The sequence below is a fragment of the Klebsiella sp. K5-45 genome, from assembly GCF_030128605.1.
Lineage (GTDB): Bacteria > Pseudomonadota > Gammaproteobacteria > Enterobacterales > Enterobacteriaceae > Klebsiella > Klebsiella quasipneumoniae.
The window spans coordinates 57,672-114,773 of the sequence record NZ_JAKUZW010000009.1 but is presented as its reverse complement, the minus strand read 5'-3'; the positions used below and the strand labels follow the sequence as shown (position 1 = coordinate 114,773).

The following is a 57,102-nucleotide window of genomic DNA, read 5'->3' as shown; positions in this document are numbered from 1 at the left end:
CGAAGGAATAAGGCCGATACAGAAAGTACTTATCGACATGATCACGATAGTTATCGCGAGAATTTTCTGCCGACCATATTTATCGCCCAGCATCCCGAAGAACAGGCCGCCTAACGGACGAATTAAAAATGGAACGGAAAAGGTGCCGAGTGCGGCAATCATCTGCACGCTTGGGTTGGCATCGGGGAAGAAGACTTTACCTAAGGCGTAGGCCACAAAGCCGTAGACGCCGAAATCGAACCACTCCATCGCGTTGCCCAGGGAGGCCGCGGTGATCGCCTTTTTCAGTTTACCATCGTCGATGATGGTCACATCCTTAAGGGTGATGGGCTTTATTTTTTTCCTTTTAAGCATATTTTTCCTCTGCTACTCCGCCTTGAGTGCACGCCTCTTCGCCGAATGGCAAAGCCATTCGCATCGTGCGTCAGGAGCGGTGAATTGCTGTGCTCCTCATTTCAAGCGTAGCAGGTTTGCCTGCACTGTCTGCTGACAGAATGTACAACCGAACCTGTTGACGCCTGCTCTGGCTACTGGTGAATAAATAGAGCGGCTCATCGTGATAATTGATGAAATTGACCTGCTCCCCTTTTTTACCCTAACAGTGTTTATATCTGCGATCAACTTCACATAAATTTACCGCCTAATTACAGAGTGTCGAAAAATAAATAAGTTCATTTCCTGCCGATCGCCCGGAAATTATTTCGTCGATTTTGCTCCACCTCGGGCGGTTAATTTCAGCGTTTATTCGCTTCTTCCCGGAATAACACCACGGCTATTTTTTATCAAAAAAACACCCGACAAAAGTGGGTGATTGCGCTATAATCACACCCACTTTCGGCTCTCAGCCGCTGTTTAAAGGACCAACGTCCTGTTTTTCGACGACATCACGAGGAACGTCATGCAACTGCCACACTGCCCAAAATGCGATTCGACTTACACTTATGAAGACAACGGCATGTACATCTGCCCGGAATGCGCCCATGAGTGGAACCCTGCCGAAGCCACGGAAGAAACCGACGTTCTGATCGTTAAAGATGCCAACGGCAATTTACTGGCCGATGGCGACAGCGTCACGGTAGTGAAGGATCTGAAGGTTAAAGGCAGCTCTTCGATGCTGAAAATCGGCACCAAAGTGAAGAATATCCGCCTGGTCGAAGGCGATCACAATATTGACTGCAAAATTGACGGTTTTGGCCCGATGAAGCTGAAATCTGAATTCGTCAAAAAGAACTGATTTATTTCCGGGCAGGCGACGCGATTATTTTCCCCTATCGCCGTCGCCGCTCCCGATATCCTGACGGTCCCTCGCCTCCCTGCGTATCCGGTTATTTATCCGGCCAGCCGCCGCTATTTATGCAGCCCCCTGCAGCGGTATTCCCACCCCATTTTCGCGCTGCCGTCTGGCTCAATCCCGCTGCGGGCGACTACGCTTTACGGGTTACGGTCACTGAGGTATTCACCATGTCCTTAAGTCCCTACCTTGCCTTTGCGGGCAACTGCGCCGAGGCGATCGCTTTCTATCAGCAGACGCTGGGCGCGGAGCTGATGTTTAAAATGACCTTTGGCGAAATGCCGCCTTCGGCGCAGGAAGCCTCTGACGGCTGCCCGTCTGGCCAGAAGATGGCGAATGACGCCATCGCCCACGCCAGCCTGCGCATCGGCAACGGCGAGCTGATGCTAAGCGACAGCGCCTTCGGGCCCGATGTACACTACGCCGGCTTCACCCTCGTCCTCGATCCCAGGGATGTCGCTGAAGGTCAGCGCTGGTTCGAAGCGCTGGCGGTCGGCGGACGCATTGAGATGGCCTGGCAGGAAACCTTCTGGGCCCACGGCTTCGGCAAAGTCGTGGATCGCTTTGGCGTTCCCTGGATGATCAACGTGGTCAAACAAGGCTGACCCCGCCAGGGCGGCCTGGCCGCCCTGTCATCCGTCTGGCATTAACTCTTCATCCTTTAGTCATCATCACTTAACCGAACTGCAACATAAACCGGTCAGGATCGGCTCACAACGCGAGGAAGCTCCTCGCCTATGCTGTGTGAGGCTTGATGACCATGCACCTGTCCAGACATCCGACCAGTTATCCCACGCGCTATCAGGAAATCGCCGCCCGGCTTGAGCAGGAGTTGCGCCACCACTATCGCTGCGGTGACTATCTGCCCGCCGAGCAGCAGCTGGCGACGCGCTTCGACGTTAACCGCCACACCCTGCGCCGGGCGATCGACCAGCTGGTTGAGCGCGGCTGGGTACAACGCCGTCAGGGCGTGGGCGTGCTGGTGCTGATGCGGCCGATCGATTACCCGCTCAACGCCCAGGCGCGTTTCAGCCAAAACCTGCTGGAACAAGGCAGCGATCCCACCAGCGAAAAACTGCTGTCGGTACTGCGCCCCGCCAGCGCGCACGTTGCCGAAGCCTTTGGTATTAGCGAGGGCGAGAACGTCATTCATCTGCGCACCCTGCGCCGGGTCAATGGCGTCGCCCTGTGCCTGATTGACCACTACTTCGCCGACCTGCGCTTCTGGCCGGTTTTACAGACCTTCAGCCACGGCTCGCTGCACGACCTGCTGCGCGATCGGCTTGACGTCGAACTGACCCGGGTGCGCACCAAAATCAGCGCCCGTCGCGCACAGGCGAAAGAGAGCAAACTGCTGGAGATCCCCAATATGGCGCCGCTGCTCTGCGTCCGCACCCTCAACAGCCGCCAGGGCGAGCAGGCCGCCACCGAATACTCCGTCAGCCTCACCCGCGCCGACATGATTGAATTCACCATGGAGCACTGAATGCACTTCGATACCGCCACCCGCCAGCGCTGGATGTCCGTGCTGGCCCACAGTGAACCGCAAGATCTTCTGGCGCGCATGCACTCCCTGCAGCTGGCGCCGGAGTATGAACTGATCCGCACTCCCGAGACTGGCCTGGTGCAGCTTCAGGCCCGGATGGGCGGTATCGGCGACCGTTTCTTCGCCGGCGACGCCACGCTCACCCGCGCCGCGGTACGTCTGGCCGACGGAACGCTCGGCTACAGCTGGATCTTAGGCCGCGACCGCCCGCACGCCGAACGCTGCGCGGCCATCGACGCCCTGCTGCAGTCACCCCGCCATTTTCACAATTTAATGGAAACCCTGATAACCCCGCTGGAAGCGCTACGCAGCGCGCGCATTGAAGCCCGACGCGCCGAAGTCAACGCCAGCCGGGTCGACTTCTTTACCCTGGTTCGCGGAGATAACGCATGACCTTACAACCCGCTTTTTCCCTGGCTGTGCAGGATGCCCAACACAGTTTTCGTCGCCTGCTGAAAGCGATGAGCGAGCCGGGGGTGATTGTCTCCCTGCAGCAGTTACAGCACGGCTGGCAGCCGCTGAACGTCGCTTCCACCAGCCTGCTATTGACCCTTGCCGATCACGAAACGCCGGTCTGGCTCGCCAGCGCTCTGCATAACGATCTGGTGGGACAGAATCTGCGCTTTCATACCGGCGCGCCGCTGGTGGACCAGCCGCAGCAGGCGGTCTTTGCCGTCGCCAATGACGGCATCAGCGCCGAGCAGCTCAACGTCCTCTCCGCTGGCACCGTCACCGCCCCGGAGACCGGCGTCACGCTGATCGTTCAGCTCGCCAGCCTTAGCGGCGGACGCATGCTGCGCCTGACCGGGGCGGGCATTGCCGAAGAGCGAATGATCGCCCCTCAGCTGCCGGACTGCATCATTGACGAACTGACGGAGCGCCCACACCCGTTCCCGCTGGGCATTGATCTGATCCTCACCTGCGGCGAGCGCCTGCTGGCGATCCCGCGCACCACTCACGTGGAGGTTTGCTAAATGTACGTTGCCGTCAAGGGCGGCGAGAAGGCGATCCGCGCCGCTCACGCCTTACAGGAACAGAAACGACGGGGCGATGGACGGCTTCCCGAACTGAGCGTTGACCAGATAGGCGAACAGCTCAATCTGGCGGTGGACCGGGTGATGACCGAGGGCGGCATCGCCGACCGCGAACTGGCGGCGCTGGCGCTCAAACAGGCCAGCGGCGATAACGTCGAAGCGATCTTCCTGCTGCGCGCCTACCGCACCACCCTGCCGCGGCTGGCGGTTAGCGAACCGATCGACACCGCCAAAATGCGTCTCGAACGCCGCATCTCGGCAGTGTACAAAGATATCCCCGGCGGCCAGCTGCTGGGCCCCACTTACGACTACACCCACCGCCTGCTGGATTTTACCCTGCTGGCAAACGGCGAAGCGCCTTCTGTGCAGCAAGCCGAGTGCGACACGCAGCCGACGCCGCACGTCTTTAGCCTGCTCACGCAGCAGGGTCTGGCGAAGGCCGAGGAAGATCGCGGCACACCGCCCGACGATTTCACCCGCACCCCGCCGGTCTACCCCTGCTCACGTTCTTCGCGCCTGCAGCAGCTAATGCGCGGCGATGAAGGCTACCTGCTGGCGCTGGCCTATTCGACTCAGCGCGGCTATGGCCGCAACCATCCGTTTGCCGGCGAGATCCGCAGCGGCTACGTGCAGGTGGAGATTGTCCCGGAAGAGCTGGGCTTTAGCGTCAATATTGGCGAGCTGCTGCTCACCGAATGCGAAATGGTCAACGGCTTCGTCGCCCCGCAGGATGAGCCGCCGCACTTCACCCGCGGCTACGGTCTGACCTTCGGCATGAGCGAGCGCAAAGCGATGGCCATGGCCCTCGTCGACCGCGCCCTGCAGGCGGCGGACTATGACGAAGAGATTGCCGGTCCCGCCCAGGATGAAGAGTTTGTGCTGGCCCACGCCGATAACGTTGAAGCCGCCGGCTTCGTCTCGCATCTGAAGCTGCCGCACTATGTCGATTTCCAGGCCGAACTGGCGCTGCTGAAACGCCTGCAACGGGAGAACGAACGTGGCTAACCCACTGACTGGCTATAACTTTGCTTATCTCGACGAGCAAACCAAGCGCATGATCCGCCGGGCTATTCTCAAAGCGGTAGCCATTCCCGGCTACCAGGTGCCGTTCGGCGGTCGCGAAATGCCGATGCCCTACGGCTGGGGCACTGGCGGCATCCAGTTGACCGCCAGCGTCATCGGCGAGAACGACGTGCTGAAGGTGATTGACCAGGGCGCCGATGACACCACCAACGCGGTGTCGATTCGTCAGTTCTTTAAGCGTGTTACCGGCGTCGCCACCACCGAGCGTACCGAAGACGCCACCCTGATCCAGACCCGCCATCGCATCCCGGAGACGCCGCTGGTGGAGGATCAGATCCTGATCTACCAGGTGCCGATCCCGGAGCCGCTGCGCTTTATCGAGCCGCGTGAAACCGAAACCCGCACCATGCACGCCCTGGAAGAGTACGGCGTGATGCAGGTGAAACTGTATGAAGATATCGCCCGCTTCGGCCATATCGCCACCACCTACGCCTACCCGGTGAAGGTCAATGGCCGCTACGTGATGGATCCCTCGCCGATCCCGAAATTCGATAACCCGAAAATGCATATGATGCCGGCGCTGCAGCTGTTCGGCGCCGGGCGCGAAAAGCGGATCTACGCCGTGCCGCCCTATACCCCGGTGGAGAGTCTCGATTTCGACGACCACCCATTTACCGTCCAGGAGTGGGATGAACCCTGCGCCATCTGCGGCTCGCGCCACAGCTACCTCGACGAAGTGGTGCTGGATGACAGCGGCCAGCGGATGTTTGTCTGCTCCGATACCGACTATTGCCGCCAGCAGAGCGAGGGGCAGAAAAAATGAACCAGCCATTACTTGCTGTGAATAACCTGACCCATCTCTACGCCCCGGATAAAGGTTTTCGCGATGTCTCCTTCGAGCTGTGGCCGGGAGAAGTGCTCGGCATCGTCGGCGAGTCCGGCTCCGGTAAAACCACCCTGCTGAAGGCAATCTCCGCCCGCCTGACGCCGCAGCGGGGCGAGGTGCTGTACCAGCAGCGCTCGCTGTACGCCATGAGCGAAGCCGAACGCCGCCGCCTGCTGAGCACCGAATGGGGGGTGGTGCATCAGCACCCAATGGACGGTCTGCGTCGCCAGGTCTCCGCCGGGGGCAACATCGGCGAACGGCTGATGGCCACCGGCGCCCGCCACTACGGCAACATTCGCGCCACCGCTGAAAAGTGGCTGCAGGAGGTGGAGATCCCGCCCTCGCGCATCGACGACCTGCCCACCACCTTCTCCGGCGGCATGCAGCAGCGTCTGCAGATTGCCCGCAATCTGGTCACCCAGCCGAAGCTGGTGTTTATGGATGAACCCACCGGCGGGCTGGATGTGTCCGTGCAGGCGCGGCTGCTTGATCTGCTGCGTGGCCTGGCGGTGGAGCTGAATCTGGCGGTAGTGATTGTTACCCACGATCTCGGCGTCGCCCGCCTGCTGGCGAACCGACTGCTGGTAATGAAGCAGGGCCAGGTGGTGGAAAGTGGCTTAACCGACCGGGTGCTCGACGATCCGCACCATCCTTATACCCAGCTGCTGGTGTCGTCGGTGTTGCAGAATTAATGCTGTTTTGCCGGGTGGCGGCTGCGCCTTACCCGGCCCACAGGTGCGTTATTCGTAGGCCGGGTAAGCGAAGCGCCACCCGGCAACCCAACCTCGTGAGAGCTAACATGATCCGCGTTGAAAACGTCCATAAAACCTTTGTTCTGCACCAGCAGCACGGCGTGCGTCTGCCGGTGCTGGCCGACGCCTCGCTGACCGTTAACGCCGGGGAGTGCGTGGTGCTCCACGGTCACTCCGGCAGCGGCAAATCGACCCTGCTGCGTTCGCTGTACGCCAACTATCTGCCGGACAGCGGCCATATTCATATCCGCCACGGCGACGAATGGGTGGACCTGGTCACCGCCACGCCGCGCAAGGTGCTGGAAGTGCGCAAAACCACCATCGGCTGGGTCAGCCAGTTTCTACGGGTGATCCCGCGTATTTCGGCGCTGGAGGTGGTGATGCAGCCGCTGCTCGATCTCGGGACGCCGCGTGAATCGAGCGCCGCCAAAGCCGCCCAGCTGCTGACCCGCCTCAACGTTCCGCAACGTCTGTGGCACCTTGCGCCGTCGACCTTTTCCGGCGGCGAACAGCAACGGGTCAATATCGCCCGCGGTTTTGCGGTCGACTATCCGATCCTGCTCCTCGATGAACCCACCGCCTCACTGGATGGCAAAAACAGTGCTGCCGTGGTCGACCTGATCCACGATGCCAAAGCGCGCGGCGCGGCCATCGTCGGGATTTTCCATGACGAAGGGGTACGCCGTCAGGTCGCCGACCGGCTGCACCCCATGGGAATAACAGCATGATTATCAATAACGTAAAACTGGTTCTCGACGATGACGTGGTCCACGGTTCGCTGGAAGTCCAGGACGGTCGCATTCTCGCCTTCGCTGAAAGCCAGAGCCGGCTGCCGCAGGCGCTGGATGGGGAAGGCGGCTGGCTGCTGCCGGGCCTTATCGAGCTGCATACCGATAACCTCGACAAGTTCTTTACCCCGCGGCCGAAGGTAGACTGGCCGGCCCACTCGGCGATGAGCAGCCACGACGCAATGATGGTCGCCAGCGGCATCACCACCGTGCTGGACGCCGTGGCGATTGGCGACGTGCGCGATGGCGGCGATCGTCTTGAGAATCTGGAGAAGATGGTCAATGCGGTGGAAGAGACGCAAAAGCGCGGTCTTAACCGCGCAGAGCACCGTCTGCACCTGCGCTGCGAGCTGCCGCATCACACCACGCTGCCGCTGTTTGAAAAGCTGATCGACCGCGAGTCGGTGAGCATGGTCTCTCTGATGGACCACTCGCCCGGCCAGCGTCAGTACGCCGATCGCAGCAAGTACCGCGATTACTATCAGGGAAAATATCATCTGACGCATGACGAAATGGACCGTTTTGAAGCCGAGCAGATGGCTCTGGCCGCCACCTGGTCGCAGCCCAATCGCCAGACCATCGCCGCCATGTGCCGCGCCCGCCGTATCGCCCTCGCCAGCCACGACGACGCCACCGAGGCGCATGTGGCTGAATCCCACCAGCTGGGTAGCGTCATCGCCGAGTTTCCCACCACCCTGGCCGCGGCGCAGGCTTCACGTCAGCACGGGATGCACGTCCTGATGGGGGCGCCGAATATCGTGCGCGGCGGTTCCCACTCCGGCAACGTCGCCGCCCACCTGCTGGCGAACCACGGTTTGCTCGACATTCTCTCTTCCGACTACTATCCCGCCAGCCTGCTGGATGCCGCATTCCGCATCGCCGACGCCGAGGATAACGCCTTCACCCTGGCGCAGGCGATCCGTCTGGTCAGCAAACATCCGGCGCAGGCGCTGGGCCTTGACGATCGCGGCGTCATCGCCGAGGGGAAACGCGCCGACCTGGTGCTGGCGCACCGTCGCGGCGAGCATGTCCACATCGACCATGTCTGGCGCCAGGGAAGGAGGGTCTTTTAATGCCGGGAAAACTGATCTGGCTGGTGGGCCCCTCCGGCTCCGGGAAAGACAGCCTGCTGGCGGCGCTGCGCCAGCGCGAGCACCCGCAGCTGCTGGTGGCGCATCGTTACATTACCCGGCCCTTTAACGCCGGTAACGAAAACCATATCGCCCTCAGCGAACATGAATTTTTTACCCGCGCCGAGCAGCATCTCTTTGCCCTCAGCTGGCACGCCAACCATACTTACTATGGCATTGGCGTGGAGATCGACCTGTGGCTGCACGCCGGCTTCGACGTGGTGGCCAATGGCTCCCGCGCCCATCTGGCGCTGGCGCGGGAACGCTACGGCGAGGTGCTGGTGCCGATCTGTCTCGCCGTCTCGCCGCCGGTGCTGCGCCAGCGGCTGGAGCAGCGCGGCCGGGAAAATGCGGTGGATATCGCCCAGCGTCTGGACCGCGCCGCGCGCTATAAGCCGGACGATTGCCTGACGCTGAATAACGACGGCAGTCTCCGACAATCGGTCGATGAATTTTTCCGCCTGCTGCGCAGCCACGCGGTGCGCGAAGCGGATCCGCTGGTATAAACCAAAGGTGACACGATGAGCCTGACCCTCCGCTTAACCGGCACCGGCGGCGCTCAGCTGGTGCCGGCCTTTGGCTGCGATTGCGCGGCCTGCCGCCGCGCCCGCCGCGAGGAAAGCCATCGCCGACGCCCCTGTAGCGGGGTGGTGACGTTCAACAGCGCAGTGACGCTGCTGGACGCCGGCAGACCGGATCTGATGGAACATCATCCCGCCGGCAGCTTTCAGCAGGTGCTGCTAACCCACTATCACCTGGATCATGTGCAGGGGCTGTTTCCGCTGCGCTGGGGCGTGGGCGCGCCGATCCCGGTCTACGGCCCGCCGGACGACGCCGGCTGCGACGATCTGCTCAAGCACCCCGGCCTGCTCGACTTCAGCCATACCGTCACGCCGTTTGTGGTGTTTGAGCTGCAGGGCCTGCGGGTAACGCCCCTGCCGCTCAACCATTCGAAGCTCACCTTCGGTTATCTGCTGGAGTCGGCCCACAGTCGGGTAGCCTGGCTCTCGGATACCGCCGGGCTGCCGGACAAGACGCTGAAGTTTTTACTCAGCAACCGCCCGCAGGCGATGATCATCGACTGCAGCCATGAGCCGCGGGCGCAGACCCCGCGTAACCATAACGATTTCAATACCGTTCGCGCCCTTAACCAGGCGATAGGCTGTCCGCGGGTGATCCTCACCCATATCAGCCATCAGTTTGACGTCTGGATGATGGATAACCCGCTACCGGAAGGTTTCGAAGCGGGTTATGACGGGATGGAAATCGTGCTGGATTAGGCGTCGGTCTGCTGCGGGGCGATCAATAGTCATCGTCCAGACGACGCTGATCGCTTTCTAACTGGCGGCGATCGCGATCGAGCTGGCGCTGGCGTTCATCCAGCTGACGGCGGCGATCGTCCAGCTGGCGTTGCCGATCGTCATGCTGACGCTGGCTGTCACGGCTCTGCTGGCGACTTCCCTGATAGCGCCCGTCATCATACCGGCCATCGTCATCGTATCTGTCGTCGTCATCAGAGCGACTGCTACCCGGGTTATAGGCGTCGTTAATGGCTTGCTGAATATTGCCGATCGCGTCATCGATAATATCGGCGCGGGCGGCCAGGCTGGTCAGCGACAGAGTGCAAAAGAGCAGTGCGATTGCGTAACGTTTCATCGGGGCCAATCTCATCAGAGTCCTGCCGCTACCTTAATCATCGGCATGCCGCCCGGGTAGCGGAGGAATCTCAAATCCTCGCGTACGCTGCACTCAGCGCCTGCGCCAGTTGAGCGCGGGTAAAGGGCTTACGCAGCCACTCCACCTCCGGCAGGGCCGGGTTCTGCGCCGGGCGCAAATCCTGACCGCTGATCAGCAGCACCGGCAGCGCCGGAAAGCGGCGGCGCGCGGTATGGATCACATCGGCGCCGCTCAGCCCGCCGGGCAGCATCAGATCGCTAATCAACAGGGCAATATCCGGCGAGGCCTCCAGCAGCTGCAGCGCCTCTTCCCCGCTGGCGGTTTCCAGCGTCAGCCAGCCCAGCTGATGCAGCTGTTCGCACAGCGTCTGGCGAACATCCTCTTCATCTTCCAGCACCAGCGCCAGCCGTTCTCCCGCCGGGATTGGTTCGTCTTCCACCGGCACCGCCGCCTTCTCTACCTCGGTCATCGCCCGCGGCAGCTGCAGCCGCACCGTCGTCCCCTGCCCCGGCGCGCTCTCCAGCGCCACCCGGCCGCCCGACTGGCGCACAAAGCCATACACCATCGACAGCCCCAGGCCGCTGCCGCTGCCGGTGGCTTTAGTGGTAAAGAAGGGTTCAAACACCCGGGCTTTCACCGCCTGCGACATGCCGCAGCCGTGATCGATCACCTCCAGAGCCACCATATCCTGCCGCTGGCCGCTGCTGCGGGTGACCCGCTGATTCCAGGTACGAATTTTAATGACGCCCGCGCGCCCGGCCATGGCGTCGCGGGCGTTCATCACCAGGTTAATCAGGGCGTTTTCCAGCTGGCCGACGTCTATCCATGCCGGCCACGCCGGCGACTGCGCCTCAATCTCCAGGCTCAAGGTCGCCGGCAGGGAGTGACGCATTAGCTCGCTGAGGTTCTCCAGCAACGGCGCCATCGCCACCGCCTGGGGATACAGCGCCTGCTTACGCGAAAAGGCCAGCAGCCGCTGGGTCAGAAGCGCCCCGCGTTCCGCCGCCTTCAGCGCCCTGGTGAGGCGTGGCGCATCCTGCGCATTCGGCTCCACCAGCTCAAGGCTGCCGATGATCACCGCGAGCAGGTTGTTAAAATCATGCGCCAGGCCTCCGGTCAGTTGGCCGACGGCCTTCATCTTCTGGCTGTGCAACAGCGCCTCCTCCAGCTCCTGACGCTTAATCCTATCGATCTCCATCTGGGTGGTCTTCTCTTTCAGCAGCCGGGTGGTGTGCTCCAGCGACGCCGTATTGCGCGCGAAAACGTTAAAGGCGCGCGCCAGTTCGCCCAGCTCGTCGCGCCGCTGCAGGGCCGGCACCGAGACGTTCGGCTCTCCCTGAGCCAGCCGCGACATCGCCCGCGAGATAGCGGTCAGGTTAGAGCCCAGGTTACGGTAGATGTACCACCCGGCGCAGCCGGTGATCGCCAGCGCCAGCAGCGCGGAAAGCAGAATAAACATGCTGATGGAGCGCAGCTCCCGATGGCTCTGCGCCGCCCGCTGTTCGGAGGCTTCCGCCACCCGGGTCACGTACTGATTGATGTCGTCGTTAAGCAGCGCGACCAGCGCTTTGATGTGGTACATGTACCAGCTGATCGTCAGGTCGCTCTCCTCCAGCTGGGCCGACAGCGGGGCCAGCTTCGCCAGCTCCCGGGTGACGTCGGGGAGAACAAACGCCAGCGCGGGATCGGCGCTTTGAGCCGGCAGGTCGCCGCGCAGCTGGTCGAGCTGCAGAACGATCGACCGCGGCGTGACGGTATGGATCGCGGCGGCGATCAGCCGGTCCATCTCGGCTAGCCGACGAGGATCGATCGCCCGGTCCCCGCCGCGATCGTTAAGATCGGCGAGATGGCGCAGGTTGCTCTGATTCTGGTAAAGCGAACTCAGCAGCGCATTGCGCTGCAGATGACGACGCTGGCCGCGCTCCAGCATCTCCGCCACGCTCCGCTGCAGCGCGTTGCTGCGGCGAATAATACTGGCCACCAGCGCCTCCTCCTGCTGCGCCAGCGGAGCCGCTGCCAGCTGAGCCAGCGAGTGCTTCAGCGCCTGCTGCGTCGCCAGCAGCCGTTCCGCTTCGCTTTTGTACTCCAGCGCGCCCACCACCTGCGACAGGCGCACCGCGGCCGTGGCGACATTCGCCGTGTCCCGCGCCAGATCCATACTGCCGCGCATATCGTTGAGGGTCTGGCGCTGCACCTGCTCCTGCAGCTGGCTGGCGTGGTGAAAGCCGAACACCGCCACGCCGCTCACCAGCAGGGTGACGACCACCATCAGCAGATTAAAGGAGAGCAGGCGGCCACGGGCGCTGGTGAAAAACGGGTGTCGGCGAGCGGTCATAGCAACTCCGGTGAAGGAACGGTCGGCATATAGGCGTGACGGTGCAGAAAATGACGCCGCGTAACTGTGATCGCGGTTAACTATTTATCACTATGACAAATATGAATGGATTCTGACATCCTGCATTTATTTTCCGGTGGTGGACTGCTGCTATTGTTCTCGCAGACAGGAGCGCCGTGATGACCGCCACCCCGGTACTGGAAATGCGCCATATCGCCAAAGCTTTTGGCAAATTCTACGCGCTAAAGGGCGTCGACCTGACGGTCTGGCCCGGCGAGATCCACGCCCTGATGGGGGAGAACGGCGCCGGAAAAAGCACGCTGATGAAGATCCTCGCCGGCGCCTATACCGCCACCAGCGGCGAGATCCTGATCGACGGAAAACCGCAAACGATCCGCGGCCCCAAGGACGCGCTGGCCGCCGGGATCACGTTGATCTACCAGGAGATGCAGCTGGCGCCGAACCTGACCGTCGCGGAAAACATTTTCCTCGGCAGCGAGCTGGCACGTGGTGGCCTGGTGCAGCGCAAAGCCATGCTCAGCCAGGCACAGGCGGTGATCGACCGTCTCGGCGCCCAGTTCAGGGCCAGCGACCGGGTGATGACCCTGACCATCGCCGAGCAGCAGCAAGTGGAGATCGCCCGCGCCCTGCACCGTCAAAGCCGCATTCTGGTGATGGATGAACCCACCGCCGCCCTCTCCTCGCGGGAAACCCAGCGCCTGTTCGACCTCATCCTGCGCCTGCGCGATGAGGGGATGGCGATTATCTATATCAGCCACCGCATGGCGGAAGTGTATGAGCTCTCCGACAGGGTCAGCGTCCTGCGCGACGGGCAGTATGTCGGCAGCCTGGTGCGCGACAAGCTCAACGCACCGGAGCTGGTGCGCATGATGGTCGGCCGTCCGCTCAGCGATCTGTTCAATAAAGAGCGCGATATTCCCCGCGGCCAGCCGCGCCTGCGGGTCGAGGATCTGACCGATGGCGGTAAGGTTAAGCCCAGCAGCCTGGTGGTGCATGCCGGCGAAATCGTCGGCCTCGCCGGGCTGGTCGGCGCCGGACGCTCCGAACTGGCGCAGCTGATCTTTGGCGTGCGCAAAGCCACCGGCGGGGTGATCGAGATCGACGGCGAGCCGGTGGTGATCCACTCGCCGCGCGAAGCCATCGACCATGGCATCGGCTTTCTGACCGAAAACCGCAAAGAGCAGGGCCTGTTTCTCGAACTGGCGGCCCAGGAAAACATCACCATGGCGACGCTGGAGCGCGACGCGACCTGGGGAATGCTCAACCGCCGGAAGGCGCAAACCATCTCCGATGATGCCATCCAGCTGCTGAACATCCGCGTACCGCACGCCCAGGTGCGCGCCGGCGGGCTGTCCGGCGGCAACCAGCAGAAATTATTGATTTCACGCTGGGTGGCGATTGGCCCGCGCATTCTGATCCTTGATGAACCCACCCGCGGCGTCGACGTCGGCGCGAAAAGCGAGATTTACCGCATCATGAACGACATGGCGCGCCAGGGCGTCGCCATTCTGATGATCTCCAGCGAACTGCCCGAAGTGGTGGGCATGAGCGACCGGGTCTATGTGATGCGCGAAGGGACTATCGCCGGCGAGCTGCAGTCCGGCGATATCAGCCAGGAACAGATCATGACGCTGGCCACCGGCGTGAACGATTCTCACCTTAAGGCAGGGCAACTATGAGCATACCGAAAGAGACCTCCGCGCCGGTCGCGAAATCCGCTTCGGCGAAAAAAATGCTGATGGGCGACCTGATGCAGACCGTCGGCATTCTGCCGATCCTCATCCTGATCGTCGCCGTCTTCGGCTTTATCGCCCCCAACTTCTTCACGGAAAGCAATCTGCTGAATATCACCCGCCAGGCCTCGATCAACATTGTGCTGGCGGCGGGAATGACCTTCATCATCCTCACCGGCGGCATTGACCTTTCCGTCGGCTCCATTCTCGGCACCACCGCGGTGGCGGCAATGGTGGTCTCGCTGATCCCGGAGCTGGCGTTGCTGTCGATTCCGGCGGCGCTGATGCTCGGCCTGCTGCTCGGCCTGCTCAACGGCGCGCTGGTGGCCTTCGCCGGGCTACCGCCGTTTATTGTCACTCTCGGCACCTATACGGCGCTGCGCGGCGCCGCCTATCTGCTGGCCGACGGCACCACGGTGATCAACTCCGATATCAGCTTCGAGTGGATCGGCAATGACTACCTCGGCCCGGTGCCGTGGCTGGTGGTCATCGCCCTGGCGGTTATCGCGGTGTGCTGGTTTATCCTGCGCCGAACCACCCTTGGGGTGCATATCTACGCGGTGGGCGGCAACATGCAGGCGGCGCGGCTGACCGGCATTAAAGTCTGGCTGGTGCTGTTGTTTGTCTATGGCATGAGCGGCCTGCTCTCCGGCCTTGGCGGAGTGATGAGCGCCTCCCGGCTGTACAGCGCCAACGGTAACCTCGGGGTCGGCTACGAGCTGGACGCCATCGCCGCGGTCATTCTTGGCGGCACCAGCTTCGTCGGCGGGATCGGCACCATCACCGGTACGCTGGTGGGGGCGCTGATTATCGCCACCCTCAATAACGGTATGACCCTGATGGGGGTCTCCTACTTCTGGCAACTGGTGATCAAAGGGGCGGTGATCATCATTGCGGTGCTGATCGACAAATACCGTACCCGACATCATCAAAGTGCATAACAACACCATCTTACCTGCGAGGAAAAGCGAATGCGTTTAAAACCGATAGTCACCGCGCTGTGTGCTGGCGCGCTGCTGGCCGCCTCCCCTTTTGCGTCGGCCAAAGAGCTGAAAGCGATTGGCGTGACGGTGGGCGACCTTGCCAACCCGTTCTTTGTGCAGATCACCAAGGGCGCGGAGCTGGAAGCCCGCAAGCTGGCGGGGGATAACGTCAAAGTGACGCTGGTCTCCAGCGGCTACGATCTGGGCCAGCAGGTGGCGCAGATCGATAACTTTATCGCCGCCAAAGTCGATATGATTATCCTCAACGCCGCCGATTCGAAAGGCATTGGCCCGGCGGTGAAACGGGCCAAAGAGGCCGGGATCGTGGTGGTGGCGGTTGACGTTGCCGCCGAAGGGGCCGACGCCACCATCACCTCCGATAACACCCAGGCGGGCGAGCTGGCCTGTAAATACATTAGCGATCGTCTGAACAACAAAGGCAACGTGGTGATCATCAACGGGCCGCCGGTCTCCGCCGTACAAAACCGCGTCGAAGGCTGCGAAACGGAGTTCAAAAAACACCCGGATATAAAAATTCTGTCCTCCAACCAGAACGCCAAAGGCAGCCGGGAAGGCGGACTGGAGGTGATGACCTCCCTGCTGGCGGCCAATCCGAAGATTGACGGCGTGTTCGCGATCAACGATCCGACAGCGATTGGCGCCGATCTGGCAGCGAAACAGGCGCAGCGCAGCGAGTTCTTCATCGTCGGCGTCGACGGCAGCCCGGACGGCGAAGAGGCACTGAAGCGTAAGAACTCCTTGTTTGTCGCAACGCCGGCGCAGGATCCCCAGGTGATGGCGGCGAAGGCGGTGGAAATTGGCTACAACATCCTGCAGGGCAAACCGGCCCCAACCGCGCCGGTGCTGATCCCGGTGACCATGATCGACAAAAACAACGTCAGCTCTTACAAAGGCTGGACCGTGAAATAAGCGCAACCGGGCGCACGATCGTTCCGCCGATTGTGCGCTACGCTTAACAAGTATGACGGCGCGGAGTAGCGATCATGGAACGTAAAGGCATTATTGCCGCAGGCAACATGCTGGTCGATCATGTCCACCAGATCAGACAGTGGCCGGAGCGCGGCTGGCTGGTGGAGATTATGCATAGCGAACGCGCCACAGGCGGCGCGCCGCTGAACGTCCTGCTGACCCTGGCCAAAATGCACGCCGGCCTGCCGCTGCAGGCGGTCGGCCTGATTGGCGAGGATAACGATGGCGACTACATTACCGCCATGCTCGATCAGTACCATATCAATCGCCAGCTCGTGCAGCGCACCAGCTCTGCCCCCACCTCGATGACTCAGGTGATGACCGACGCTGACGGTCAGCGTACCTTTTTTCACTCCCCCGGCGCCAACCGCCTGCTTGACCTTCCGGCCTTTGAACCGCTGGATGCGCCGCTGAAAATTTTCCATCTCGGCTATCTGCTGCTGCTTGAGAGTCTCGATCGCCCCGACGAAGTGTACGGCACCCGCAGCGCGCGACTGCTGGCGCAGATGCGCGAGCGAGGCTATGAGGTTTCCCTCGATCTGGTGTCGCGCAAGGGCGACCCGCGCTACCGCCCGCTGGTCCTGCCGGCGCTGGCGCATCTTGACTACCTGACCATCAATGAACTGGAAGCCAGCGAGTTTAGCGGGCTGGAGATTCGGCTACCCAACGGCGAGCCGCACGTCGCCAATATCGCCAGCGCCGCCAGCGCATTGCTTGACGCCGGCGTGCGCCAACGGGTGGTGATCCACTGCCCGGAGGGGGCATGGGGCGTCTCACGTACCGAAGCCGGGCGCTGGGTGCCGTCATGGCGGCTGCCGCCGGAGGAGATTGTCGGCAGCGTCGGCGCCGGGGATGCCTTCTGCGCCGGCCTGCTGTACGGCAGCCACGAACGCTGGCCGTTAACCGACAGTCTGCAGCTGGCCCACGCCTGCGCCCGCGCCAGCCTGCAGGCTGCCAATGCGATCGACGGCGCCAAAACGCTCACTGAGCTACAGACGTTTATTCAGTTGCAAAATAATTAGAAGGGTTGACTCCCCCAGCAATGGCCAGGCCGGTTAGACAGCTTCCCGCCCTATGCCGCCTTCTCGCTGTGGGTCACGTCGGCGGAAAAGACATAGCCCAGGCCGCGCAGCGTTTTAATCAGCGTCGGCTGATGCGGGTTCAGCTCGATTTTGCGCCGCAGGCGCATGATCAGCACATCGATGGTGCGGTCGAACACCTCGGTGCTTTCGGTATGGGTCAGCGCCAGCAACTGTTCGCGGTTCAGTACCCGGCGGGCGTTCTGCGCCAGCGCCAGCAGCAAACCGTATTCTCCCTGGGTCAGCGGGATCGCCTGCTGCTGCGGGTTATACAGCTCACAGCGGGTGGTATCCAGCCGCCAGCCGTTGAACGTCAGGCCGGCGGCGACGCCCGGCGCCTCGCTGGCCAGCGCCCCGCTGCGCCGCAGCACCGCCTTCACCCGGGCGACCACCACCCGCGAACTGAACGGTTTGGCGATGTAATCATCGGCGCCCATCTCCAGGCCCACCACCACATCGGACTCACTGCCCAGGCCGGAGAGCATCACCACCGGCAGCTCCGGCCGGGTGCGCTGCAGCTGCTGAAGCACCTGCAGGCCATTGGTATCCGGCAGGATCATATCCAGCAAAACCAGCGCGATGTCCGCCCGCTGCGCCACCGTCGCCAGCGCGTCGCCGCCGGTCTGGCAGACCAGCACCTCAAACGCGTGCGCGCCGAGCACATCTCTGAGCAGCTCGCCCATCGCTATGTCGTCATCGACCACTAAAATGACCGGTTTCATCTTTGCCTCTGCCCGCGGGGAGTTAGTGTCAGTCTGATCGATTCTGCAAGGCTGCGCCGACAAATTCCTCTCCCGGTGACATTTTTTCAAGCGCCGTCACATCTCCAGTGTATCGACACGTCAAATCTGTCGACAGGCTGTTTTTCGTCAGCATTTCGCCCAAAAAAGCCGCGTATCATCAAGGAATACCCACAATGAAAATATGGCATAGAAGATGCATAGTGACGGCGCGATAGCGCAAACGCGCCCATTGAATAACTGGAGCAAGACCGATGAAAAAAGTCGTCACGGTTTGCCCGTATTGCGCATCAGGTTGCAAAATCAATCTGGTGGTCGATAACGGCAAAATCGTTCGGGCTGAAGCGGCGCAGGGGAAAACCAACCAGGGAACCCTGTGCCTGAAAGGCTATTATGGCTGGGACTTTATTAACGATACCCAGATCCTGACGCCGCGCCTGAAAACCCCCATGATCCGTCGTCAACGCGGCGGCAAGCTGGAAGCTGTCTCCTGGGATGAGGCGCTGGATTACGTCGCCACTCGCCTCAGCGCCATTAAAGCCAAATATGGCCCGGATGCGATCCAAACCACCGGCTCCTCCCGCGGCACCGGTAATGAAACCAACTATGTGATGCAAAAATTCGCGCGCGCCGTTATTGGTACCAATAACGTCGACTGCTGCGCTCGCGTCTGACACGGCCCTTCGGTTGCAGGTCTGCACCAGTCGGTCGGTAACGGCGCCATGAGTAATGCCATCACAGAGATTGATAACACCGATCTGGTGTTTATCTTCGGCTACAACCCGGCGGATTCCCACCCTATCGTGGCGAATCACGTCATTAACGCTAAACGCAACGGGGCGAAAATTATCGTCTGCGACCCGCGCAAAATTGAAACCGCGCGCATCGCCGATATGCACATTGCGCTGAAGAACGGCTCGAACATCGCGCTGCTCAACGCCATTGGCCACGTGATTATTGAAGAGGATCTGTACGATAAATCCTTCGTCGCCAGCCGTTCCGAAGGCTTCGAGGAGTATCGCAAAATCGTTGAAGGCTACACGGCGGAGTCGGTGGAGGAGATCACCGGGGTCAGCGCCCAGGAGATCCGCGCCTGCGCCCGGATGTACGCCAGCGCCAAATCCGCCGCCATTCTGTGGGGCATGGGCGTTACCCAGTTCTACCAGGGCGTGGAGACCGTGCGTTCCCTGACCAGCCTGGCGATCCTCACCGGCAACCTCGGCAAACCGAGCGTCGGCGTCAACCCGGTGCGTGGCCAGAACAACGTCCAGGGCGCCTGCGATATGGGTGCGCTGCCGGATACCTATCCAGGCTACCAGTACGTTAAGTTCCCGGAAAACCGCGAGAAGTTCGCCAAAGCCTGGGGCGTCGACAGCCTGCCGGCGCATACCGGCTATCGCATCAGCGAGCTGCCGCACCGCGCGGCGCACGGTGAAGTGCGGGCGGCGTACATTATGGGTGAAGATCCGCTGCAGACCGATGCTGAACTGTCAGCGGTGCGCAAAGCGTTCGACGATCTGGAACTGGTGATCGTCCAGGACATTTTCATGACCAAAACCGCCTCCGCGGCCGACGTCATCCTGCCGTCCACGTCGTGGGGCGAGCACGAAGGCGTGTACACCGCAGCGGACCGCGGCTTCCAGCGCTTCTTTAAAGCCGTGGAGCCGAAGTGGGATCTGAAAACCGACTGGCAGATCATCAGCGAAATCGCTACCCGGATGGGTTATCCGATGCACTACAACAACACCCAGGAGATCTGGGACGAGTTGCGGCATTTGTGCCCGGACTTCTACGGCGCCACCTACGAGAAAATGGGTGAGCTCGGCTATGTGATGTGGCCGTGCCGCGATGAGTCCGACGCCGATCAGGGGACGTCGTATCTGTTTAAAGAGAAGTTCGATACCCCGAACGGGCTGGCGCAGTTCTTCACCTGCGACTGGGTCGCGCCGATCGATAAGCTCACCGACGAGTACCCGATGGTGCTTTCGACGGTGCGCGAAGTCGGCCACTACTCGTGCCGTTCAATGACCGGTAACTGCGCGGCGCTGGCGGCGCTGGCGGATGAGCCTGGCTATGCGCAAATCAACACCGCCGACGCCGAACGGTTAGGCATTGAGGATGAAGCGCTGGTGTGGGTGAATTCGCGCAAGGGTCGGATCATCACCCGCGCGCAGGTCAGCGACCGGCCGAATAAAGGCGCGGTGTATATGACCTACCAGTGGTGGATTGGCGCCTGTAACGAGCTGGTGTCGGAGAACCTGAGCCCAATAACCAAAACGCCGGAGTACAAGTACTGCGCGGTCAACGTTGAGCGGATTGCCGATCAGCGCGCGGCGGAACAGTACGTGATCGACGAGTACAACAAGCTGAAATCCCGCCTGCGCGAAAGCGCGATGGGTTAAGGTTCGACGGCCATACCCGATATCCGGGAACCCTCCCCGGTGGCGCTTACGCTTACCGGGGCTACCAACCGAATACCGAACCGTAGCCCGGATAAGGCGCTACGCGCCGCTATCCGGGTATTCACCCCGCTAATTCCCGCCATTTTCTTCTTTTTCGCCTGCCTTTATACTGCGCGCTATGTTCCTTGCTGATAATAAATACAAATGAAATACCTCTTTTTATTTTTACTGGTTTTCACCAGCGGCGCAGCGGTGGCCACCGAACCCGGCAGTCAGTATCAACAGCAGGCGGAAGCCGGCGATCGTCGCGCGCAATATTACCTTGCGGATACCTGGGTCAGCTCCGGCGATTATCAGAAAGCCGAATTCTGGGCCCAGAAAGCAGCGGCGCAAGGCGATGGTGACGCGCTGGCCCTGCTGGCGCAGCTCAAAATTCGCAATCCGCAGCAGGCGGACTATCCGCAGGCCCGCCAGCTGGCGGAAAAAGCCGTTAAGGCCGGCAGTAAATCCGGGGAAATCGTCCTCGCGCGGGTGCTGGTGAACCGTCAGGCCGGTCCCACCGACGTGGCGCACGCCATCACGCTCCTGCAGGATGCCGCCCAGGACAGCGAAAGCGATGCGGCGGTAGACGCCCAGATGCTGCTCGGGCTGATCTACGCCAGCGGTGTGCACGGCCCGGAAGATGATGTGAAAGCGAGCGAATACTTCAAAGGCAGCTCAGCGCTCTCGCGGACCGGCTATGCCGAATACTGGGCCGGGATGATGTTCCAGCAGGGGGAGAAAGGCTTTATCGAACCGAATAAGCAGAAGGCGCTGCACTGGCTGAACGTTAGCTGTCTTGAGGGATTTGATACCGGCTGCGAAGAGTTTGACAGGATCAGTAAAGGATAAGAAAAAGCCCGGCACTCGCGCCGGGCTTTGTGTTTTATTGGGCGGTTTTATCAAACTTGCCCAGCACTTCGCGTTCATACGCCAGCGCTTTTTTACGGTCGAACTTATGCTCCCACTTGGCGATAACCAGCACCGCCAGCGCATTGCCCACCACGTTCAGCGCGGTACGCGCCATGTCGAGGATACGGTCAACGCCGGCGATAAAGGCGAGACCTTCCAGCGGGATCCCGACGCTGCCCAGGGTGGCCAGCAGCACGACAAAGGAGACGCCCGGCACGCCAGCGATCCCCTTCGAGGTCACCATCAGGGTCAGCACCAGGGTGATCTCCTGCCAGATGGAGAGGTCGATGCCGTAGAGCTGGGCGATAAAGATCGCCGCAATGCTCTGATACAGCGTTGAGCCATCGAGGTTAAAGGAGTAGCCGGTCGGCACCACGAAGCTGGTGATCGACGCCGGCGCGCCATAGGCTTCCATTTTCTCGATAATTCGCGGCAGCACACTCTCGGAGCTGGCGGTGGAGTAAGCCAGAATCAGCTCATCTTTTAGGATGCGGATCAGGATCCAGATGCTCAGGCCGCACAGGCGGGCGACAATCCCCAGCACCACCAGCGCGAAAAACAGGATCGCGAAGTAAACCAGCAGCACCAGCTTGGCCAACGGCCACAGCGAGGCGAACCCGAAGGTGGCGACGGTCACTGAAATCAGGGCGAACACCCCGATCGGCGCATAGCGCATCACCATATGGGTGACTTTGAACATGGTTTCGGAGATGGAGCGGAAGACCGTCACCAGCGGTTCACGGTGCGTCGCCGGCAGCGAGGAGAGCCCCAGACCAAACAGCACCGAGAAGAAAATAATCGGCAGCATATCGCCTTTCGCCATCGACGCCACGATGTTGGTTGGCACCAGCGACAGGATGGTGCCCATCAGGCCATGCGCATGGCTCTGCACCTCAGCGGTGGTATTCTGGTATTTCGAAATATCAACCGCCGCCAGCTGCGACATATCAATGCCCGTTCCCGGCTGAAAGACGTTGGCCAGGGTGATACCCAGCACGATCGCCACCGTGGTGATCACTTCGAAATAGATAATCGTTTTGGCGCCGATCCGGCCTAACTGTTTGGCATCGCCCACGCCGGCAATCCCGACCACCAGGGTCGAAATAACAATCGGGACCACGATCATTTTAATCAGATGGATAAAGATATCGCCCGCCGGTGTCAGCAAATTGCTAATCAACCAATCGCGACTTTCGGCGTGGTAATGCAGATAACTGCCCAGAAGGATACCCAGCACCAGGGCTAGCAAAATTTGCCAGGCCAGACTGACTTTTTTTGTTTTCTTCACTACTGACTTCCTCAATGAAAGGCACCATTCCTTTTCGTCATGGTACCCACTGCAGGGGGTATGAATTGTGTTGCGTTGCTTTGTGGGGTTATTTAACGCGCAATATCAGTATCATTTGCACGGCATGCTGCGCAAGCCTTTAAGAACAGGGCTTTCCTCTGCTTTTCTGCATAAAGCAGCAAATTTCCCCCAGTTACCTTGCATAAGTATTTGTAATAAAAAATATTTCACATCATCCATTTCTATAAATTCATTTGCGTAATTATTTCACTTCAAAGTTTCATTTGACGAAATTTCACTCAGTTGAATCATTGCGTGATCTGCCCCCCAATTAACAAACAAAGCTGTCAAAACCCCTACTCTTAACGTTTGTTTGACATATATTTAACAAGTTCAAAGGAGAAAAAAAGCCATGAGCCAAATACACAAACACCCTATTCCCGCTAACATTGCGGAACGTTGCCTGATTAACCCGGATCAGTACAAGGCGCAGTATCAACAATCCATAACCGACCCTGATACATTCTGGGGCGAGCAGGGGAAAATCCTTGACTGGATGCGCCCCTACACCCGCGTGAAGAATACCTCCTTCGCGCCAGGTAACATTTCCATCAAATGGTATGAAGACGGCACCCTGAACCTCGCCGCCAACTGCCTCGACCGCCACCTCGCCGAGCGCGGCGATCAAACCGCCATCATCTGGGAAGGCGACGACGCCAGCCAGAGCAAGCACATCACCTACCGTGAACTGCATGCGGACGTGTGCCGCTTCGCCAATGTGCTGCTCGGCCTCGGGATTAAAAAAGGCGACGTGGTCGCCATCTATATGCCGATGGTGCCGGAAGCCGCGGTGGCGATGCTGGCCTGCGCCCGCATCGGCGCCATCCACTCGGTGATTTTCGGTGGCTTCTCGCCGGAGGCAGTGGCCGGACGCATTATCGACTCCAGCTCGCGCCTGGTGATCACCGCGGATGAAGGGCTGCGCGCCGGTCGCGCCATCCCGCTGAAGAAAAACGTCGATGACGCGCTGAAAAACCCGAACGTAAACAGCATTGAACACGTCGTGGTCCTGAAACGTACCGGCGGTAAAATCGACTGGCAGGAAGGCCGCGATCTGTGGTGGAGCGATCTGATGGCGAACGCCAGCGCCGAACACCGCCCCGTCGAGATGAACGCCGAAGATCCGCTGTTCATCCTCTATACCTCTGGCTCCACCGGTAAACCGAAAGGGGTGTTGCACACCACCGGCGGCTATCTGGTCTACGCGGCCACCACCTTTAAATACGTTTTCGATTACCACCCGGGCGATATTTACTGGTGCACCGCCGATGTCGGCTGGGTCACCGGCCACAGCTATCTGCTGTACGGCCCGCTGGCCTGCGGCGCCACCACTCTGATGTTCGAAGGGGTGCCGAACTGGCCAACCCCGGCGCGTATGTGCCAGGTCGTCGATAAGCATAAGGTCAGCATTCTGTATACCGCTCCGACGGCGATCCGTGCCCTGATGGCGGAAGGCGACAAGGCTATCGAAGGCACAGACCGCTCCTCGCTGCGCATTCTCGGCTCGGTCGGCGAACCCATTAACCCGGAAGCCTGGGAGTGGTACTGGAAGAAGATCGGTAACGAGAAGTGCCCGGTGATGGACACCTGGTGGCAGACCGAAACCGGCGGCTTTATGATCACCCCGCTGCCGGGGGCGATTGAGCTGAAGGCTGGCTCCGCTACCCGCCCGTTCTTCGGCGTTCAGCCGGTGCTGGTGGATAACGAAGGGCTGCCGCTGGATGGCGCCACCGAGGGCAATCTTGCCATCGCCGACTCCTGGCCCGGCCAGGCGCGTACCCTGTTCGGGGATCATGAGCGCTTTGAGCAAACCTACTTCTCCACCTTCAAAAATATGTACTTTAGCGGCGACGGCGCGCGCCGAGATGAAGATGGCTATTACTGGATCACCGGCCGCGTGGATGACGTACTGAACGTCTCCGGCCACCGTCTGGGTACTGCCGAGATCGAATCGGCGCTGGTGTCGCACCCGAAAATCGCCGAAGCGGCAGTGGTCGGTATTCCGCACAACATCAAGGGCCAGGCTATCTACGCCTACGTGACGCTCAATCACGGTGAAGAACCGACGCCGGAGCTGTATGCGGAAGTACGTAACTGGGTGCGTAAAGAGATTGGCCCGCTGGCGACGCCGGATGTTCTGCACTGGACCGATTCGTTGCCAAAAACCCGCTCGGGCAAAATCATGCGCCGCATTCTGCGCAAGATCGCCGCGGGCGACACCAGCAACCTCGGCGATACCTCGACTCTCGCCGATCCTGGCGTAGTGGAAAAACTGCTCGAAGAGAAGCAGGCCATTACCATGCCTTCTTAAGTAAGGACCGATTCCCTACACCCTCTCCCCCACCGGGGAGAGGATAAAAATAAGTCCCTCCCCCAGGATTTCACTCGCAGGAACGCCGTCAGCGAACCGTATCCCGGCCTTTAACGCCGGAGGGGTTGCTGTCGCCAGCGTCCGCTGCGTGGATGACGAAAGGGAGACCTCTGGAGACGCTAAGATGAATGAACAACTTTGTCAGCGGATAGAAAATAGTGCGCATTTCAGGGAGCTGGTAGCATCACGGCAACGGTTTGCCGCCATTCTGTCAGTGATTATGTTAGTGATCTATGTGGGCTTTATTCTGCTTATCGCCTTCGCGCCAGGCTGGCTCGGCACGCCGCTGCACGCCGGGACCAGCGTCACCCGCGGGATCCCGCTGGGCATCGGGGTGATCGTCATTTCGTTTGTTCTCACCGGTATTTATGTCTGGCGGGCCAACGGTGAATTTGACCGTTTGACTAAGAGCGTTCTCAACGAGGTAAAAGCATGATCAAGAGAGTCCTGACGGCGCTCGCCGCTACGCTGCTGCCCCTCGGCGTTCAGGCCGCAGACGCCATTACCGGCGCGGTACAGCGCCAGCCGACCAACTGGCAGGCGATTGTCATGTTCCTGATTTTCGTCGCCCTGACCCTGTACATCACTTACTGGGCGTCAAAACGGGTGCGTTCGCGCAGCGATTACTACACCGCCGGCGGCAATATCACCGGTTTCCAGAACGGGCTGGCGATTGCCGGCGACTTTATGTCGGCAGCGTCGTTCCTTGGTATCTCCGCGCTGGTGTATACCTCCGGTTACGACGGTCTGATCTACTCGCTGGGCTTCCTTGTCGGCTGGCCGATTATCCTGTTTCTGATTGCCGAACGTCTGCGCAACCTTGGCCGCTACACCTTTGCCGACGTGGCGTCCTATCGTCTCAAACAGGGACCGATCCGCACCCTCTCCGCCTGCGGCTCGCTGGTGGTGGTGGCCCTCTATCTGATCGCCCAAATGGTTGGCGCCGGCAAGCTGATCCAGCTGCTGTTCGGCCTTAACTATCACGTTGCGGTGGTGCTGGTGGGCGTCCTGATGGTGCTCTATGTCCTGTTCGGCGGCATGCTGGCGACCACCTGGGTGCAGATTATCAAAGCGGTTCTGCTGCTGTTCGGCGCCAGCTTTATGGCCTTTATGGTGATGAAGCACGTCGGCTTCAGCTTCAATAATCTGTTTACCGAAGCGATGGCCGTCCACCCGAAAGGCGCGGCGATTATGAGCCCAGGCGGGCTGGTGAAAGATCCGATATCCGCGCTCTCCCTTGGCCTCGGTCTGATGTTTGGTACCGCCGGCCTGCCGCATATCCTGATGCGTTTCTTTACCGTGAGCGACGCCAAAGAAGCGCGTAAAAGCGTGTTCTACGCCACCGGTTTTATGGGCTACTTCTATATTCTGACCTTTATCATCGGCTTCGGCGCCATCATGCTGGTCGGCGCGAACCCAGTGTTCAAAGACGCGGCCGGGCAGCTTATCGGCGGCAATAATATGGCGGCGGTGCATCTGGCGGATGCGGTGGGCGGCAACCTGTTCCTCGGCTTTATCTCCGCGGTCGCCTTCGCCACTATTCTGGCGGTGGTCGCTGGCTTGACGCTGGCGGGTGCCTCGGCGGTGTCGCACGACCTGTACGCCAACGTCTTCCGTAAAGGGGCGACCGAGCGTCAGGAGCTGAAGGTCTCCAAAATTACGGTGCTGATCCTCGGCGTGGTGGCCATTCTGCTGGGCATCCTGTTCGAAAATCAGAATATCGCTTTCATGGTCGGCCTGGCGTTCTCTATTGCCGCCAGCTGTAACTTCCCGATTATCCTGCTGTCGATGTACTGGTCGAAGCTGACCACCCGCGGGGCGATGATCGGCGGCTGGCTGGGTCTGCTGACGGCGGTGATTCTGATGATCCTCGGCCCGACCATTTGGGTGCAGATCCTCGGTCATGAGAAAGCGCTGTTCCCGTATGAATACCCAGCGCTGTTCTCCATCGCGATCGCCTTTATCGGCATCTGGCTCTTCTCCGCGACCGATAACTCACCGGAAGGGATGCGCGAGCGCGAGCAGTTCCGCGCCCAGTTTATCCGTTCGCAGACAGGGATTGGCATCGAGAAAGGTCAGGCGCATTAATTGTCCTCTCCCTTCCCCGGCATCGTTCGGGGAAGGGATTCTCCCCCTCAGTTATAAGTAAAGGTGATCACCCCGGTGGCGTTGGCTGTCCCCGCGGTCACCGCGCTCCCCGTCCTGTAATAGTTAGTGGATAAGGCGAGCGTCTGCATGGCCGCTGCGCCTCCGGGGCTGTCGGGGTTGGTGAAATAGCTGTAGCTGGCATCCGCGCCGCTGTTGGTCACCGTCGCGCGGCTCGAAGTATAGAGGCTGATATCGGTATTTAACGGCAGTGCTTTGCCATTCAAATTTAACTGCACTCCCACGCCAGTGGCGGCATTCTGTTCCGCCGTGAGGGCCATCACCGTATTGTCAGGGTTATCCCCGCTTGCAGAAGCAGCCGCCACACGCATCGAAACGTTAGTTCCCGGCTCGCAGGAGAGGCTCAGAGACTGCCGCGCGCTACCCACCTTCGTCGCGGTATTAAACTCACTGGCATTGATGCTGCCCATGGAAAAACTGAGATTATTGCTACCGACAATACACCCCATCGGGATTAGCTGGATGCTGGTGGTGCCGCTGATGTGCAGTTGTGAAATAGCGATGGTCCCCTTTTTATCCTTGGCCGATACCGTGGCCACCGGGTCGCTGAACGATAATTGACTCTTGCTGGCGATGGCGCCGCCGGTGGCCACCAGCTGCAGCTGATACGCTGGGGTATAATGAGTCGACGCGAAAGAGTCGAAAAGACCTGTCGGCTTTCCGAGGTAATAATTCACATCACCAATATAATGCACCTGCGAGTCGGGGCTGAAATCATCGGTGTCATCGCCATATTCACCGCTGATATTGAGCCACACCTTGACGCGGATACCGATCCCCTGCACCGAGGTGGCATAGATATTATCCCCTATCAGTGCCCCGGCATTGTTCGAGGACCAGGCAAAAACCGCGTAGGTGCTCCCCTCACAGTTAAGCAATTCCGTTTGCGAGCGCGTAATCTTCCCCGAGTCATACAGTACCGTCCCTGCGGTATAGCTCCCGGCATTGACCAGGATCTTTTCCGGCAGGTTGGTCATCGAGACATCGCCATAGTTGGTTCCCGTGCAGGCCGCCCAGCTATAGACGGGACACAGTGCCAATATGAGCAATAAGATCAGTTTTTTCATACCCATCCCTGTCGAAACGTTATTTGTAGGCCACATCGAACGTGGCGGTAAACCCGACCATCCCGGACCTTACCTGGCCATAAGGCGAAAACATACGTGCCACCATATTAAAGGTATGGATATCCGCATCGTCCCCAAAGGTATAGAGATACTGGTCGCCGGGGCCAAGGGGCTGCTGGTCGGCCATGCTCTGCAGCTGCAAACCGACGCCGCTGGCACCGTTGCTGCCAGTCTGGAAGTTTTTATAGATTGAAGCGTGGGTGCTATCGAAGCTGGTGCCGCTAAACGCGATGGTCACCGCCGACGCATCGGCGGAACAGCTGGAAAAGACCAGCTTAACCGGCACGCTGGCGCCGCTCGCCCCGGCATGTCCGGAGAACGTCTGCGAGGAGACGGTGCCTAAATCGATACTGTTCGACGGCTCCACGGCCACCTCACAGGAAGGCGCTTCGATGGTGCCCGTGACGTTAAAATTGACCGTGCTGCTGCCCTCATAAGCCAGCGCCGGAAGGGAGAGCAGCAAAATGGCCACCAGGAGGCCCCTTGTGCTGCCGTCTCGCATATTCATATCAGCCCCTCTTCCATGTTGAAAACCTGCATCCATTACCGACATTCGGCCTGATAGAACAGAATATCGTCGCCAAGGGCCATGCCGGAGAAGTCATAATGAACGGTGCACTGCTCACTGCTTTTCTCCCCCCAGCGCGCTAACAGCTGGCCTTTTTTCTGCAGCCCCGTTAGATACACCTGCCCCTCATCGCCAACGATATTGCTGCGCGACGCGCTACCGTGATCATTATCGAGGGTCACCAGCGCGCCGAAAGGCACCACGCCATTGCGGGTACGCAGGGTGAGCATCGCCTTATAGCCAATTCGCGTGTCGTACTTCACTTTGACGATCGCATTGCGCGTCGGAACCACCGTTCTGGCGACGTTATCCACTTCAGCGCCAGGTATTTCCTGTTCATCCAGCGCCAGGCTGTTACGATGGTACGGACGGACGTAAGGCACCACCGCATATCCGGCGGCATCCGTCGTCACGTTTGTCTGACCGCGCACTGTCACATCGCTGACGCCAGGCGTTTCGACCAGCGCAGAACTCTCGCCCAGAAAGCGTGATAGCGTGAGTCCGCCCGCATGGGCGACCATGCCCCCGCGCAGCGAATAGTTGTAGTGATTGCTGTAGCGGTCGTAGCCATAGCCGCCAGCTACATCCCCTTTCGAGCCCTGGTAGTTGACGCTGAGGTTGCCGGAGGTGCTTTTATCCTGCGTGTTGTACCCTTCCAGTACGCTCCAGTTCAGGGAACGATCCTCAAACGCCGAGCCGTTGAGCCCCACGCTGTGCGTGGTATCGTTATGTCGACCATGGTTCATGGTGTAATTTGCCGAGAGCGTCTCGCCAAGCGGAATACTTAACGTCAGGGAGATGACGGTATCGCTGGCCGGCCGGTTATTGTCGCTGTCATCGATGCTTTGCACATTGCGGTTATAGGAATAGTTAATAAAGTAGGAGGCCTTGCCAATCGACCCGCTATAGCCCACGCCCACCGATTCCATACGCGAACTGTCCCAGTAGGTCTCATTGACCAACGAAAGCGAGAGCGAACCATAGCCAAACAGCGTCTGCGACAACGATGCGTCAAACCGGCCTTTCGTTCTGCCGCTCTGCGTACAGCAGTCGCGCTGTGTGGAAGAGTTATCGACAAAGTCCTGAAACGAATAATATCCCGAGGTGGAGTAGCGATAACCGGCCACGGAAAAGCTGGTGCCCGTCTGCAGAAAGCTTTTACTGAAGCGGACGCGATACGATTGCCCTTGCTCTTTACTGGTTGACGAGGCCGTATCGCTGGTTTTCACGTCGGCCCACGACTGAGAGCCATCAAACGACAGCGCACCGATAGTACCGAGGTTAAAGCCAGCGCCTAACAACAGGTTGGTGTATTTATCTTCCGCCTGCTGGAAACCAGTATAAAAAGTGATGTTGCTGGTGGCGCCATAGGCCAGGGAAGACTGAATAAAGTTATATTCTTTATCGTCGGAGCTACCCGATCGCGTCCTGCCGCTGCTCAGCGCATAGTCCAGCTGGCCCTCACGTTGCAGGATCGCCAGCGACGCGAAAGGCACCACAAAGTTTTGCTCGCTGCCGTCAGACTCTTTAATGTTGACGTACAGGTCGCCGGCGCTGCCGGTGGCGTACAGATCGTTAATTTCAAAGGCGCCGGGAGCGACGGTGGTTTTATAAATGCTGTAACCATTCTGATAAACCGAGACCTCCGCGGTGGTGCGCGCGATCCCTCGAATCGTCGGCGCAAAGCCATGCAGGCTATCCGGCAGCATCTCTTTGTCCGAACTGAGTTGCAGACCGGTAAAACTCAAACTGTCGAAAATGCCGGAAGAGGTATACGTATTACCGACCACCAGCTGGCTGCGTAGGATGTGAATATCGCGGGCAAGATAGGAGTAAACCGACTCCCAGCGGCTGTTGTTATCGCTGTGGCTATAGGTGCTGTAGTTGCGCAGGCGCCATGGTCCCAGATTCAGCCCTGGCTGCAGGCTGACGAACTGACTGTCGATAGTGGCGCCGTTATGCCGCGGCGCATTACGCTGCCCGGTGACGCTATAGTTGAGAAGACCGGCATTGATCCCCTGTTGCCACTGGCTCTCGGGAATATAGTCTCTGGGGCGATTCAGCATGGCGGCCTGCGGCACGGTAAAATCAATCCGCTGCTGGGCAAGAGATACCGAGAACGTCATCCCGGGGATCGCCGACAGCCGGGCGCAGGTTTCCCCTGCCTCGAACAACTGCGGATAGGCGGTGGTATTAATCAACCATGAATTCAGATACTCCGCGGACAGGCAGGGAGAAGCAGTCGCGCCTGCGTCATGGCTAATTTCCTGAAAAGTCAGCGAGTCTGAACTGACGTACTTATCGTTGATGTAAACATCCAGGTGATAGGTGCCCGGCGGTATGCCATCTTGCGAAAAATAGGATAGATCAACCGAAGCCGCAGGACTCTCGGCGACTTCGAGTAAATTTGGGTTGAAATATTCGCCGGCCTCCGCGCGAGAGGGCAGAGTACTTAGGCACAGAATAATAGCGACGCAGATACTTTTAGTTGAAAATAGCAGCTCAACGCTACTGAATGATAGCGGTATATTTCTTCCCTGACATACCATAATCATTAATCACGCTCCATGTGATCTCTTTTTTTCCTGTCGCCGACAGGCTACTCTTCACGGGTATTTTTAAAGTGGAAAACGGGGCAGCAAACCATGCGCCAGAAATATTTTTACCGTTAAGGCTAACCTGTGAGAAATTCATATACAGCGGTGAGTTATTTTTTACCGTCACCGACGTCCCCTCTTTCCCCCACTGTAATTTTTCAGCGTACGCTTCCGGTGTATTACCTTTTAACGCAGCGGGTCGATAAATCAATTTTATTTTCGAATTAATCGCAAACTGTACGACATTCTTATCAGGTACATACTCTGTTGCCGGGATCCCTTTAATATTGAACCAAAACATCGACTCGCGATCGTCGGGTAATTTCTTTCCTGATCGAACTACGCGGACAAATCCTTTCTCCCCGGCTTTGAGACGAAACAGCGGCGGCGTAATAATAAATGCGTCTTTGGCGGGTGAGGCTGCATCAACCACCGAGAGCCAGGACTGAACGATATTGCTGTTCTGATCTTTATTTTCAACCGTTATTACAGCGTTATTTTTCGTACCATCAAAAACCAGACGCGTACCGCCAACGACCACGCTGGCCTGCGCGAAGGAAGAAGACAGCAATAAACCGATCGCAAAAAAAGGATATCTCATATGTTTAATTTAAGGGGAATAGCAGGCGATTCCCCTTTCTCCATTCAACAAGAAGCCGAATTAATGATAGGTCACGTTATAAGTCACGGTTGTCTGAACGGTACCTTTCGTCGGATCGGCATCACCCGATTTCACCATTTTAACGGTGAACGGAATGGTTGCTGCACCCGAAGAGATATCAACATCAGAACCCTCTTCGTTATTCTTCATCACATTGCCCGCTTCGTCGAAAAGGGCCACAGCGACGCCGGTTGCCGGCTCATCAGTTGCCTGGTTTTTAAAATAATCGCTGTTCGCGGTATCGGAAACACCGCCAAAAGTGACGCGGGCGATACTGTTGCCACCTTCTTCCGCGGTCGGGCAATCAGCTAAGCTAAAGGAGAAGTTCTTGGCAGCGCCGAAGGTATACGCTTTCAGATCCGCCACTGAGGTGGTGCCCATATCAATAGCCGTTACACCGCCATCAATGGTCGCCGTACAGGTGGTATCGGAAACAATACCATTAAAGGTAATGGTGTTATCAGCCTGCGCAACGGTAGACAGCGCGCTGCAGGCAGAGAAAATCAGGGCACCCGCCAGAAATTTTTTACTCATCTTCATATTTATTCCCATATCCATTATAAACGACAATCAGTCCGTCAATTGCTTTATGCAGCGATATTAGAGAATGAAATTCAAGCAGCGCGGCGTCATGCATGTATTTACATGACATATGGTTTATGACAATTAATATTATTCATAAATAAACGACCAGCATTTGAATCCATTCAATAATACAAGCTCGCGTAAAAATAATAACTAGCATGAGGTAAGAACTCAATTATTAATGTAAAAATTGATTTTTTGCGACATAACATCGCAACGCATGAGTGGCCATACTCAAAACCATAAAAATCAAATAGTTATAAAGTTATAAAATTCGCAAAGATAATTGGATATTTATATAATATTTACCCCATAATTAAATACGGGCATGCAGAGAAACATTTAGTTACAAAGTCAGTGCTGATATAAGAATTGGCTTAATCTTTTATGATGAACCGTTAAATACATCAATAACAAAAACAGGGAATAGCCGATAGCTATTCCTCTCCTCAATATTTATTAACATTCACTCTGGCGATAATGTTAAAACAGCAGCCAGCGGACGACCGGCGCAGCCAGCACCACCACTACGCCTGACAGCATCATCACCAGGCTGGCCACCACGCCCTCCTGCTGGCCCAGCTCATACGAGCGCGCCGTTCCCGCACCATGGGAAGCCGCGCCGAACCCGGCTCCTTTCGCCATCCCCTCCCGGATAGCAAGACGTAAGAACAGCATATCTCCCACCGCCATGCCAAACACGCCGGTGATCACCACAAACAGCGCCACCAGATCGGGTTGACCGCCGAGCGGTTTCGCCGCCGCCAGCGCAAAGGGCGTGGTCACCGAGCGCACCGCCAGGCTACGCTGAATTTCATCAGACAACATAAACCCGCGCGCCAGCCATACGGAACTGGTGACAGCCACCACTACCGCCGTCACCACCCCGGCGCTGAGCGACATCCAGTGGCGTTTAATCACCGCGACATTTTCATACACCGGAACGGCAAAGGCGATGGTCGCCGGGCCCAGCAGCCACAGCAGCCAGTGGGTCTCTCCCATATAGCTCTGATAAGAGATATGGCCTACCACCAGAATCAGCACCAGCAGGATCGGCGTGAACACCAGCGGCATCAGAGGGAGTTTATGAAAACGTCGATACAGTTTTTTGTTGGCGTAATAGAGGACCAGCGTCGCCACCAGGCACAGGATACTCAGCACGGCATCGCTCATTTTTTTAACCTGCCCACTTCGTAACGATAGACCTTGTCAACGACCCAGGCGGTGGCGCCGAGCACCATCAGCGTGCTTAAGGCAATCACCAGAAATATCCGCCAACCATCGACCATCAACAGCTGGGCGTAGTTCACCACCGCGACCACCGCCGGGACGAAAAACAGCAGCATCTCCGCCAGCAGCCAGCGGGCGCCGGCGCGCACCCAGCTTACCGGTATCACCCGGCAGACGATCAGCAGCAGGAGCATCACCATGCCGACCAGGTTAGCCGGCAGCGGTACCTGCCACCTGTTCACCAGATATTGTGCGAAGATGAATAACCCGACGTAGAGAAGTACCTGTACCGGGATCTGAAGTCGTTGCGCCACGGCGGGGGCAACGCGAGCTGGCGCGAAGGCCATGTGCGATAGTCCTGAAAAAAAGAAGTCAGGCGAGCAGTATAGAGAGCCGCCGAAGCGGACAGAAATGAATTAAAATCATCGCAGGTATAGTCTCAGGGAATAATTATGGATATCCGAACGCTGCGCTATTTTGTTGAAGTGGTTCGTCAGCAGAGTTTTACTCGCGCGGCGGAAAAGCTGTTCGTCACGCAGCCCACCATCAGCAAGATGCTCAAAAATCTCGAAGATGAACTGAACTGCACGCTGTTGATCCGCGATGGCCGCAAACTGCTGCTCACCGATACCGGACGCGTGGTTTTTGAACGCGGCCAGGCGATCCTCGGCGAGTTCAGCCAGCTGGAGTCAGAGCTGAGCGATATCAATCACCTGCATAAGGGGGTGCTGCGTCTTGGCATTCCGCCGATGGTCGGGATGCTGATGGCGGAGCCGATCAGCCGTTTCCGCCAGCGCTATCCGGGCGTCGAGCTGAAAATCGCCGAGTTTGGCGGCCTGACGGTTCAGCAGGCGGTCAGCAATGGCGAACTTGATATGGCGATGACCGCCCTGCCGATCGAAGAAGGAAGCAGCCTCACCACCTTACCGTTGTTCAACCACCCGCTGTGCGTCCTGGCGCCCAGGACCGCGACGTGGGAAGGCAAGACCTCGCTCTCGCCGGCGGAGCTGGCGGCGCATCCGCTGGTTATTTACAACGAAGATTTCGCCCTCAGCCAGCAGCTGATGCGCCTCTTTGCCGAGCATGATGTGAAGCCGCGGATCGCCGTGCGCAGCGGTCAGTGGGATTTTCTCGCCGCCATGGTGCAGGCCGGCATTGGCGTGGCGATCCTGCCGGAGCCGATTTGCCAGCGTCTCGACCCGCAGAATTTTTGCTGGATCCCATTGCAAAGCGAGCTGCGCTGGGAGCTGGGGATGATTTGGCGGGAAGGGGTGTATATGTCGCGCAGCGCTGAGGCCTGGCTGGCGTGCAGTAAAGCGTTCTGGCTGGAATAAATCCCTGGTGACAACGCGTTTCGGAGAGGAATGGGTAGCCCGGGTCAGACGCTTGCGCCGCTGCCCGGGTTTCCCCGGTCGCGCTAACGCTTACCGGGGCTACACATTTACTGCGGTCTCGCCGGTAGCCCGAATGAATGTCGCGCTATCCGGATGACAGGTTATTGATCTTCGATTAACAGTGCTTCCAGCAGGTCGAGGTCGTGTAGCAGCTTCTGCAGCGTCTCGTTGCTGATCTGCCGGGTGGCGCGCAGATGGTACAGCTCGCCACGTTCAGAGCGCAGCGCCGCCAGGCGGAAGCGGCGTTCCAGACTCTCTTCGAGCATGGAGGTCTCCACGTCGTTACGCCCATCGGCGCGGCGGCGCAGGTTACCGATCACCCGCGAACTGACTTCGGTCAGCAGCTGGTTATCGATATTCTCTTTGGTATCCGCCGCCAGCCGTTCTTCCATCTTCTGGATAGCCACAATCGCCACGTCCGCCGTCGCCGCGCGCGCCAGACGCTCCTCTTTCCGCTGCTGCACATTATCGCTCGATTCAATGTGACGCAGCAGGATCGGCAGCGCAATCACCCCAACGAACAACGAGAACAGGATCACCCCGGCGGCGAGGAAAATCAGCTCATAGCGCGCCGGAAAGACATTCCCGTCCGGCAGCAACAGCGGAATAGAGAGCACACCGGCGAGGGTAATCGCCCCGCGCACCCCGGCAACGGAGGAGATCAGCAGCTCGCGAGTAGTCCAGGAGCCAAACTCCATCGGTTTCTTCTTCAGGAAGCGCTGGCTAAGCTTACGCATCGACCACAGCCAGCCAAAACGCACCAGCATCAGCGCGGCATAGATCAGGATGATGTCGGTAAACAGCATCCAGGTCTCGACATTGGGGTCGGCTTCCGCCGCCACCAGCGAGCTGGAGAGGATATCCGGCAGCTGCAGGCCCAACAGCAGAAACACCATGCCGTTAAAGACAAACTCCAGCATCGCCCAGGTGCTGTTGGCGCGCAGGCGCATCGCCAGCGGCGCGGTACGCATCACGCCGGAACGGGTGATGGTCATCCCTGCCGCCACCGCCGCCAGAATGCCGGAGACGCCGATATGTTCGGCAATCAGATAGGAGGCAAACGGCAGCAGGAACAGCAGGACGATCTGCGTGGCGGGCTCGTCACCGCCCCAGCGGCTGAGGAAGCGCATCGAGCGGCCATACGACCAGCTCACCACAAACCCGGCCAGCACGCCGCCAATCGCCACTTTCAGAAACTCGACGGTGGCGCCGCCGACGGTAAAGACCATGGTGCCCATCGCCACCGCGACGGCAAACTTGAGCGAGACCAGGCCGGAGGCGTCGTTCATCAGCGCCTCACCCTGCAAAATGCCCATGATTTTTTTCGGTATCCGCCCTTCCCCGACGATACCCGAAAGCGCCACGGCATCGGTCGGCGACAGCACGGCCGCCAGCGCGAACGCCGGGATAAGCGGAATGCCCGGCACAATCCAGTAGATCAGAAAGCCGATGCCGACCACCGTCACGACCACCAGCGCCAGCGCCAGGCCAAGGATCTCGCGCCCGTGCTCAATGAATTCGCGGGTCGGCGTTTTCCAGCCGTCGGCGAACAGCAGCGGCGGGATAAACAGGACCAGAAACAGCTCTGGATCAAATTCAACGTGCAAACCAAAGGTCGGCCACGCCAGAAGCGCGCCAATGGCGATTTGCATCAGTGGGAGTGGAACCTGAAAGGGCAGTACGCGCGTCACTACCCCGGAGAGTGAGACCACAAGAGTCATGATGAGGATGGTAAAGAATATTTCCATGTGTTCCCTGTTTGCTGCGTTTTCTTTTATACCTGTGAGGCGTCTTGCCTGTGAATCATACGCTACCCAGATTAACGCAAATGGAAACAGGATGTGGCTTAAAAATAAAACGGGCGGCCTGAGCCGCCCGAGAGGAGCACAAAGGGTTTAAATCGCCCACCCGCCGGCGTAGAAGACCACCAGCGCCACCGCGATAATCACCGTGCCGAGGTTCAGCTTACGCCACTCGCCGGAGACCAGGCGGCCGATCACCAGGGTCGCGAAACCGATCATAATGCCGGTCACGATGTTACAGGTCAGCACGATAAACACCGCGGTGATCAGGCCGGCCATCGCGTCGACGAAGTCGTTGAAATCGATTTTCGCCACGTTGCTCAGCATCAGCAGGCCGACGTACATCAGCGCCGGCGCGGTCGCGTAGGCCGGCACCAGATAAGAGAGCGGAGAGAGGAACAGGATCAGCAGGAACAGGACCCCTACCGTCACCGCGGTCAGGCCGGTTTTACCGCCGGCTGCCGTACCCGCCGCCGATTCGATATACACCGCCGCCGGCGCCGCCCCGACTAAGCCAGAGAAGACGCTGCTCAGGGAGTCGGTGGTCAGCGCTTTACCGCCGTTGATGATCTGTCCGTCTTTGTCCAGCAGGTTCGCCTGACCGGCCACCGCGCGGATGGTGCCGGTGGCGTCAAAAACCGCCGTCATCACCAGGGCCAGCACGCTGGGCAGCACAACCGGATTCAGCGCGCCGACGATATCCAGACTGCCAATCAGCGAGTTGCCCTGGTCATCGCTCAGGGATGGCATGGCGAAAATCCCGGAGAAATGGACGTTCGGATCGAAAATCAGGCCGACAATCGACACGCCGATAATGGTCAGCAGAATACCGCCCGGTACCTTCATTTTTTCCAGACCGATGATCACCGCGAGGCCAATCAGCGACATCACCACCGGGAAGCTGTCAAAGTTCCCCAACGCCACCGGCAGACCGTCCAGCGGGTTTTTGATCACCAGGCCAACGCCATTGGCGGCAATCAGCAGCAGGAACAGACCGATCCCGATCCCGGTACCGTGGGCCACGCCCTGCGGCAGGTTGCGCAAGATCCAGCTGCGGATGCCGGTTGCCGAGATCACCGTAAACAGGACGCCCATCAGGAATACCGCGCCGAGCGCCACCGGAATACTGATGTGCTGCCCCAGCACCAGGCTGAAGGCGGTGAAGGCGGTCAACGAGATAGCGCAGCCGATGGCCATCGGCAGGTTTGCCCATAATCCCATCGCCAGCGAGCCAACGCCCGCCACCAGACAGGTAGAAACAAACACCGCGGCCGGCGGGAAGCCCGCTTTTCCGAGCATGCCCGGCACCACGATGACGGAGTACACCATTGCCAGAAAGGTAGTAAGACCTGCAACAATCTCCTGACGCACGGTGCTACCGCGCGCCGAAATTTTAAACCAGGCGTCTAATGAACCGCCGGTACGCGCTGAAGGCGTAGACATAGAAAACTTCCCCTGAAAATTTTTATTGTTCGTTGATATGCGTGGTGGACCTTCCACTGCCAGTTAAACGCGATCTCCTTGTACCGAATCGCAGCGCCAGGGGGGCTGCAAAAAAGCAAACGTTTAACTCCACGCATACACTACGGTGTGTCAACCTTGTCTCCTCCCCCTGGATAGCAGATAAAAGAGGGAGCAAAACAGAAAGGCAAACGATTATCCGGCCTTTAGATAACCCTTTTCAACCGATGTTTATCGTATTTCGCTAAATTTCGCTTATGACGAACAGAAAATAACCAGCTGATGCGCAAACGTTATCGTCCATGCGCAATCCGCTAACAATTTTTTAGTCAGTTGCTTTCATTTAGCCGCGTCATCGGATCCGCTGATACCTCAGGCGCCGGGTAAGGTGAAGGGGCCGCCGCGCTCGATGGCCCGCTGCCAGGCCGGGCGCTGTTCCACCCGCTGTCGCCAGGCCTCGATATGGCGAAGATCATGCATGCCGCCGCGGGCCAGCAGCGCCATCACCGGGAAGCTCATCTGGATATCGGCCATGCTCAGCTGCTCGCCGGCAAACCATGGCCGCGTGGCCAGATGGTCGTCAATGAACCGCGCATGGGTGGCCAGTTGGGGATCGAGCCACGCTTTCTGGATACCTTTGCCCAGCAGCGAGCCCAGCGAGCGGACGCCAAAGGGCACCGGAGGTCTGCCGAGGCTGGCGAACACCAGCTTCATTAACAGCAGCGGCATCAGCGAACCTTCGGCATAGTGCAGCCAGAAGCGGTACTGCAGTTTGTCATCTGTGCCCTGCGGCTTCAGCAGCCCATCGCTGTCCCAACTCTCCTGCAAATACTCAAGGATCGCGCCGGACTCCGCCAGCACATAGCCGTTGTCTTCCAGCACGGGCGATTTACCCAGCGGGTGGATTTTCTTCAATGCCGCTGGCGCCAGCATCGACTTTTCCCGCTGATAGCGGACTATCTGATAAGGCAGCTGTAGCTCCTCCAGCGCCCACAGTACGCGTTGCGATCGTGACTGATTAAGATGGTGTACCGTCAGCATGGGCCTCTCCCGTCGTTTGTTCAAATTAACTATAGGAACAGGCGCTGATTGCCGGGAAAATTTCGGCAAAATAGTGAGGAAAAAACGGCGGCAGATGCCATAGTTAAAGTGTCGACGCAAACCGGAACCTCCATCAACAGATTGCGCAATACTGAGGGACGTCGACGTCGGGGGAAACCCTCTCGTGAACCAACGAGATAATGCGAAAGACCAAGACCGGAAAACAACTAAAGCGCCCAGTTGTGGCGCTTTAGTTTTATCACTCCTCTTCCAGCAGCCGAGCGCCGGTCCCCTCTTCCCCCAGCTTATCGCCCGGGTTGCGTAGCGGGCAATCGCGCCGCGATAAACAGCCGCAGCCGATGCAGCCGTCGAGCTGGTCGCGCAGCGCCGTCAGGGTGTGGATACGCCGGTCAAGCTCCTCGCGCCACTGTGATGACAGCATTTTCCACTCTTTTGCGCTGAGATTGTGCCCTTCCGGCAGCACGCCAAACGCGTCGCCGATGGTGGCCAGCGGGATGCCGATACGTTGCGCAATTTTGATAATCGCCACCGCGCGCAGGACATCGCGCCGGTAGCGCCGCTGATTGCCGGCATTCCGCTGGCTATGGATCAGCCCTTTACTCTCATAAAAATGGAGGGCCGAGACCGCCACGCCGGTTCGTTTTGCCACTTCCCCGGGCGTCAGCAGCATTTTGATGCGGGGTGATTTCTTTTCCATAAAGCGCTTTACCTCAAGTTAACTTGAGGAATTATACTCGCCCGCAGACAAAACGACGAATCGAGAATTGAGAGAGGCCGCTTTATGTCCCATCAGGATATTATTCAAACACTGATTGAATGGATTGATGAACATATCGATCAACCACTTAACATTGATGTAGTCGCCAAAAAGTCAGGATACTCGAAGTGGTACCTGCAGCGGATGTTCCGCACCGTGATGCATCAGACGCTGGGGGATTATATTCGTCAGCGCCGTCTGCTGCTGGCGGCGGAGGCGTTGCGAACCACCCAGCGGCCGATCTTTGATATCGCCATGGATCTGGGCTACGTCTCGCAGCAAACCTTCTCGCGGGTCTTCCGCCGGGAGTTCGACCGCACCCCCAGCGACTACCGCCATCAGATCTCCGCGTGACGCGACGGCTGAGGCACGTTCACGGGCGCGGGCGCATTGGCTAACCACTGCATAAACTCCCGCGCCGGCATCGCTTTCGCAAACAGCCAGCCCTGGCAATACTGCACGCCGCGCTTGTAGAGCCAGCTTACCTGCTCCGGCGTCTCCACGCCTTCCGCGATAGTCTTTAGACGTAACCCGCGCGCCATCTCGATGATGTGTTCGGCAATCAGGTGGCTGGTGTTGTTGGTGGTCAGCGTATCAACGAAGGTTTTATCGATTTTAAGGATATCGACGTTCAGGGCGTGCAGATTATGCAGATTCGAATAGCCGGTACCGAAATCATCGATGGCAATTTCATAGCCCGCTTCGCGGAACGCCTGAATCACCGGCGTGGTCTTCGGTACGTCGATAAACCCCCGCTCGGTTACTTCGATTTTGATCTGCCCGATACAGACCGCATAGCTGCGCGCTTTCTCACTGATCTGTGAAATCAGCCGCGCCGAGTGGAAGTCCGACGCAGAGAGATTGATCGCCACGTACAGCTGCGGATGGCTGGCAAGAAACTCTCCCATTTCGTAAAACAGCTCATCCACCACGTAGTCCGTCACCTGGGCAATCATGCCTTCATTTTCCGCCAGCGGTATAAACTCCGCCGGGTTCATCACCGGACCGTCAAACCCTGGCCAGCGCAGCAGCGCTTCCGCCCCGACGCAGCGGTTATTTTTAATATCGATAATCGGCTGGTAGTGCAGGCGCAGCTGGCGGCAGCTCAGAGCCCGCTGCAGCATATTGCGCGGCGAGTGATACTGACGGCGGGTGCGCGACCACACCAGCACCAGTAAAATACTGCAGATGATCCCCAGCGGCAGCGTCAGGCTGGCCTGGTCACAAAAGTTGTGATAATAGCTGGCCCGCGAGGTGGACATAATGACGGCGATCGGCCGGATAGCGGAGCGGGCTATCGTATACACCCGGCCATTCTGATTAAAAAAGGTATCGCCTTCGCGAATTAACGCATGGAGCTCCGCGGGCTCGACATTGTTACTCACCGAGAAAAAGAGGTTGGTTTTGGTATCGAACACGCCATAGGCTAAATCGCGATCGCTGGCGATTACCGAGCTGTACGAGAAGGGATTGACCACCACCACATAGGGCCCCTTCTGCATATAATTCATGGCAAAGCCCGGATAAAACGGCGTGTCCCGGTAATAGTAAATCGCGACATCCGGCTTTTTGGTGTAATTGGCCGCCGGCATCCGCCAGCCGGTTTGCTGATGAACGGACGTTGAACAGATAAAGCGCTGGCCGTTAGCGTAGATCAGATCTTCCACATACAGCAGGCCACGAACGATATGCAATAAATAACGCTGATGGTCCGCTGAGCATAGCTCCCCGCGATACTGGCTGGCTTTCGCCCGGGCCTGATCCGCTTCGCGGATGACCATTTCCGTTTTTTGCAGCGCCAACTGCGAAAATGAGTGTAATTGATCAATGGTTTCGGCTTTCGCCCGCAGCTGGGCAAACCACAATGCCAGTACCACTGGCAATAAAATAACCAAACCCGTTCCGATGAGCCTTAGCGCCTTATGCGGCGCACTGTCACCCATTTACGCTTACATCCATGCGATATGCCTTAATTAAGGTAGACCAAACACGTTAGCAATCGCGACTGCGATAGACATCAGCAGATTTTCTGCCAGCCCTCACGGGCGTCAGCTTTACCCCTGATGGTGAAGAATAATACTTATTTATCAGGTATTCGGAAGATATTCCGCCAAGATTAAGAATAGACGCGTATCTGACTCGGTTTCTCCGTGTAATAAACAAGAACAGGTAATAAAACCCGCAGAATAATAATCATTAGCAAGGCAATGAAAATAAGATCAGCGGGGGTTGCTCACTAATATCCACACAAATAACATTGCTATTAAACGCAGCGAAAGCTCATTTTTTGACTGGTGAAGAAAGCGCCAAGTGTGATATAGTTCACACAAGTTGATGAAACAGAAATGGCGTTTCATCACTCTCTAGTACGCCAGTTGAGACCAGAGCGCTATGCCATCGTCAGTCGCGCCAGGTCGTCCATGGCTCCCCGACTTTCTTTGAGGATAGGTTAATGGCTTCCATTACTACCAGTGTCGTGTTGTTGCGCTGGCCCCTGGTGAGCGCAGTACTCATGTTTCTCGCCAGCTCACTGAATATTCAGCTTCGCAAAAGCGATTACGCCGGTCTGGCGGTGATCTGCAGCTGCCTCGGCCTTGCCGCCGCCTGCTGGTTCGCCACCGGTTTGCTCGGCATCACCCTGCTCGATATTGCCAAAATCTGGGGCAATATCAAAGATGTGATGATTGAAGTCATGAGTCAGACGCCGCCAGAATGGCCAATGATGATGACCTGAGGTTAAAAAGCTTCCCGACGGGAAGCTTTTTCGTTTTCTGCAGCTCTTATTTCCCCAATTTCGCCATCATCTCCGGACGCATAAATTTATGGATCACCACCATAAAGAGCAGCGATGGCACCAGCAAAATCAGCGCGGTAATCGACGAGACCTGATAGTTACCCGACATGCTGGCGTTATAGAGCAGCAGCGGCAGCGTAGTGATATCCGGCGCCCCGACGAAGAAGGTGCCGGTAAACTCATCCAACGACTCCAGAAAAACAAAGATGCAGGCGGCAACGATCCCTGGCGCCGCCTGCGGCAGCACGATGTGCCAGAAGGTATACACCGGTCCGGCGCCCAGGTTACGCGATGCCCGCGCCAGCAGCGGGTCGATGGCTGAAAACGCGGCCACACAGATCCACACCGAGTACATCAGACCATGGACGCTATGCACCAGCACCACCCCCGCGATAGTTCCGTTCAAGCCCCACTGGTAAAACAGACGAGCAATATTCATGTATACCGTCAGGTTGGGAAAGGCCTGCGGGAGGAGAAACAGCAGCATAAACAGCACCCGCAGCGGCATTTTCCGCCGGGAAAGCGCATAGCCGGCGGGAACGGAAATCAGCAAACAGACCCCCACCGACAGCAGGGCGATCAGTATGCTGGTTAACAGCGAGCTGGAGACATCGCTGTACGGATTGAAAACCTGATACCAGTACTTCAGGCCCCACTGGCTGGGCAGCGAATGGGGAAAATACCAGCTTTCCGCTACGGTCCAGATCAACAGGTTCAGAAGCGGGCCAAACATCGCCAGCAGCATAAACAGCAGCAGCAGGGTCTGCAGCACCGGGCTGGCGTTCACTTTACGGCGTCCTCTTACCCACCATGACGGAGAGGAAGCAAGGTTCAGCGCTTTCATCATTCACCGCCTTTTTGCTGCAGGCTATGGCGCAGGTAAAACCACGACAGCGCGCCGCAGATCGCCAGCGACACCACGCCAAGCGCATTCGCCACCGCGTAATCACCATAGGAATTGACGCGAAACGCCATATCCACGGTCAGCATCGTCGGCGTCCCCACGCCGATCATCAGCGGTACCGACAGCACCGACATCATGGTTACCGTCGACAGCACCAGCGCCACGCCGATGGTCGGCAGGACCTGCGGCAGCATAATATCGAACAGCAACCGCGGCCGGGAGGCGCCAAGGTTACGTGCAGCGAGGATCTGCGACGGCTCCAGCGCCGCCATCGCTCCGCAGATCAACAGCGTAGCAAAGGCCAGCTGCTTCCAGACAAAGGTAATGACAATTCCCTTCCATCCCAACCAGGAGAGGGTCTCCAGCGGCCTGACCAGATCGGCCGCCACCAGCGCATTGTTCATCAGGCCATTTTTGGCGAGAAAAGTGCGCATCATCTGAGCGACTACGATAAAAGGAATAAATAGCGGCAGGCGATACAAAAAACCCAGCAGGCGAACAACGGGCCGGCAAGGCGACAGCGCAATCACTGCCGACAGGGTAATGGCGATCAGCGCTAACAACGCCACCGAGATCAGCACGATAAGCAGCGAAAAGAGCACATCGTTGGCGTAAAGCGCGTAGACCTTGCGAAAATGATCGAGGGTGAACGGCTGTCCCGGCGCGGTAAACGCCGAGACCAGCGAAAACCCCAGCGGATACAAAAACAGGATCGCGACCATCAGCGCGGCCGGGGCAACCAGCAGCAAATATTTTAATGAACTGGACATAAAGAACCTGGCGTTGGCACAAGCAAGCGCCCGGGTCGGCGACCCGGGCTGGAAAAAGGGTTAATTGGCCACCTGGCTTTCGTAACCCTCTTTGATATCGTCAAAGTAGGGGGCGATCGGGAAGCTTTTGCCATACTTCGCCAACGCTTCTGGCGAGATTTCGGCAAACAGCTTTTGCCAGGTCGCTGCATCCAGCTTCGGCTTCACCTGCCCGGCGTCGATGCCCGGATACCAGTTGAACTGCTTAACGATCCCCTGCGCCTGCACTTCCGGGCTGGTGGCCAGCGCGATAAAGTCGCGCGCCAGCTGCGGATTCGCCGCTTTCGCCGGAATGACGTAATACATCGGCTGACCCGGCATGCCCGGGGCCAGTAAAGCGAGCTTAATCGATGGCGGCAGCTTGCCCTGATCTTTCCAGCTATAGAACATGTCGACCCATACCGGGCCCATGGCAATCTCTCCCCGACTTAGCATGTCGAGCGTTCCAGCGTTGCCCGGAGTGAAAGTGACATTTTTATTGAACGCCTTCAGTTTCTCATAGGCTTGCTGCCAGCCCTTTTCAACGCTTTTATCATAAGGCGCGGAGGAGAGGCGCTCGGCGTCGGTCCCGTAGGCGTAGATCCAGCCCACCACAAAGCTAACGCCGGACATGCCGTTCTTGATGCCGTTATAGCCAAAAGCCTGAGGATGTTTCTGCGTCCAGGCCACCAGCTCGTCATACGACGCCGGTGGCGTATTGACGAGATCGCTGTTCCACGCGATAGCGGTCTGGCTTAAGAACATCGGCATGACGTATCCGTCGACGTTAACGCCCAGCGCCTGGGTGACGCTCGGCGAGCTCACCATGCCGCCGGTCTGAATATCCTGACGATATTTTTGCAGCAATCCCTTTTCCACCTGCTCCCCGCCCGCCTTCTGATGCACCACGGCGACGTCGATATCCCATTGCTGCGCGCCGCTCTCCTGCTGGGCGCTCAGCTTCTCGCTAATTTTATTCGACCCGGCGTCGCCTGGGCCGGTACCGATCACCCGCACCTTGACGCCGGGATGAGCGGCTTCAAATTTTGGCCCCAGCCAGGTTTTCACGTAATCCACCATATTCTGATCGCCCGCGGTGGCGACGTTAAGAAAGGTGTCGGCCTGGGCGCTAACGCTCAGGCAGAGGGTCGTTAAGATCGCTGCTTTCGTCTTAGTAAACATGGATTGTCCCCAGAATGAACACGCTGATATCACTGTGATAGTGGTAAAGGAAAAATATGGAGGGCCGGCATGGGCACATGGAGCCTGACGCGGCTTTTCGTCGGCCAGCACTGAGCGGAGTCGGCCTGCAGCAGGCGGTCATGGCAGCGCACGCTGTGGCGATACAGATTGCCCAGAAACGCGCTCTGCTCCACCATCCCCTCCAGGGCGAGCCCCTCCTGCGGCGCGGGCTGCGTTAATTCAGCGAGCGTGGCATCGGCGCTGCGAAAATAAATGACTTTTTCACCCTGCTGAGCAGCCGATAAACCGGATATTGCGGCAGCGGATATTTCATCAGAGGTTATTTTATTATCGGCGCCCATAAAATCAGCGACGAAGGGTGTCGCGGGTCGCTGATATATTTGTTCCGGCGTGCCGGTTTGCTCAATTCGCCCCTGGTTTAATACCGCAATTCGGTCCGCCATCACTAATGCCTCCTGCTGATCGTGGGTGACAATTAATGACGTAAAGCCGAGTTTCTTTTGCAGAGATTTAATTTCATGGCGCACATTGAGCCGCACTTTGGCATCCAGATTAGATAACGGCTCATCCAGCACCAGCACCTGAGGCTCTATCGCCAGCGCCCTCGCCAGTGCCACCCGCTGCCGCTGGCCGCCCGAGAGTTCGGTCACCTTCACGTCAGCCAGCCCGTCGAGATTGACGATCCGTAGCAGCTCCGCCACTCGCCGTGTGATATCCGCCCCGCGCCATTTGCGCAGCTTCAGGCCATAGCCAATATTGCGCGCCACCGTCAGGTGCGGCCACAGGGCGTAGCTTTGAAACACCATGGTGATATTGCGCTGCTCCGGCGCCTGATGGGTGATCGATCGGCTGGCGATGGCGATCTCCCCGCTTTCCACCGGAATAAAACCGCAGAGGGCATTCAGCAGGGTGGTTTTTCCACATCCCGAAGGGCCGAGCAGGGCGATCATCTCCCCCTGCTCGACCGCCAGATCGATATTATGTAAAACCACTTTATCGCCATAACTAATTTTAAGGCCAGAGATCTTTAAATAACTCATATTCGCTACCTGAAAGCGCTGTTGCGGGCATTTTTTATTGGTATGAACACGTGTTCATTTAGCTGTAAAAAAAATGCAACGTTGACTCGACATGATGTGAGCCTACTTTGTCGGGTATTTATGACAATTTAATTAAGCGGCAAAAATTTTTGGCGAGGGTAAATGAAAATAGATGTGCTTGGCTGCGGGAGCGCCTTTTCCTGCACGCAAAATACTTCCGCGTTGCGGGTAATCGACGCGGACAACAAACAGTGGTTAATCGACTGCGGCCCCACCGTTCCCCGCGCGCTCTGGCAGCGCGGCGGCGGGGTCAACGATATCGACGCGATCTACTTCACCCACGTTCATCCGGACCACTGCACCGGTCTGACGGCGCTGCTGAATTACTGGAAAAGCGGCTCCCGCCAGAAGCCGTTGATTATCTACTGCCAGCCGGCGCAGCAGCCGGTGCTCAAGCAGCTGGCCGCGCTGGCGAACTGGCCGCAGGCGGAGCTTGGCTTCACCCTCGACTGGCAAGCGTGTCGCGACGCCTGGACGTGGCAGGACTGGCAGATCCGTACTGCCCCCACCCAGCATGAGCTGAGTAATCGCGCCATCCGTATCACCATTGCCGGGCAGACACTGTTTTACAGCGGCGATGGCCGGCCGACCGCCGACTCGATGGCCCTGATGGCCGGCGCCGGGCTGGCGTTTCAGGAGTGTGCCTCGGTGGCGGCTCTGGACGATGACGCCTCTCATGGCGATTTCCCCTCTTGCCTGATGCTGTTCAGAACGCTGCAGCTCCCGGCGCTGGGGCTCTATCACTGCGAGGACGCTTCCCTGCCGGCGCTGAAGCAGGCCTGCCAGCCGTGGCCGGGTTTATTCGTTTCCCGGGATGGGCTCGCCTTAACGTTGCCGCGTCCCACGTTTAACGACGAGGCGCATATCCTATGAGCCCTGCACCCCGTAAACCCAGCGTCACTGCCCAGGACGTTGCCCGGCGAGCGGGCGTCTCCCGGGCGGTGGTGTCCCGGGCGTTGAGCAGCAACGGCAGCATCTCTCCCGATGCCCGGGCGCGGGTGTTGCGCGCCGCCGAAGAGCTGGGGTATCAGGTTAATTTCCTCGCCCAGGGGCTGAACCGCCAGCGCAGCCACTTAATCGGCGTGATCGTCTCGCGCATCAGCGATCCTTTTCGCAGCGCCCTGCTTGATGCCCTGCTCAACGAGATCCAACGCCAGGGCTTTCAGGCGCTGGTGAGCGAGATCCATAGCGAGCAGGATCTGGCGCACACCCTGCGCCGTTTCGCTCAGTTTCGCGTCTCCGGAGTTATCGTTACCTCCGGCCAGCCGCCGGAAGCGCTGGTGAACGAGTGCGTTCACCAGCATATTCCGGTGGTGGGCATTAACCGTCAACCGACGATCCCCGGGGTGGATTATGTCTGCTCTGATAACGCCGCTGGCGCCGAGCTGGCCGCCGACCAGCTGTTGCGCAGCGGCTGTCGGCGCTTCGGCTGGCTCAATACTCACCCTTCCACCTGGGCCGGACGCATGCGCGGGGAAGCGTTCAGCCGGGCGCTACAGACGCGCGGAGTGAACATCGAACGCGACCTGGCGCACCTCGCCTGTCCGGAAGAGGGCTACGTCGGCGGTGAGCAGGCCGCGGCGCTCGCTGGCGAGGTGCCTGAGGGGATCTTTTGCGCCAATGCCCAGCTTGCCTGTGGCTTTCTCGATGGAATGCGCCAGCGCGGCAAACAGGCGCCTGAGGATTACCAGCTGATTGGTTTTGATAACACGCCGCCGACCGCGCAATATAGCTACCAGCTCACCACCCTACATCAGGATGTGGCGGCGATTTCCCGCCAGGCGCTTACCCGGCTGCAGGAGCGCGCCGCCGACCCTTTACAACCTTCACGCACCACCTGGGTGGAGGTGACGTTAATTCACCGGCGCACGTCGCCCTTTGTTATCTGAGAGCAGGACTATGACGGAAGCACAACGAGAATCATTATGCGACTTGATTCGCCAGGCTGGCGCCCACGCCCAGGCGCTGCGCGATGCGGGATTACAGGTCGATAAAAAATCGCGCCAGGACTTTGTGTCGCAGGCGGATCTCGCGGTAGAACAACAGATTAAAGGCTGGCTGCAGGCCCATTTTCCCCAGGAGGGTTTCCTCGGCGAGGAGAGCGGTTTTGCTGGCGATGAACAGACCGTCTGGGTGCTCGACCCTGTCGATGGCACCACCAACTTTATCCTCGGTATGGATTACTGGTGTATCTCGCTGGCGCGAGTATGCCAGGGCGAGCTGACGCTTGGCATTATCTACGCTCCCGATCGCGATGAGTTTTTCTTCGCTGGCCGCGGCGAAGGCGCGTATCTCAACGACCAGCGTCTGACGCTACGCGAACCGGATCCGGATGCGGTGGTGGTGGGTATGGGCCGTTCCAGCCGCGCCCCGGCCAGCGACTACGCCCAGGCCATCGCGACCCTGCTCGACGCCGGCCTGGAATATCGCCGCTTCGGCGCGGGGGCCCTGATGCTGGCGCATGTCGCCGCCGGCCAGCTCCATGCCTATTATGAAGCGCATATGAACAGCTGGGACGCGCTGGCAGGCATGCTGTTGATTGAGGAGGCGGGTGGAAAGTGCAATGCGTTTCTCGCCAATGAGGGTCTGCGGAGAGGCAACCTCGTGCTGGCGGGCTGCGCAAGCGTCCAGCCGCGGCTGGCGGCCCTGCTGGCGAAATAACGCCACGCCGCCGGCGGCTGGCCGGCGGCGTGGACTGACTACCGCCAGGGTTCGCTGCGGGGAATATTATTCGGACAGCGCTTAATTGCGCAAAAGGACTGGTAAAAACAGGAGTCAGACCGCTCGCCGCCGGCATGGTATGGGCAAGATGGCCGCTCACGTAATTTTTCCCATTGCGCCTCATCGTACACCGTAATATTGTAGATTTTTAATGAATGATACTGGTCATTAATTAAAACTCTCGAGGAATAGAGCTTCATCGACTCGCCGGGCAGCAGGATCACATCGGCCTCGTACCACATGATAAATTTTAAGAAACGCAGACTGGATATTGCCGAGAAGGCGATGCCGGATTGCGGGCAGATCAGAGTATTAAGAATAGTCCATTTCATATTCCTTCCTTATACAGATGCTACAAATTGTTACCGTATATAGTGATAGCATTCATTATTATAAACCGCAAGCGTCCCTGACAATTATGTGACTTAAGACAATTCCTAACAACACAACCCATTATTAGTAACGTTTCATTTTCCTCTCGAAATTTATGATTAGGCCCGATAAAAAACAGCCAAATTAACCTTAAAAAAGAAAATATAATAAAAAATAAGATAATATAAACTTAATTGACAATACGTCTTAGTCCCTCTGGATGAGGCCTCAGTCATTGGTATTAGATGATGCAGCACTGAGCATTACCCGCGGTTGGCAAGAAAAGAGGACCGTAGCAGGCAGCTATTTATTGCGCGGTTACCTCGTCGTACGTCACCAGGTCCGCGAGGCCCTCAGACCGCGCTCGGGTAAATGTCGCGGGAGTCCCGCCAGATCGCATTCCTTAGCGCTAATATCGACATAGCGATTGAGCATATTCTGCTCAATCGCTATGTCGGAAGACAGTCCACAGAATATTGCCACGCCGGTTTAACAAGCCCCGCTGAGGCCCTACCAGGTTTTGCCGATATTAAACTGAAACTGTTCTGCTTTATCACCATCGTACTTTTTAAACGGCTCTGCCCAGGAGAAGACCAGTGGACCAAGGGGAGACATCCACTGCACGGCAATCCCCGCGGAGAGACGAATATGACTCGGATCGCCGTAGTCAGGGATACCTGCCGCCAGCGTCTGCGTGGTGTTGTGCCAGGAGGTGCTCCAGACCGTCCCCGCGTCAACAAACAGCGAGGTTCGCAGACTATCGGCGTATTTGTCATTCACAAAGGGGGTTGGAATGATAAATTCGCTGTTCAGCACCGCCATGGCATTCCCGCCGACCGCATCAGACGAGGCGTCCAGCGGGCAGGCGCTATAGCTGCTTTCGCTACCATTGCAGCGGTAATAGGCCGCTTTAGGCCCAATGGTGTTAGAAGAGAAGCCGCGCACCGACGACGAACCGCCAGCGTAAAAGTTATCGTAGAACGGCACACTTTTGCCGTCTAACCCGCCAGCATAGCCTGCGCGCAGGCGTTCCATCCAGACCCAGCGCTTGTTTTCGCTCAGCGGCAGATACTGGGCGGTGTCAAAAGAGAGTTTGTAGTAGCTATTATCCGAACCAGGGAGCGTCACTTTACCGCTCAGGCTGCTCTTGTTTCCCGCACGCGGGAAGAAGCCGCGATCGAGATCGTTGTAGCCCCATCCAAGACTCAAAAAATAATCGTTGGCGCTATATTTTGCGCCACTGTCGCCATCTTTCGTCACCACGCTGGGCTCGATTCCCCGAGAGCTGAGGTAGCGCCAGGTCGTCAGCTCCGGATCCATATTGGTCAGGCGATTATGGACATAATCCAGCCCCAGGTTCAGGGAGTTATTTTCGCTAATGGGAAACCCTAGCGTACTGCCTAAGCCATAGCTCTGCTGGTTATAGCTCCCGGCATCCGCATCGGAAGCATCATAGCTGTTATAAAAAATCTTTCCGCCCAGGCTGATGCCATCAACGGTAAACCACGGGTTCGTCGCCCCCAGTTCAAGATAAGACTGATAGCTGTTGCGCGTCCCATTGAAGCTCACGCTATTGCCCGTACCCAGCCAGTTATCCTGCGTCACGCCAAGCTGATAGCTCACGCCGCTATCCGTACCAAATCCCAGGCCCACGTTGAATGAGCCGGTGTTGCGCTCCTTCGCCTTGTAGACCACATCGACCTGATCCGCCGTTCCATTGACCGGAACGATCTGCTGTTCAACGTTCTCAAAAAAACCCGTTCGATCAAGACGTACTTTCCCTTGCTCGACTTTTTCGTTGTTGAGCCACGCCCCTTCCATTTGGCGCATTTCACGACGTAACACCGCGTCCCGGGAGGTGTCGTTACCGGAAAAGCGGATCTGGCGTACCGAGTAGCGGCGGCCGGCGTTGACCTGAATATGCAGCGTCACACGATGATGCGCGTCATCGATTTCCGGCGTGGTCGTCACCTGCGGCCAGGCATAACCATACTTACCAAAACGCTTTTTGATCTCATTTTCAACCGTGGTGACTTGCGCCCCGCTATACCATGCCCCCGCCAGCGGCTGGGCAAGGGCCTCGATCTCCGGTCCATGCTGCGCCAGGTCGCCTGTCACCTGAGTTCGGTCGACCCGATAACGTTCGCCTTCATTGAGGGTGATGGTGATATACAGGGATTTTTTATCTGGCGTCATACTGACCTGCGTGGACTGGATCGCAAAGCGCGCATAGCCGCGATCGAGATAAAAACTGCGCAGCGTTTCCAGATCGGCTTCCAGCTTCTGTTTCTGATATTTTTTATCCGCTACCACATTCCACCACGGCACATTATCGCGTAGCTGAAGCTGGTCCAGGAGCGTCTCTTCCCGAAACGCCTGATTACCGATAATGTTTATTTGTGCGATTTTCGCCGATACGCCTTCCTGAAAGACGAACGTTAAGTCAACGCGATTACGCGGTAACGGTGTCACCACAGCGTGAACCTGCGCGCTGTATTTCCCCGCGCTGTAATAGAAATCCTGCAACCCCTTTTCTATTTCGCTAAGCGAATTTCTGTCCAGTGCACTACCTGCAGAAATACCGGACGCGGTGAGATTTTCCTTTAGCGCATCATCCTTCACTGCCTTATTCCCGGAAAAACTGACGCTGGCAATAGTGGGCCGTTCCTTAACCTGCACCACCAGCGTTTTCCCATCGCGCAGGATCTGCACATTTTCGAAATTGCCGCTCGCATACAGCGCGCGCACTGCCTCGCTGACATCTTCTGGCGTCACCGCATCTCCCGCGTGCAATGGCATACTTAATAGCGCCGCCCCGACGGTCACGCGCTGCAGCCCTTCAAAACGGATATCATCAACTTGAAATGAGGTTGCGGCGTACAACGTTAAAGGGGTAATCAATAATCCGCTGATGATATGAGTCTTTTTTAACATGAATGTGTCGTCTACGAGATAATGAGCAATAGCAGTTATCTGCTGGCGTTGGGCTTATTTGTTCAGGATGCGTATCTAAGATATGCGACAGAAATAACCTGAGCGAGGCGCAGAATTACATGCAATTATGGCGACAAAATGGAGAAAAAAAGGATGTTAAATCATGTTTAAAAATATATTTAATGATGGAACTTTTCCTGAACTCCATGGTTCTAATGGCCAACACCAGAGCTATATTTAGATTTACCTGAACGGTCTTTATTGAAAAAGCCCCCTTTCTTGCTAATGGAAAGGGGGAAGGATCTCGTTAGGAATGTTGTTCTCTGGAATCACCAGGAACAGGCACAATCATATTCTTAAAGCCAGCAGATATAATGAAGAGAAATTGAATAAATTATGCAATCGACATCACAACATTCTATCTTGTATTCACCACCAGACGCCGATGGCGAATATCTCCATATTTTCCTCAAAATAGCAGAATACAGTAGGGACGCCTTATCAAGGCATCAAGGAAAGTCTATCGTTATCTACAATAGCCAAGCAGTGGCGCCTCGCCAGGGAAGGTGAGGCATAGGCTTCACCATCCTGCCGCCTCCCATCATCAATCACAGGGAATCGCGTATGACACGCTTACTTAAAACGATGTTACCTATCATTCTCTGCACCCTCGTTGGGTTATCGTTCGCTTCACCCACGCAGGCGGCCTCCAGTCTGCCGATTGTTCTCCCCGCGCTAACATGCGATGCGCTAAGCGCTACCGACTTCAGCGCCGCCGTTGGCGCAAAGGTCACTATCAACCACACTGAAATGCAGACCTCCGCGCAGGGAAGCTGGTGCAAGGTGAGCGCCACTATCGCCCCCCAGATTGGCGTGCAGATTGCCCTGCCGACCCAGCGCTGGAGTCAACGTTTCTTGCAGGTCGGCTGCGGCGGACTGTGCGGGAGTATTAACCTGAGTCTGTCGAATGCCAGCGGCTGCCTGCCGGCAATGAACGGCGAGTTTGTGGTGGCAGCAACCGATATGGGGCACCATGGCAGTATGATGGATGCGTCATGGGCCGAAGATCCGCAAAAGCGCATCGATTTTGCCTGGCGCGCCAACCACCTGACCGCAGTGCTGGCCAAAGCGGTGATGCAGACGCTTTACCGCCAGCCGCCAAAGTACGCGTACTTTATGGGCTGCTCAGACGGCGGTCGCGAAGCATTGATGGAAGCGCAGCGCTTTCCGCAGGATTTTGACGGTATCAGCGCTGGTGCGCCAGCGGCCTTTTTCCAGTTTCAGAACTCCTTCTTCCACGGCTGGAATGTGGCCGCCAATCAGCGTCCGGACGGTACCGCTATCTTGTTGAAAGATCGCTTACCTTTGATTCACCAGGCCATACTGGCTCACTGCCCGACGCTTTCCGGCGTGCAGGACGGCATCCTGCAAAACCCCTATGCCTGTCAGTTCTCTGAGACTTGGCTTCCCCGCTGTCCTGCCAACGCTCAGGACCGTTCCGCCTGCCTGACACAGGAAGAGATTGAGGTAGTGAAAAAGCTCTACCGCGGCGCTTACGACAGCCACGGCGCCCAGTTCGTCGCTGGCGGTCTTCCGCTGGGCTCCGAGCTACGCTGGCCGGTGCCGGAGACGCCGACCGGCCACTCAATGTCGGAAATGATGGTACTACCGGCTCTGCAATCCGTGCTCCTGCCGGGAGGAAAACAGAAGATCCAATCGATGCGGGATTTCCCACTTAATCAGCAGAATTTTGACGCCGTCGCTCAACTGGCACCGCTCTATAATGCGGCAAATACCAATCTTCATGCCTATCAGCAGCGCGGCGGCAAGCTTATCCTCTGGCACGGTCTGGCCGATGACTCCGTCAGCCCAGCCTTTTCTATCGCCTATTACCGCGGCGTAGAAGCAGAGATGGGCCATGCCGCAACGGATTCCTTCCTGCGGTTATTCCTGCTGCCTGGGGTAGCACATTGCGGTAATGGCGAAGGTTACGATCAAATTGATCTCCTTACCCCGCTGATGCGCTGGACCGAGGAAGGCATCGCGCCGCAGGAGATTATGGCCGGCAAACGGGCGCCAGCCGCCGCCAGGCTGCCGCCGATGACAGAAAAACCAGATGCGCAAACGCAGTTTCACGGCGTGCAGAAAGTCAGTCAGCCTTACGCTGACGCCGCTCCAGCTGTTATCGCGACTCGTCCGGTGTATCCCTTCCCGGCCATTGCCCGTTATAACGGGCGCGGCGACGTGAATGACGGCGAAAATTATCATGCAGAGCAAACAACCGCCTTTGGTCATCTGCAGCTGGCAAAACCCGCCAGCGACTATATTGGCCCTGATAATCAAAAAAATTATCAGGTTCGCCACGGCACACTCACTGTTCAATAAACCCCAGGGCTCCTCATTGGGGAGCCCTGCGTTATGGGATTGGCCGCAATTATGCGTAGCAAAACGCTCCAGCAATCGGTATTAAGCGACCTGCTCTTGTGGATCGATAATAATCTGGATAAGAAACTGACCGTCGACGATCTGAGCGATATCTCTGGTTATTCCCCCTGGCATTTGTTTCGGCTCTTCCGTCATTATTTTGATCGTTCGCCAATGGAATATATCCGCCAGCAGCGCATGTCGCTGTGTTGCCGTTTATTACTGACAACGCCTGGTTACCGAATCGTCGATATTTGTATGATGGTCGGTTATGACGATCTCAGTGCGTTTAATCGTACCTTCAAAAAATATCATGCGCTCACGCCCACTCAGTATCGCTATCAGATCACGCGGCAAAAATAAGGAGGTCCCCCTCCTCCGCATCGCTGCGGTTGGGAATGGAAGGGGGACAGGGGATATTACAGAAGGGAAATAGCAGGATGCTATTATCGAACCCGGTCGGGATCAACGACCTTGCGCGACGGAAATCAGTATAAAAGGATATGTTGAGCTAATAATGTAGAGGGCGTGAAGATTTTGTCACGATTTATAACCGCCTCCTCCGCTCTCATCTGAAATAAAAAAACCGGGTCGCATTGCACCCGGTTTACTCCTCATCAGGATCATCAGAAATGAGTATTAACGCTCATAAAGAAGGTCCGCCCCGATTCGTTATAGGTCTCGGCACCCGCGCCATACAGATAAGCTCCCGTCGTCGCGTTGCCGGTCGTTTGCGCATTCCCTGCCCGGTAGTGGCGAATATCAAACAGGTTATCTATCCCGCTGGTGAAGCTCAGATTTTTGTTCACATCCCAGGTCGCACTGAGGCCGACAATGCTGTATGGGCTGACTTCGTTTAGTTCGCTGCCGCTGACCGCCTCGCCCTTATAATTGAAGCGTTTTGGTTTCTGTCGGCCATACCAGGTAAAGGTGCTCTGCAGAGAGAGATCTTCACGGACCTGCCAGCTCAAAGTCGAGTTCAGGGTAAACTGCGGGATCACTGACAGTCGGTCGCCTGTCGTCTTATTCTTGCTCTGCAGCATCCATGTCAGGTTATTGCTCCAGTTAACCGTCTCCCCCATCGGAAGATTCAACGTTCCTTCCAGGCCTTCCACTAACGCCTTTGGTACGTTTTCCCACTGATAGATATTGGTGGTGCCGTTGCTGGCAGTGCCCACCGCCGCGTACCCTGACTCAATCTTGTTGTGATAGTCGTTACGGAACCAGGTGATTCCCGCCTGATAGCCCTCATGCTTATACTCAAGACCAATCTCTTTATTAACGCTGGTCTCCGCTTTCAGGTCGCTATTCCCCATCAGATAGCAGGCGGAACTACTGGCGTAACAGCCTTGACCGTTGCTGTAGAGAATAT

53 protein-coding genes and 2 pseudogenes (2 of these 55 running past the window's edge) are annotated in these 57,102 nt (G+C 57.9%); 30 read left to right on the top strand and 25 right to left on the bottom strand.

Features of this window, described 5'->3' with window-relative positions; translation table 11 throughout:
• Positions 1-354 carry the start of a glycine betaine/L-proline transporter ProP gene (gene proP / locus MKS11_RS19415; protein ID WP_284109655.1) on the bottom strand. Its footprint begins 1,149 nt before the window's first position, so the window shows 354 of its 1,503 coding nt (coding positions 1-354); the start codon lies at positions 352-354; the stop codon falls past the left edge of the window.
• A 187-nt stretch (positions 355-541) separates the two neighbouring features.
• Here proP and MKS11_RS27610 point away from each other — a divergent pair.
• The 13 genes and pseudogenes from MKS11_RS27610 to phnP all read left to right on the top strand — a co-directional run bounded on the left by MKS11_RS27610 (position 542) and on the right by phnP (position 9,730).
• Positions 542-811 (top strand): annotated as a pseudogene (locus MKS11_RS27610) (hypothetical protein).
• 87 nt (positions 812-898) lie between these two features.
• Positions 899-1,234, top strand: coding sequence for a zinc ribbon domain-containing protein YjdM (locus MKS11_RS19410; RefSeq protein WP_004206382.1), 336 nt, complete (start codon positions 899-901; stop codon positions 1,232-1,234).
• 227 nt (positions 1,235-1,461) lie between these two features.
• Positions 1,462-1,896 carry a VOC family metalloprotein YjdN gene (yjdN, locus tag MKS11_RS19405; RefSeq protein WP_004206380.1) on the top strand — a complete coding sequence of 145 codons (435 nt, stop codon included), beginning with the start codon at positions 1,462-1,464 and terminating at the stop codon, positions 1,894-1,896.
• Between the two features lie 155 nt (positions 1,897-2,051).
• Entirely contained in the window at positions 2,052-2,777 is a 726-nt protein-coding gene (gene phnF, locus MKS11_RS19400) for a phosphonate metabolism transcriptional regulator PhnF (protein WP_004206378.1), read from the top strand.
• Positions 2,778-3,230, top strand: a complete 453-nt coding sequence (gene phnG / locus MKS11_RS19395) for a phosphonate C-P lyase system protein PhnG (RefSeq protein WP_004206376.1) — start codon at positions 2,778-2,780, stop codon at positions 3,228-3,230.
• Complete coding sequence (phnH, locus tag MKS11_RS19390) at positions 3,227-3,811, top strand: phosphonate C-P lyase system protein PhnH (protein WP_004206375.1); 585 nt, start codon at positions 3,227-3,229, stop codon at positions 3,809-3,811. The genes phnG and phnH overlap by 4 nt, the downstream gene beginning before the upstream one ends.
• A complete protein-coding gene (locus tag MKS11_RS19385) occupies positions 3,812-4,876 on the top strand; it encodes a carbon-phosphorus lyase complex subunit PhnI (RefSeq protein WP_043519252.1) in 1,065 nt (354 codons plus the stop codon).
• Positions 4,869-5,717 (top strand): alpha-D-ribose 1-methylphosphonate 5-phosphate C-P-lyase PhnJ, encoded by an 849-nt coding sequence (locus tag MKS11_RS19380; RefSeq protein WP_002885202.1) that lies wholly within the window; start codon positions 4,869-4,871, stop codon positions 5,715-5,717. Before MKS11_RS19385 ends, MKS11_RS19380 begins: the two co-directional genes overlap by 8 nt.
• Positions 5,714-6,472 (top strand): phosphonate C-P lyase system protein PhnK, encoded by a 759-nt coding sequence (gene phnK, locus MKS11_RS19375; protein WP_087771139.1) that lies wholly within the window; start codon positions 5,714-5,716, stop codon positions 6,470-6,472. Before MKS11_RS19380 ends, phnK begins: the two co-directional genes overlap by 4 nt.
• A 107-nt stretch (positions 6,473-6,579) precedes the next feature.
• The gene (phnL, locus tag MKS11_RS19370) at positions 6,580-7,260 is read left to right on the top strand and encodes a phosphonate C-P lyase system protein PhnL (protein ID WP_043519250.1); all 681 of its coding nucleotides are present in this window, start codon (positions 6,580-6,582) and stop codon (positions 7,258-7,260) included.
• Positions 7,257-8,393: an alpha-D-ribose 1-methylphosphonate 5-triphosphate diphosphatase gene (gene phnM / locus MKS11_RS19365; RefSeq protein ID WP_004206370.1), complete on the top strand. Its 1,137-nt coding sequence runs from the start codon at positions 7,257-7,259 to the stop codon at positions 8,391-8,393. The genes phnL and phnM overlap by 4 nt, the downstream gene beginning before the upstream one ends.
• Complete coding sequence (gene phnN, locus MKS11_RS19360; RefSeq protein ID WP_004206368.1) at positions 8,393-8,956, top strand: ribose 1,5-bisphosphokinase; 564 nt, start codon at positions 8,393-8,395, stop codon at positions 8,954-8,956. Before phnM ends, phnN begins: the two co-directional genes overlap by 1 nt.
• 15 nt (positions 8,957-8,971) lie before the next feature.
• Positions 8,972-9,730 (top strand): phosphonate metabolism protein PhnP, encoded by a 759-nt coding sequence (gene phnP, locus MKS11_RS19355; protein WP_004206367.1) that lies wholly within the window; start codon positions 8,972-8,974, stop codon positions 9,728-9,730.
• A gap of 22 nt (positions 9,731-9,752) precedes the next feature.
• On the opposite strand, the gene yjdP is transcribed toward phnP, so the two are convergent.
• Together yjdP and MKS11_RS19345 are read right to left on the bottom strand one after the other, a co-directional pair.
• A complete protein-coding gene (gene yjdP, locus MKS11_RS19350; protein ID WP_004206366.1) occupies positions 9,753-10,106 on the bottom strand; it encodes a DDRRRQL repeat protein YjdP in 354 nt (117 codons plus the stop codon).
• Positions 10,107-10,176: 70 nt separating this feature from the next.
• Positions 10,177-12,462 (bottom strand): ATP-binding protein, encoded by a 2,286-nt coding sequence (locus MKS11_RS19345; RefSeq protein WP_087771140.1) that lies wholly within the window; start codon positions 12,460-12,462, stop codon positions 10,177-10,179.
• Between the two features lie 179 nt (positions 12,463-12,641).
• On the opposite strand from MKS11_RS19345, the gene MKS11_RS19340 reads away from it, so the two are divergent.
• From MKS11_RS19340 to MKS11_RS19325, 4 genes are all read left to right on the top strand, one after another.
• Entirely contained in the window at positions 12,642-14,162 is a 1,521-nt protein-coding gene (locus MKS11_RS19340; protein ID WP_032456860.1) for a sugar ABC transporter ATP-binding protein, read from the top strand.
• The gene (locus tag MKS11_RS19335; protein WP_087771141.1) at positions 14,159-15,157 is read left to right on the top strand and encodes an ABC transporter permease subunit; all 999 of its coding nucleotides are present in this window, start codon (positions 14,159-14,161) and stop codon (positions 15,155-15,157) included. The genes MKS11_RS19340 and MKS11_RS19335 overlap by 4 nt, the downstream gene beginning before the upstream one ends.
• Positions 15,158-15,187: 30 nt before the next feature.
• Entirely contained in the window at positions 15,188-16,129 is a 942-nt protein-coding gene (locus tag MKS11_RS19330; protein ID WP_004206362.1) for an ABC transporter substrate-binding protein, read from the top strand.
• 74 nt (positions 16,130-16,203) lie between these two features.
• Complete coding sequence (locus MKS11_RS19325) at positions 16,204-17,211, top strand: carbohydrate kinase family protein (protein ID WP_017900095.1); 1,008 nt, start codon at positions 16,204-16,206, stop codon at positions 17,209-17,211.
• 50 nt (positions 17,212-17,261) lie between these two features.
• On the opposite strand, the gene MKS11_RS19320 is transcribed toward MKS11_RS19325, so the two are convergent.
• Positions 17,262-17,990 (bottom strand): response regulator, encoded by a 729-nt coding sequence (locus MKS11_RS19320; protein ID WP_004206359.1) that lies wholly within the window; start codon positions 17,988-17,990, stop codon positions 17,262-17,264.
• Positions 17,991-18,262: 272 nt separating this feature from the next.
• On the opposite strand from MKS11_RS19320, the gene fdhF reads away from it, so the two are divergent.
• Complete coding sequence (gene fdhF / locus MKS11_RS19315; RefSeq protein ID WP_087771142.1) at positions 18,263-20,410, top strand: formate dehydrogenase subunit alpha; 2,148 nt, start codon at positions 18,263-18,265, stop codon at positions 20,408-20,410.
• A 204-nt stretch (positions 20,411-20,614) separates the two neighbouring features.
• Positions 20,615-21,301 (top strand): tetratricopeptide repeat protein, encoded by a 687-nt coding sequence (locus tag MKS11_RS19310; protein WP_004206356.1) that lies wholly within the window; start codon positions 20,615-20,617, stop codon positions 21,299-21,301.
• Positions 21,302-21,335: 34 nt separating this feature from the next.
• On the opposite strand, the gene gltP is transcribed toward MKS11_RS19310, so the two are convergent.
• Together gltP and MKS11_RS19300 are read right to left on the bottom strand one after the other, a co-directional pair.
• Positions 21,336-22,649 (bottom strand): glutamate/aspartate:proton symporter GltP, encoded by a 1,314-nt coding sequence (gene gltP, locus MKS11_RS19305; protein WP_004206354.1) that lies wholly within the window; start codon positions 22,647-22,649, stop codon positions 21,336-21,338.
• Positions 22,650-22,760: 111 nt separating this feature from the next.
• Positions 22,761-22,961 (bottom strand): annotated as a pseudogene (locus tag MKS11_RS19300) (hypothetical protein).
• A gap of 100 nt (positions 22,962-23,061) precedes the next feature.
• On the opposite strand from MKS11_RS19300, the gene acs reads away from it, so the two are divergent.
• The 3 genes from acs to actP all read left to right on the top strand — a co-directional run bounded on the left by acs (position 23,062) and on the right by actP (position 27,168).
• Positions 23,062-25,020, top strand: coding sequence for an acetate--CoA ligase (gene acs / locus MKS11_RS19295; RefSeq protein ID WP_004206352.1), 1,959 nt, complete (start codon positions 23,062-23,064; stop codon positions 25,018-25,020).
• A 184-nt stretch (positions 25,021-25,204) separates the two neighbouring features.
• The gene (locus MKS11_RS19290; protein WP_004206350.1) at positions 25,205-25,516 is read left to right on the top strand and encodes a DUF485 domain-containing protein; all 312 of its coding nucleotides are present in this window, start codon (positions 25,205-25,207) and stop codon (positions 25,514-25,516) included.
• Complete coding sequence (gene actP / locus MKS11_RS19285; RefSeq protein ID WP_025999225.1) at positions 25,516-27,168, top strand: cation/acetate symporter ActP; 1,653 nt, start codon at positions 25,516-25,518, stop codon at positions 27,166-27,168. Before MKS11_RS19290 ends, actP begins: the two co-directional genes overlap by 1 nt.
• 47 nt (positions 27,169-27,215) lie before the next feature.
• Here the strand turns inward: actP and MKS11_RS19280 are convergent, their stop codons facing one another.
• From MKS11_RS19280 to MKS11_RS19250, 7 genes are all read right to left on the bottom strand, one after another.
• Positions 27,216-28,313, bottom strand: a complete 1,098-nt coding sequence (locus MKS11_RS19280) for a type 1 fimbrial protein (protein ID WP_002885139.1) — start codon at positions 28,311-28,313, stop codon at positions 27,216-27,218.
• A 19-nt stretch (positions 28,314-28,332) separates the two neighbouring features.
• The gene (locus MKS11_RS19275) at positions 28,333-28,881 is read right to left on the bottom strand and encodes a fimbrial protein (protein WP_004151734.1); all 549 of its coding nucleotides are present in this window, start codon (positions 28,879-28,881) and stop codon (positions 28,333-28,335) included.
• Between the two features lie 35 nt (positions 28,882-28,916).
• Entirely contained in the window at positions 28,917-31,496 is a 2,580-nt protein-coding gene (locus MKS11_RS19270) for a fimbria/pilus outer membrane usher protein (protein WP_087771143.1), read from the bottom strand.
• Complete coding sequence (locus MKS11_RS19265) at positions 31,450-32,139, bottom strand: fimbrial assembly chaperone (RefSeq protein WP_087771144.1); 690 nt, start codon at positions 32,137-32,139, stop codon at positions 31,450-31,452. Before MKS11_RS19265 ends, MKS11_RS19270 begins: the two co-directional genes overlap by 47 nt.
• A gap of 60 nt (positions 32,140-32,199) precedes the next feature.
• Positions 32,200-32,757: a fimbrial protein gene (locus MKS11_RS19260; RefSeq protein ID WP_004192602.1), complete on the bottom strand. Its 558-nt coding sequence runs from the start codon at positions 32,755-32,757 to the stop codon at positions 32,200-32,202.
• Positions 32,758-33,267: 510 nt separating this feature from the next.
• Complete coding sequence (locus MKS11_RS19255) at positions 33,268-33,957, bottom strand: LrgB family protein (protein WP_002885088.1); 690 nt, start codon at positions 33,955-33,957, stop codon at positions 33,268-33,270.
• On the bottom strand, positions 33,954-34,361 hold the full coding sequence (locus tag MKS11_RS19250; protein ID WP_002885086.1) for a CidA/LrgA family protein: 408 nt from the start codon (positions 34,359-34,361) through the stop codon (positions 33,954-33,956). The genes MKS11_RS19255 and MKS11_RS19250 overlap by 4 nt, the downstream gene beginning before the upstream one ends.
• Positions 34,362-34,466: 105 nt before the next feature.
• Here MKS11_RS19250 and MKS11_RS19245 point away from each other — a divergent pair, with 105 nt between their 5' ends.
• Entirely contained in the window at positions 34,467-35,348 is an 882-nt protein-coding gene (locus tag MKS11_RS19245; RefSeq protein WP_032456850.1) for a LysR family transcriptional regulator, read from the top strand.
• Between the two features lie 161 nt (positions 35,349-35,509).
• Here MKS11_RS19245 and MKS11_RS19240 read toward each other — a convergent pair whose 3' ends face one another.
• From MKS11_RS19240 to soxR, 4 genes are all read right to left on the bottom strand, one after another.
• Positions 35,510-37,156 carry a Na+/H+ antiporter gene (locus MKS11_RS19240; protein ID WP_004206334.1) on the bottom strand — a complete coding sequence of 549 codons (1,647 nt, stop codon included), beginning with the start codon at positions 37,154-37,156 and terminating at the stop codon, positions 35,510-35,512.
• Between the two features lie 147 nt (positions 37,157-37,303).
• Positions 37,304-38,653: an NCS2 family permease gene (locus MKS11_RS19235; RefSeq protein WP_004206333.1), complete on the bottom strand. Its 1,350-nt coding sequence runs from the start codon at positions 38,651-38,653 to the stop codon at positions 37,304-37,306.
• A gap of 390 nt (positions 38,654-39,043) precedes the next feature.
• Positions 39,044-39,712, bottom strand: a complete 669-nt coding sequence (locus MKS11_RS19230; RefSeq protein ID WP_087771145.1) for a glutathione S-transferase family protein — start codon at positions 39,710-39,712, stop codon at positions 39,044-39,046.
• A gap of 259 nt (positions 39,713-39,971) precedes the next feature.
• On the bottom strand, positions 39,972-40,430 hold the full coding sequence (gene soxR / locus MKS11_RS19225) for a redox-sensitive transcriptional activator SoxR (RefSeq protein ID WP_004206331.1): 459 nt from the start codon (positions 40,428-40,430) through the stop codon (positions 39,972-39,974).
• A gap of 84 nt (positions 40,431-40,514) precedes the next feature.
• Between soxR and soxS the strand changes: the two genes are divergently transcribed.
• Complete coding sequence (soxS, locus tag MKS11_RS19220) at positions 40,515-40,844, top strand: superoxide response transcriptional regulator SoxS (RefSeq protein ID WP_004206330.1); 330 nt, start codon at positions 40,515-40,517, stop codon at positions 40,842-40,844.
• On the opposite strand, the gene MKS11_RS19215 is transcribed toward soxS, so the two are convergent.
• Positions 40,829-42,433, bottom strand: coding sequence for an EAL domain-containing protein (locus MKS11_RS19215; RefSeq protein ID WP_053810869.1), 1,605 nt, complete (start codon positions 42,431-42,433; stop codon positions 40,829-40,831). The two genes, soxS and MKS11_RS19215, sit on opposite strands and share 16 nt — an antisense overlap.
• Positions 42,434-42,942: 509 nt before the next feature.
• On the opposite strand from MKS11_RS19215, the gene MKS11_RS19210 reads away from it, so the two are divergent.
• Positions 42,943-43,224 (top strand): YjcB family protein, encoded by a 282-nt coding sequence (locus tag MKS11_RS19210; RefSeq protein WP_002885064.1) that lies wholly within the window; start codon positions 42,943-42,945, stop codon positions 43,222-43,224.
• A gap of 46 nt (positions 43,225-43,270) precedes the next feature.
• Here the strand turns inward: MKS11_RS19210 and MKS11_RS19205 are convergent, their stop codons facing one another.
• From MKS11_RS19205 to MKS11_RS19190, 4 genes are read right to left on the bottom strand one after another with little or no spacing between them, the layout of a single operon-like run.
• On the bottom strand, positions 43,271-44,128 hold the full coding sequence (locus MKS11_RS19205; RefSeq protein WP_004206327.1) for an ABC transporter permease: 858 nt from the start codon (positions 44,126-44,128) through the stop codon (positions 43,271-43,273).
• Positions 44,128-44,958: an ABC transporter permease gene (locus MKS11_RS19200; protein ID WP_004206325.1), complete on the bottom strand. Its 831-nt coding sequence runs from the start codon at positions 44,956-44,958 to the stop codon at positions 44,128-44,130. Before MKS11_RS19200 ends, MKS11_RS19205 begins: the two co-directional genes overlap by 1 nt.
• Before the next feature lie 60 nt (positions 44,959-45,018).
• Positions 45,019-46,158 carry an extracellular solute-binding protein gene (locus MKS11_RS19195; RefSeq protein WP_043519229.1) on the bottom strand — a complete coding sequence of 380 codons (1,140 nt, stop codon included), beginning with the start codon at positions 46,156-46,158 and terminating at the stop codon, positions 45,019-45,021.
• Positions 46,159-46,187: 29 nt separating this feature from the next.
• Complete coding sequence (locus MKS11_RS19190) at positions 46,188-47,219, bottom strand: ABC transporter ATP-binding protein (protein ID WP_004206321.1); 1,032 nt, start codon at positions 47,217-47,219, stop codon at positions 46,188-46,190.
• Between the two features lie 162 nt (positions 47,220-47,381).
• Here MKS11_RS19190 and MKS11_RS19185 point away from each other — a divergent pair, with 162 nt between their 5' ends.
• The 3 genes from MKS11_RS19185 to MKS11_RS19175 are packed head-to-tail and all read left to right on the top strand — an operon-like array spanning position 47,382 to position 49,940.
• Positions 47,382-48,152 (top strand): MBL fold metallo-hydrolase, encoded by a 771-nt coding sequence (locus tag MKS11_RS19185; RefSeq protein WP_004206319.1) that lies wholly within the window; start codon positions 47,382-47,384, stop codon positions 48,150-48,152.
• Positions 48,149-49,168, top strand: a complete 1,020-nt coding sequence (locus tag MKS11_RS19180) for a LacI family DNA-binding transcriptional regulator (RefSeq protein WP_043519228.1) — start codon at positions 48,149-48,151, stop codon at positions 49,166-49,168. Before MKS11_RS19185 ends, MKS11_RS19180 begins: the two co-directional genes overlap by 4 nt.
• 10 nt (positions 49,169-49,178) lie before the next feature.
• Positions 49,179-49,940, top strand: coding sequence for an inositol monophosphatase (locus tag MKS11_RS19175; protein WP_049004460.1), 762 nt, complete (start codon positions 49,179-49,181; stop codon positions 49,938-49,940).
• Positions 49,941-49,978: 38 nt separating this feature from the next.
• Here MKS11_RS19175 and iraM read toward each other — a convergent pair whose 3' ends face one another.
• The gene (iraM, locus tag MKS11_RS19170) at positions 49,979-50,332 is read right to left on the bottom strand and encodes an anti-adapter protein IraM (RefSeq protein ID WP_004206315.1); all 354 of its coding nucleotides are present in this window, start codon (positions 50,330-50,332) and stop codon (positions 49,979-49,981) included.
• Positions 50,333-50,882: 550 nt separating this feature from the next.
• The gene (gene bamA / locus MKS11_RS19165) at positions 50,883-53,306 is read right to left on the bottom strand and encodes an outer membrane protein assembly factor BamA (RefSeq protein ID WP_087771146.1); all 2,424 of its coding nucleotides are present in this window, start codon (positions 53,304-53,306) and stop codon (positions 50,883-50,885) included.
• Positions 53,307-53,930: 624 nt separating this feature from the next.
• Between bamA and MKS11_RS19160 the strand changes: the two genes are divergently transcribed.
• Together MKS11_RS19160 and MKS11_RS19155 are read left to right on the top strand one after the other, a co-directional pair.
• Positions 53,931-55,691, top strand: coding sequence for a tannase/feruloyl esterase family alpha/beta hydrolase (locus MKS11_RS19160; protein ID WP_114268030.1), 1,761 nt, complete (start codon positions 53,931-53,933; stop codon positions 55,689-55,691).
• Between the two features lie 33 nt (positions 55,692-55,724).
• On the top strand, positions 55,725-56,093 hold the full coding sequence (locus tag MKS11_RS19155; protein WP_002885023.1) for a helix-turn-helix transcriptional regulator: 369 nt from the start codon (positions 55,725-55,727) through the stop codon (positions 56,091-56,093).
• Between the two features lie 263 nt (positions 56,094-56,356).
• Here MKS11_RS19155 and MKS11_RS19150 read toward each other — a convergent pair whose 3' ends face one another.
• Positions 56,357-57,102, bottom strand: partial view of a TonB-dependent siderophore receptor gene (locus MKS11_RS19150; RefSeq protein WP_087771147.1) — the 3' portion only. The gene runs 1,513 nt beyond the window's last position; the window shows 746 of its 2,259 coding nt (coding positions 1,514-2,259); its start codon lies off the right edge, out of view; its stop codon occupies positions 56,357-56,359.

Excerpts from the sequence above, each read along its gene's own strand:
- MKS11_RS19410 (WP_004206382.1), top strand. The coding sequence starts at position 899 with ATGCAACTGCCACACTGCCCAAAATGCGATTCGACTTACACTTATGAA.
- yjdN (WP_004206380.1), top strand. The coding sequence starts at position 1,462 with ATGTCCTTAAGTCCCTACCTTGCCTTTGCGGGCAACTGCGCCGAGGCG.
- phnF (WP_004206378.1), top strand. The coding sequence starts at position 2,052 with ATGCACCTGTCCAGACATCCGACCAGTTATCCCACGCGCTATCAGGAA.
- phnG (WP_004206376.1), top strand. The coding sequence starts at position 2,778 with ATGCACTTCGATACCGCCACCCGCCAGCGCTGGATGTCCGTGCTGGCC.
- phnH (WP_004206375.1), top strand. The coding sequence starts at position 3,227 with ATGACCTTACAACCCGCTTTTTCCCTGGCTGTGCAGGATGCCCAACAC.
- MKS11_RS19385 (WP_043519252.1), top strand. The coding sequence starts at position 3,812 with ATGTACGTTGCCGTCAAGGGCGGCGAGAAGGCGATCCGCGCCGCTCAC.
- phnK (WP_087771139.1), top strand. The coding sequence starts at position 5,714 with ATGAACCAGCCATTACTTGCTGTGAATAACCTGACCCATCTCTACGCC.
- phnL (WP_043519250.1), top strand. The coding sequence starts at position 6,580 with ATGATCCGCGTTGAAAACGTCCATAAAACCTTTGTTCTGCACCAGCAG.
- phnM (WP_004206370.1), top strand. The coding sequence starts at position 7,257 with ATGATTATCAATAACGTAAAACTGGTTCTCGACGATGACGTGGTCCAC.
- phnN (WP_004206368.1), top strand. The coding sequence starts at position 8,393 with ATGCCGGGAAAACTGATCTGGCTGGTGGGCCCCTCCGGCTCCGGGAAA.
- phnP (WP_004206367.1), top strand. The coding sequence starts at position 8,972 with ATGAGCCTGACCCTCCGCTTAACCGGCACCGGCGGCGCTCAGCTGGTG.
- yjdP (WP_004206366.1), bottom strand. The coding sequence starts at position 10,106 with ATGAAACGTTACGCAATCGCACTGCTCTTTTGCACTCTGTCGCTGACC.
- MKS11_RS19345 (WP_087771140.1), bottom strand. The coding sequence starts at position 12,462 with ATGACCGCTCGCCGACACCCGTTTTTCACCAGCGCCCGTGGCCGCCTG.
- MKS11_RS19340 (WP_032456860.1), top strand. The coding sequence starts at position 12,642 with ATGACCGCCACCCCGGTACTGGAAATGCGCCATATCGCCAAAGCTTTT.
- MKS11_RS19335 (WP_087771141.1), top strand. The coding sequence starts at position 14,159 with ATGAGCATACCGAAAGAGACCTCCGCGCCGGTCGCGAAATCCGCTTCG.
- MKS11_RS19330 (WP_004206362.1), top strand. The coding sequence starts at position 15,188 with ATGCGTTTAAAACCGATAGTCACCGCGCTGTGTGCTGGCGCGCTGCTG.
- MKS11_RS19325 (WP_017900095.1), top strand. The coding sequence starts at position 16,204 with ATGGAACGTAAAGGCATTATTGCCGCAGGCAACATGCTGGTCGATCAT.
- MKS11_RS19320 (WP_004206359.1), bottom strand. The coding sequence starts at position 17,990 with ATGAAACCGGTCATTTTAGTGGTCGATGACGACATAGCGATGGGCGAG.
- MKS11_RS19310 (WP_004206356.1), top strand. The coding sequence starts at position 20,615 with ATGAAATACCTCTTTTTATTTTTACTGGTTTTCACCAGCGGCGCAGCG.
- acs (WP_004206352.1), top strand. The coding sequence starts at position 23,062 with ATGAGCCAAATACACAAACACCCTATTCCCGCTAACATTGCGGAACGT.
- MKS11_RS19290 (WP_004206350.1), top strand. The coding sequence starts at position 25,205 with ATGAATGAACAACTTTGTCAGCGGATAGAAAATAGTGCGCATTTCAGG.
- MKS11_RS19280 (WP_002885139.1), bottom strand. The coding sequence starts at position 28,313 with ATGAAAAAACTGATCTTATTGCTCATATTGGCACTGTGTCCCGTCTAT.
- MKS11_RS19275 (WP_004151734.1), bottom strand. The coding sequence starts at position 28,881 with ATGAATATGCGAGACGGCAGCACAAGGGGCCTCCTGGTGGCCATTTTG.
- MKS11_RS19270 (WP_087771143.1), bottom strand. The coding sequence starts at position 31,496 with ATGATTATGGTATGTCAGGGAAGAAATATACCGCTATCATTCAGTAGC.
- MKS11_RS19265 (WP_087771144.1), bottom strand. The coding sequence starts at position 32,139 with ATGAGATATCCTTTTTTTGCGATCGGTTTATTGCTGTCTTCTTCCTTC.
- MKS11_RS19260 (WP_004192602.1), bottom strand. The coding sequence starts at position 32,757 with ATGGATATGGGAATAAATATGAAGATGAGTAAAAAATTTCTGGCGGGT.
- MKS11_RS19255 (WP_002885088.1), bottom strand. The coding sequence starts at position 33,957 with ATGAGCGATGCCGTGCTGAGTATCCTGTGCCTGGTGGCGACGCTGGTC.
- MKS11_RS19250 (WP_002885086.1), bottom strand. The coding sequence starts at position 34,361 with ATGGCCTTCGCGCCAGCTCGCGTTGCCCCCGCCGTGGCGCAACGACTT.
- MKS11_RS19245 (WP_032456850.1), top strand. The coding sequence starts at position 34,467 with ATGGATATCCGAACGCTGCGCTATTTTGTTGAAGTGGTTCGTCAGCAG.
- MKS11_RS19240 (WP_004206334.1), bottom strand. The coding sequence starts at position 37,156 with ATGGAAATATTCTTTACCATCCTCATCATGACTCTTGTGGTCTCACTC.
- MKS11_RS19235 (WP_004206333.1), bottom strand. The coding sequence starts at position 38,653 with ATGTCTACGCCTTCAGCGCGTACCGGCGGTTCATTAGACGCCTGGTTT.
- MKS11_RS19230 (WP_087771145.1), bottom strand. The coding sequence starts at position 39,712 with ATGCTGACGGTACACCATCTTAATCAGTCACGATCGCAACGCGTACTG.
- soxR (WP_004206331.1), bottom strand. The coding sequence starts at position 40,430 with ATGGAAAAGAAATCACCCCGCATCAAAATGCTGCTGACGCCCGGGGAA.
- soxS (WP_004206330.1), top strand. The coding sequence starts at position 40,515 with ATGTCCCATCAGGATATTATTCAAACACTGATTGAATGGATTGATGAA.
- MKS11_RS19215 (WP_053810869.1), bottom strand. The coding sequence starts at position 42,433 with ATGGGTGACAGTGCGCCGCATAAGGCGCTAAGGCTCATCGGAACGGGT.
- MKS11_RS19210 (WP_002885064.1), top strand. The coding sequence starts at position 42,943 with ATGGCTTCCATTACTACCAGTGTCGTGTTGTTGCGCTGGCCCCTGGTG.
- MKS11_RS19205 (WP_004206327.1), bottom strand. The coding sequence starts at position 44,128 with ATGAAAGCGCTGAACCTTGCTTCCTCTCCGTCATGGTGGGTAAGAGGA.
- MKS11_RS19200 (WP_004206325.1), bottom strand. The coding sequence starts at position 44,958 with ATGTCCAGTTCATTAAAATATTTGCTGCTGGTTGCCCCGGCCGCGCTG.
- MKS11_RS19195 (WP_043519229.1), bottom strand. The coding sequence starts at position 46,158 with ATGTTTACTAAGACGAAAGCAGCGATCTTAACGACCCTCTGCCTGAGC.
- MKS11_RS19190 (WP_004206321.1), bottom strand. The coding sequence starts at position 47,219 with ATGAGTTATTTAAAGATCTCTGGCCTTAAAATTAGTTATGGCGATAAA.
- MKS11_RS19185 (WP_004206319.1), top strand. The coding sequence starts at position 47,382 with ATGAAAATAGATGTGCTTGGCTGCGGGAGCGCCTTTTCCTGCACGCAA.
- MKS11_RS19180 (WP_043519228.1), top strand. The coding sequence starts at position 48,149 with ATGAGCCCTGCACCCCGTAAACCCAGCGTCACTGCCCAGGACGTTGCC.
- MKS11_RS19175 (WP_049004460.1), top strand. The coding sequence starts at position 49,179 with ATGACGGAAGCACAACGAGAATCATTATGCGACTTGATTCGCCAGGCT.
- iraM (WP_004206315.1), bottom strand. The coding sequence starts at position 50,332 with ATGAAATGGACTATTCTTAATACTCTGATCTGCCCGCAATCCGGCATC.
- bamA (WP_087771146.1), bottom strand. The coding sequence starts at position 53,306 with ATGTTAAAAAAGACTCATATCATCAGCGGATTATTGATTACCCCTTTA.
- MKS11_RS19160 (WP_114268030.1), top strand. The coding sequence starts at position 53,931 with ATGACACGCTTACTTAAAACGATGTTACCTATCATTCTCTGCACCCTC.
- MKS11_RS19155 (WP_002885023.1), top strand. The coding sequence starts at position 55,725 with ATGGGATTGGCCGCAATTATGCGTAGCAAAACGCTCCAGCAATCGGTA.